At 63.3% G+C, this 56,705-nt stretch carries 53 protein-coding genes (1 of these 53 running past the window's edge); 31 read left to right on the forward strand and 22 right to left on the reverse strand.

The features are described from left to right. Positions 1-320, reverse strand: the 5' portion of a protein-coding gene (gene mog / locus OX459_RS01110) for a molybdopterin adenylyltransferase (protein WP_099666433.1). 313 nt of this gene lie to the left of the window's left edge; 320 of the gene's 633 nt are visible here — the first part of the coding sequence; the start codon lies at positions 318-320; its stop codon lies off the left edge, out of view. A gap of 90 nt (positions 321-410) precedes the next feature. After that, positions 411-1,010, reverse strand: coding sequence for a ribosome biogenesis factor YjgA (gene yjgA, locus OX459_RS01115; protein ID WP_099666434.1), 600 nt, complete (start codon positions 1,008-1,010; stop codon positions 411-413). 92 nt (positions 1,011-1,102) lie between these two features. Here yjgA and pmbA point away from each other — a divergent pair, with 92 nt between their 5' ends. Then, the gene (pmbA, locus tag OX459_RS01120; RefSeq protein ID WP_099666435.1) at positions 1,103-2,455 is read left to right on the forward strand and encodes a metalloprotease PmbA; all 1,353 of its coding nucleotides are present in this window, start codon (positions 1,103-1,105) and stop codon (positions 2,453-2,455) included. Between the two features lie 46 nt (positions 2,456-2,501). On the opposite strand, the gene OX459_RS01125 is transcribed toward pmbA, so the two are convergent. Next, positions 2,502-3,602: a cytochrome c peroxidase gene (locus OX459_RS01125; RefSeq protein WP_289903400.1), complete on the reverse strand. Its 1,101-nt coding sequence runs from the start codon at positions 3,600-3,602 to the stop codon at positions 2,502-2,504. Positions 3,603-3,891: 289 nt separating this feature from the next. Next, the gene (locus OX459_RS01130; RefSeq protein ID WP_034746346.1) at positions 3,892-5,016 is read right to left on the reverse strand and encodes a M14-type cytosolic carboxypeptidase; all 1,125 of its coding nucleotides are present in this window, start codon (positions 5,014-5,016) and stop codon (positions 3,892-3,894) included. Between the two features lie 141 nt (positions 5,017-5,157). Here OX459_RS01130 and OX459_RS01135 point away from each other — a divergent pair, with 141 nt between their 5' ends. Continuing rightward, positions 5,158-5,409 (forward strand): hypothetical protein, encoded by a 252-nt coding sequence (locus OX459_RS01135; RefSeq protein WP_289903402.1) that lies wholly within the window; start codon positions 5,158-5,160, stop codon positions 5,407-5,409. A gap of 109 nt (positions 5,410-5,518) precedes the next feature. Here OX459_RS01135 and paaX read toward each other — a convergent pair whose 3' ends face one another. After that, positions 5,519-6,448 (reverse strand): phenylacetic acid degradation operon negative regulatory protein PaaX, encoded by a 930-nt coding sequence (paaX, locus tag OX459_RS01140; protein ID WP_251350196.1) that lies wholly within the window; start codon positions 6,446-6,448, stop codon positions 5,519-5,521. Between the two features lie 267 nt (positions 6,449-6,715). Between paaX and paaA the strand changes: the two genes are divergently transcribed. The 20 genes from paaA (at position 6,716) to OX459_RS01240 (ending at position 26,984) form a co-directional block, all read left to right on the forward strand. Beyond that, positions 6,716-7,705: a 1,2-phenylacetyl-CoA epoxidase subunit PaaA gene (paaA, locus tag OX459_RS01145; protein ID WP_289903404.1), complete on the forward strand. Its 990-nt coding sequence runs from the start codon at positions 6,716-6,718 to the stop codon at positions 7,703-7,705. 26 nt (positions 7,706-7,731) lie between these two features. Beyond that, entirely contained in the window at positions 7,732-8,016 is a 285-nt protein-coding gene (gene paaB / locus OX459_RS01150) for a 1,2-phenylacetyl-CoA epoxidase subunit PaaB (protein WP_034746356.1), read from the forward strand. 14 nt (positions 8,017-8,030) lie between these two features. Beyond that, the gene (gene paaC, locus OX459_RS01155; RefSeq protein WP_289904802.1) at positions 8,031-8,783 is read left to right on the forward strand and encodes a 1,2-phenylacetyl-CoA epoxidase subunit PaaC; all 753 of its coding nucleotides are present in this window, start codon (positions 8,031-8,033) and stop codon (positions 8,781-8,783) included. Beyond that, complete coding sequence (gene paaD, locus OX459_RS01160; protein WP_289903406.1) at positions 8,783-9,310, forward strand: 1,2-phenylacetyl-CoA epoxidase subunit PaaD; 528 nt, start codon at positions 8,783-8,785, stop codon at positions 9,308-9,310. The genes paaC and paaD overlap by 1 nt, the downstream gene beginning before the upstream one ends. Positions 9,311-9,350: 40 nt before the next feature. After that, complete coding sequence (gene paaE, locus OX459_RS01165) at positions 9,351-10,430, forward strand: 1,2-phenylacetyl-CoA epoxidase subunit PaaE (protein ID WP_289900224.1); 1,080 nt, start codon at positions 9,351-9,353, stop codon at positions 10,428-10,430. Between the two features lie 50 nt (positions 10,431-10,480). Further along, complete coding sequence (gene paaG, locus OX459_RS01170) at positions 10,481-11,272, forward strand: 2-(1,2-epoxy-1,2-dihydrophenyl)acetyl-CoA isomerase PaaG (RefSeq protein ID WP_289903408.1); 792 nt, start codon at positions 10,481-10,483, stop codon at positions 11,270-11,272. Position 11,273: 1 nt separating this feature from the next. Then, positions 11,274-12,839, forward strand: a complete 1,566-nt coding sequence (gene paaH / locus OX459_RS01175) for a 3-hydroxyacyl-CoA dehydrogenase PaaH (protein WP_289903409.1) — start codon at positions 11,274-11,276, stop codon at positions 12,837-12,839. Further along, complete coding sequence (paaI, locus tag OX459_RS01180; RefSeq protein ID WP_289903411.1) at positions 12,832-13,278, forward strand: hydroxyphenylacetyl-CoA thioesterase PaaI; 447 nt, start codon at positions 12,832-12,834, stop codon at positions 13,276-13,278. Before paaH ends, paaI begins: the two co-directional genes overlap by 8 nt. A 68-nt stretch (positions 13,279-13,346) precedes the next feature. Next, complete coding sequence (gene paaK, locus OX459_RS01185) at positions 13,347-14,675, forward strand: phenylacetate--CoA ligase PaaK (protein ID WP_289903412.1); 1,329 nt, start codon at positions 13,347-13,349, stop codon at positions 14,673-14,675. A 22-nt stretch (positions 14,676-14,697) separates the two neighbouring features. Continuing rightward, positions 14,698-15,903, forward strand: a complete 1,206-nt coding sequence (gene pcaF / locus OX459_RS01190) for a 3-oxoadipyl-CoA thiolase (protein WP_289903414.1) — start codon at positions 14,698-14,700, stop codon at positions 15,901-15,903. Between the two features lie 81 nt (positions 15,904-15,984). Next, positions 15,985-17,136 carry an ABC transporter substrate-binding protein gene (locus OX459_RS01195; RefSeq protein WP_289903415.1) on the forward strand — a complete coding sequence of 384 codons (1,152 nt, stop codon included), beginning with the start codon at positions 15,985-15,987 and terminating at the stop codon, positions 17,134-17,136. Between the two features lie 81 nt (positions 17,137-17,217). After that, positions 17,218-18,096, forward strand: coding sequence for a branched-chain amino acid ABC transporter permease (locus OX459_RS01200; protein ID WP_230538975.1), 879 nt, complete (start codon positions 17,218-17,220; stop codon positions 18,094-18,096). Then, positions 18,093-19,076 carry a branched-chain amino acid ABC transporter permease gene (locus OX459_RS01205; protein ID WP_289903416.1) on the forward strand — a complete coding sequence of 328 codons (984 nt, stop codon included), beginning with the start codon at positions 18,093-18,095 and terminating at the stop codon, positions 19,074-19,076. The genes OX459_RS01200 and OX459_RS01205 overlap by 4 nt, the downstream gene beginning before the upstream one ends. A gap of 1 nt (position 19,077) precedes the next feature. After that, positions 19,078-19,833: an ABC transporter ATP-binding protein gene (locus OX459_RS01210; protein ID WP_289903418.1), complete on the forward strand. Its 756-nt coding sequence runs from the start codon at positions 19,078-19,080 to the stop codon at positions 19,831-19,833. After that, positions 19,833-20,561, forward strand: a complete 729-nt coding sequence (locus OX459_RS01215; protein ID WP_289904803.1) for an ABC transporter ATP-binding protein — start codon at positions 19,833-19,835, stop codon at positions 20,559-20,561. The genes OX459_RS01210 and OX459_RS01215 overlap by 1 nt, the downstream gene beginning before the upstream one ends. Positions 20,562-20,570: 9 nt before the next feature. Next, positions 20,571-21,185, forward strand: coding sequence for a phenylacetic acid degradation protein PaaY (gene paaY / locus OX459_RS01220; protein WP_289903419.1), 615 nt, complete (start codon positions 20,571-20,573; stop codon positions 21,183-21,185). Positions 21,186-21,217: 32 nt separating this feature from the next. Continuing rightward, complete coding sequence (gene paaZ / locus OX459_RS01225) at positions 21,218-23,269, forward strand: phenylacetic acid degradation bifunctional protein PaaZ (RefSeq protein ID WP_289903421.1); 2,052 nt, start codon at positions 21,218-21,220, stop codon at positions 23,267-23,269. Positions 23,270-23,661: 392 nt separating this feature from the next. Then, positions 23,662-24,924 (forward strand): hypothetical protein, encoded by a 1,263-nt coding sequence (locus OX459_RS01230; RefSeq protein WP_289903422.1) that lies wholly within the window; start codon positions 23,662-23,664, stop codon positions 24,922-24,924. Positions 24,925-24,934: 10 nt separating this feature from the next. Continuing rightward, positions 24,935-25,342 (forward strand): hypothetical protein, encoded by a 408-nt coding sequence (locus OX459_RS01235; RefSeq protein WP_289903423.1) that lies wholly within the window; start codon positions 24,935-24,937, stop codon positions 25,340-25,342. A gap of 61 nt (positions 25,343-25,403) precedes the next feature. Next, complete coding sequence (locus OX459_RS01240; protein WP_289903425.1) at positions 25,404-26,984, forward strand: methyl-accepting chemotaxis protein; 1,581 nt, start codon at positions 25,404-25,406, stop codon at positions 26,982-26,984. Here OX459_RS01240 and OX459_RS01245 read toward each other — a convergent pair. From OX459_RS01245 to OX459_RS01300, 12 genes are all read right to left on the reverse strand, one after another. Further along, on the reverse strand, positions 26,981-28,204 hold the full coding sequence (locus OX459_RS01245; protein ID WP_289903427.1) for a Xaa-Pro peptidase family protein: 1,224 nt from the start codon (positions 28,202-28,204) through the stop codon (positions 26,981-26,983). The two genes, OX459_RS01240 and OX459_RS01245, sit on opposite strands and share 4 nt — an antisense overlap. Positions 28,205-28,249: 45 nt before the next feature. Next, complete coding sequence (locus OX459_RS01250; RefSeq protein WP_289903428.1) at positions 28,250-28,786, reverse strand: type II secretion system protein; 537 nt, start codon at positions 28,784-28,786, stop codon at positions 28,250-28,252. After that, complete coding sequence (locus OX459_RS01255; protein ID WP_257218854.1) at positions 28,773-29,156, reverse strand: type II secretion system protein; 384 nt, start codon at positions 29,154-29,156, stop codon at positions 28,773-28,775. The genes OX459_RS01250 and OX459_RS01255 overlap by 14 nt, the downstream gene beginning before the upstream one ends. 5 nt (positions 29,157-29,161) lie before the next feature. After that, positions 29,162-29,644 carry a type II secretion system protein gene (locus OX459_RS01260; protein ID WP_289903429.1) on the reverse strand — a complete coding sequence of 161 codons (483 nt, stop codon included), beginning with the start codon at positions 29,642-29,644 and terminating at the stop codon, positions 29,162-29,164. Next, on the reverse strand, positions 29,641-31,536 hold the full coding sequence (locus OX459_RS01265; protein WP_289903430.1) for a secretin and TonB N-terminal domain-containing protein: 1,896 nt from the start codon (positions 31,534-31,536) through the stop codon (positions 29,641-29,643). The genes OX459_RS01260 and OX459_RS01265 overlap by 4 nt, the downstream gene beginning before the upstream one ends. Next, positions 31,533-32,072 carry a hypothetical protein gene (locus OX459_RS01270; RefSeq protein ID WP_289903431.1) on the reverse strand — a complete coding sequence of 180 codons (540 nt, stop codon included), beginning with the start codon at positions 32,070-32,072 and terminating at the stop codon, positions 31,533-31,535. The genes OX459_RS01265 and OX459_RS01270 overlap by 4 nt, the downstream gene beginning before the upstream one ends. Beyond that, positions 32,069-32,692: a type 4a pilus biogenesis protein PilO gene (gene pilO, locus OX459_RS01275; protein ID WP_289903432.1), complete on the reverse strand. Its 624-nt coding sequence runs from the start codon at positions 32,690-32,692 to the stop codon at positions 32,069-32,071. The genes OX459_RS01270 and pilO overlap by 4 nt, the downstream gene beginning before the upstream one ends. Further along, entirely contained in the window at positions 32,680-33,222 is a 543-nt protein-coding gene (locus OX459_RS01280; RefSeq protein ID WP_289903434.1) for a hypothetical protein, read from the reverse strand. The genes pilO and OX459_RS01280 overlap by 13 nt, the downstream gene beginning before the upstream one ends. Beyond that, complete coding sequence (locus OX459_RS01285) at positions 33,213-34,001, reverse strand: hypothetical protein (RefSeq protein WP_289903436.1); 789 nt, start codon at positions 33,999-34,001, stop codon at positions 33,213-33,215. Before OX459_RS01285 ends, OX459_RS01280 begins: the two co-directional genes overlap by 10 nt. Beyond that, the gene (locus OX459_RS01290; protein ID WP_289903437.1) at positions 33,988-35,685 is read right to left on the reverse strand and encodes a GspE/PulE family protein; all 1,698 of its coding nucleotides are present in this window, start codon (positions 35,683-35,685) and stop codon (positions 33,988-33,990) included. The genes OX459_RS01285 and OX459_RS01290 overlap by 14 nt, the downstream gene beginning before the upstream one ends. Positions 35,686-35,707: 22 nt before the next feature. Continuing rightward, the gene (locus OX459_RS01295; protein WP_289903438.1) at positions 35,708-36,901 is read right to left on the reverse strand and encodes a type II secretion system F family protein; all 1,194 of its coding nucleotides are present in this window, start codon (positions 36,899-36,901) and stop codon (positions 35,708-35,710) included. A gap of 244 nt (positions 36,902-37,145) precedes the next feature. Further along, positions 37,146-39,677, reverse strand: coding sequence for a M4 family metallopeptidase (locus OX459_RS01300; RefSeq protein ID WP_289903439.1), 2,532 nt, complete (start codon positions 39,675-39,677; stop codon positions 37,146-37,148). Positions 39,678-40,349: 672 nt separating this feature from the next. Here OX459_RS01300 and OX459_RS01305 point away from each other — a divergent pair. Further along, positions 40,350-41,006 (forward strand): hypothetical protein, encoded by a 657-nt coding sequence (locus tag OX459_RS01305; protein ID WP_099666466.1) that lies wholly within the window; start codon positions 40,350-40,352, stop codon positions 41,004-41,006. Between the two features lie 51 nt (positions 41,007-41,057). Here OX459_RS01305 and argH read toward each other — a convergent pair whose 3' ends face one another. Further along, positions 41,058-42,455 carry an argininosuccinate lyase gene (gene argH / locus OX459_RS01310; RefSeq protein WP_099376466.1) on the reverse strand — a complete coding sequence of 466 codons (1,398 nt, stop codon included), beginning with the start codon at positions 42,453-42,455 and terminating at the stop codon, positions 41,058-41,060. 264 nt (positions 42,456-42,719) lie between these two features. On the opposite strand from argH, the gene OX459_RS01315 reads away from it, so the two are divergent. The 4 genes from OX459_RS01315 to OX459_RS01330 all read left to right on the forward strand — a co-directional run bounded on the left by OX459_RS01315 (position 42,720) and on the right by OX459_RS01330 (position 44,825). After that, positions 42,720-42,917, forward strand: a complete 198-nt coding sequence (locus OX459_RS01315; protein WP_099666468.1) for a hypothetical protein — start codon at positions 42,720-42,722, stop codon at positions 42,915-42,917. A gap of 135 nt (positions 42,918-43,052) precedes the next feature. Next, the gene (locus tag OX459_RS01320) at positions 43,053-43,478 is read left to right on the forward strand and encodes a GNAT family N-acetyltransferase (protein ID WP_289904804.1); all 426 of its coding nucleotides are present in this window, start codon (positions 43,053-43,055) and stop codon (positions 43,476-43,478) included. An 82-nt stretch (positions 43,479-43,560) separates the two neighbouring features. Beyond that, on the forward strand, positions 43,561-44,148 hold the full coding sequence (locus OX459_RS01325; RefSeq protein WP_289903442.1) for a hypothetical protein: 588 nt from the start codon (positions 43,561-43,563) through the stop codon (positions 44,146-44,148). Beyond that, entirely contained in the window at positions 44,088-44,825 is a 738-nt protein-coding gene (locus OX459_RS01330; RefSeq protein WP_289903443.1) for a hypothetical protein, read from the forward strand. Before OX459_RS01325 ends, OX459_RS01330 begins: the two co-directional genes overlap by 61 nt. Positions 44,826-44,852: 27 nt before the next feature. Here the strand turns inward: OX459_RS01330 and OX459_RS01335 are convergent, their stop codons facing one another. Together OX459_RS01335 and OX459_RS01340 are read right to left on the reverse strand one after the other, a co-directional pair. Beyond that, positions 44,853-46,241 (reverse strand): YfcC family protein, encoded by a 1,389-nt coding sequence (locus tag OX459_RS01335; RefSeq protein ID WP_289903444.1) that lies wholly within the window; start codon positions 46,239-46,241, stop codon positions 44,853-44,855. A gap of 18 nt (positions 46,242-46,259) precedes the next feature. After that, a complete protein-coding gene (locus OX459_RS01340) occupies positions 46,260-47,396 on the reverse strand; it encodes a succinylglutamate desuccinylase/aspartoacylase family protein (protein ID WP_289903446.1) in 1,137 nt (378 codons plus the stop codon). 202 nt (positions 47,397-47,598) lie between these two features. Between OX459_RS01340 and OX459_RS01345 the strand changes: the two genes are divergently transcribed. The 3 genes from OX459_RS01345 to OX459_RS01355 all read left to right on the forward strand — a co-directional run bounded on the left by OX459_RS01345 (position 47,599) and on the right by OX459_RS01355 (position 52,831). Beyond that, entirely contained in the window at positions 47,599-48,606 is a 1,008-nt protein-coding gene (locus OX459_RS01345) for a MurR/RpiR family transcriptional regulator (protein WP_289903447.1), read from the forward strand. Positions 48,607-48,639: 33 nt separating this feature from the next. Further along, positions 48,640-51,429 (forward strand): TonB-dependent receptor, encoded by a 2,790-nt coding sequence (locus OX459_RS01350; RefSeq protein ID WP_289903448.1) that lies wholly within the window; start codon positions 48,640-48,642, stop codon positions 51,427-51,429. A 148-nt stretch (positions 51,430-51,577) separates the two neighbouring features. Continuing rightward, positions 51,578-52,831 (forward strand): cyanophycinase, encoded by a 1,254-nt coding sequence (locus OX459_RS01355; RefSeq protein ID WP_251350229.1) that lies wholly within the window; start codon positions 51,578-51,580, stop codon positions 52,829-52,831. Here the strand turns inward: OX459_RS01355 and OX459_RS01360 are convergent. Both OX459_RS01360 and OX459_RS01365 read right to left on the reverse strand, forming a co-directional pair. Beyond that, a complete protein-coding gene (locus tag OX459_RS01360) occupies positions 52,822-54,018 on the reverse strand; it encodes a DUF418 domain-containing protein (RefSeq protein WP_289903449.1) in 1,197 nt (398 codons plus the stop codon). The two genes, OX459_RS01355 and OX459_RS01360, sit on opposite strands and share 10 nt — an antisense overlap. 8 nt (positions 54,019-54,026) lie before the next feature. Continuing rightward, positions 54,027-54,629 carry a TetR/AcrR family transcriptional regulator gene (locus OX459_RS01365; protein WP_289903450.1) on the reverse strand — a complete coding sequence of 201 codons (603 nt, stop codon included), beginning with the start codon at positions 54,627-54,629 and terminating at the stop codon, positions 54,027-54,029. A gap of 209 nt (positions 54,630-54,838) precedes the next feature. Between OX459_RS01365 and OX459_RS01370 the strand changes: the two genes are divergently transcribed. After that, on the forward strand, positions 54,839-56,281 hold the full coding sequence (locus OX459_RS01370; protein WP_289903451.1) for an IgA Peptidase M64: 1,443 nt from the start codon (positions 54,839-54,841) through the stop codon (positions 56,279-56,281). Positions 56,282-56,705 lie beyond the last annotated feature (424 nt).

Raw genomic sequence — 56,705 nt, forward strand, 5'->3', positions numbered from 1 at the left:
TGTTCGCCGAAACCGGGCATTTCCTTGGTCCCGACGGACAAGGTGGCGTCCGGCGTCACATCGCGCCGTGCCGGACCCGTGCCGCCCGTCGTCAGGATCAGATGGCAGTGGCTCAGGTCGACCATGTCGATCAGGGTGTTTTCAATTTGCGAGCGCTCGTCCGGGATCAGGCGCTTTTCCAGGCGGAAAGGCGTGCGGATGGCGGCGGACAGCCAGCTTTCCAGGGCGGGGATGCCCAGGTCTTCATACACGCCGCCGCTGGCGCGGTCCGAGATCGACACGAGGCCGATAATCAATTCGTCTTCGAGAGTGGTGGACATCGGTCACCTATAAAAGTTTGGAGTGTCTTAAAAACAATAAAACCGGGATTATCCCGGTTTTTTGTCCATCCTTGCGTTTGGGACGGTCAATTACTCGTCGTCTTCCGCTTCTGCGTCATCTTCGTCGGCATCTTTCTTGCCGCCATTTTGCTTCTTGGCGATCTCTTTCAAGATCTGGAAGATTTCACGGTAGGCCTTCGGCGGCTTGTTCTCGGCTTGCTCCTTGCGGGCATTGCGGATCAGGGTGCGAAGGTGCTGCACGTCCAGTTCCGGATTTTCCGACAGCAAGACGGTCAGGGCTTTGTCGTCCGTCAAGAGTTTGTCGCGGCGGCGTTCCATCGCGTGCATATTGGCTGTGTCGGCTTTCGACAAGCCTTTCCAGCTATCGATGGTGCGTTGGATGGCGGCAACTTCGTCTTCATCCAGGGTGCGCATCTTCTTGCCCACGTATTGCAGCTGGCGGCGGCGGCCTTCGTGATCCTTGATTTGCTGGCATTCGAGAATGGCGTCACGCACGTCTTCCGGCATCGGGACGCGCTTGACGCGGTCGCGTGCCTCATTGACGAGTTCTTCGCCCAGCTTTTGCAGGACGGTCATCTGGCGCTTGAGTTCCGACTTCGAAGGACGTTCATATTCCTGTTCGAATTCGGTGGATTGGAAGCCGCAAGCTCCCCGGTTTGGATTTGGCATGATAAGGCGGGATTGGCCGCGTAGGCCGCACCTGTAAACTGTAAACGACTGCTATGATAACCTTTTTAGCGGCTTTCCGAAGAAAACAGCGCATGAACGACTCCGTATTTACCCATAGTCAAGAGCAATTGCAGCAACTAGCCCGTGATGTGTTGTCTTTTGCGCGGGAAGCGGGCGGCACCGACGCAGCCGTCGAAGTCAGCGAAGGCGGCGGCTTGTCCGTTTCTGTCCGAAAAGGCAAGATCGAGACGATCGAGCAAAACAAGGACAAGGGCATGGGCGTGACCGTGTTTGTCGGCAAGAAGCGCGGCAATGCCAGCACCTCCGATTTCTCGCCGTCCGCCCTGCGCGCCACGGTGGACGCGGCCTACAACATCGCCCGCTTCACGGCCGAGGACGATTGCGCGGGCCTGGCCGACACGGACATGCTGGAAATGTCCCCCCGCGACTTGCAATTGTTCTATCCCTGGCTCATTTCCACCGAGGAAGCCGTCGCGCTGGCCCAGCGGGCTGAAGCGGCCGCGTTTGCCGTCGACCCGCGCATCACGAATAGCGAGGGGGCCAGCGTGCACGTGCAGCAATCGCACTTTGTTTCCGCCAATTCGCGCGGCTTCATCGGCGGCTACCCGTTCTCGCGCCACACCCTGTCCGTGGCGCCCATCGCCGGCAAAGGGGCGAAGATGCAGCGCGACGACTGGTATTCGTCCGTGCGCGACGCCTCCAAAATGTCGAGCCCGGAAGCCATCGGCCGCTATGCCGCCGAGCGCGCCCTGTCGCGCCTGAACGCGCGCAAACTGGGCACGCGCACTTGTCCCGTGCTGTTCGAGGCGCCGCTGGCGGCCGGTTTGCTGGGTACCTATGTGCAAGCGACCTCGGGCGGCGCCCTGTATCGCAAATCCACTTTCCTGAACGATTCCCTGGGCACGCAAGTGCTGCCGTCGCACGTGCAGATCTTCGAAGACCCGCACGTGATCGGCGGCGTCGGTTCGGCGCCGTTCGACGAAGAGGGCGTGAAAACCGTCAGCCGCGACGTCGTCAAGGATGGCGTGGTGCAAGGCTATTTCCTGTCGACCTACACGGCCCGCAAGCTGGGCATGCAGACGACGGGCAACGCGGGCGGTTCGCACAATCTGTATCTGACCTCGAACCTGACGGCCGCCAGCGACGATTTTAGTGCCATGCTGAAAAAACTGGGCACGGGCTTGCTGGTGACGGAGCTGATGGGACAAGGAACCAATTACGTGACGGGCGACTATTCGCGCGGCGCATCCGGTTTCTGGGTGGAAAATGGCGTGATCCAGTACCCGGTGGAAGAAATCACCATCGCCGGCAACATGAAGGACATGCTGCGCAACATCGTGGCCGTGGGCGCCGACGAACTGCGCCGCGGCACCAAACAGACGGGTTCCATCCTCATCGAGAGCATGGTGGTGGCGGGCGGCTGAGCGCCTGCATGGCAAGCGCGACAACGCCGGGCGGGCGCGCCACGCTTTACTGCTGGACTTGATAGCCATCCGTCAGGGTGGCCAGAAACTTCACCATATCCTCGATCTCGCCCGCCGTCAGCGCCGGCGCCATGCCGCGCTTGCGGTCGAACGGCGCTTCCTTGACGTTCACGTTGGCGCGGTATCTGGCGGGTATGTCATTGAATTTCTGCACTTTTCCCCGCTTGTCGCGCGGATACCATTCTTGCGGATGCGTATCGCGCCGCACATAAAAACGCAGAGCATCCGTCAGGTTGTCGAACACGCCGTTATGAAAAAACACTTGGCGCGTGGCCACATTGCGCAGGCTGGGCACCTTGAAGGCGCCGCATAGCTCGCCTTTCGCCGCCAGGTCCGTACGGTCGGGACCGCACAAGCCCAGGTCGAAATAGGCCGGGTCGGCCGTGGCGGGAATGCGCATATTGCGCGGCACGCCCAGATTGTCGAAACTGAAGTCCGTGAACAGGGGCGGCGCGCCATGTTCGCCCCGCACGCTGGGGTGGCAAGCGGCGCAATTGCCCTTGCGTTCATCGTTGAACAGGGCCAGGCCCCGCAATTCGGCCAACTCCAGGGGAACCTTGTTGGCCAGGTACAGGTCATATTTGGAATCGTAGCGGTGAAAATCCGGCTCTTCCTGCTGGAATTGCTGCAAAGCATACGTGATGCGGCTGAATGCCTGTTGTGGTTGCGCAAAGATGGCGTCGCCAAAGACGCGCCGGAACGCATCCGCATAGTTGCCGTTGTGTAACCGTTCCACCACCGCATCCGTGCTGGCATTGGCCATTTCGTGCGCTGCCAGGAAAGGCCGTTCCGCCTGTTCTGCCAGGCTGGCGGCGCGGCCGTCGCGGTTGATGCCGCCGTTGGGCGCCCCTTCTTCATCAAAGCGGAAGGGCGGCGTGTGTTCCAGGTAGCGCAGCGATGGCGTGGCGCGGTAGCCGTGCGCCTGGCCATCGGCGCCGCCCAGTTGCACGGCCAGCTTGTTGCCGGGCGCGTAGGCGTGGTCCGGGTCATGGCAGCTGGCGCACGACTGCCTGCCCGAGGCGGACAGGCTGGCATCGTGGAAGATGCGTCGCCCCAGCTGCGCGGCAGGGCTGAGTTCGGCCGCCATGTTTGGCATGCCGTGCAAGCCAAGAAACAAGAATATGCACACGTGTGCAAATCGGGTCGGTGAAAATCGCGCCTCAGCGCGTGGCTGGTCTTTGATGGTCATATGGCGGGATGGTTGTCGGCAAGGGGGAGACAGGTAATGCTGCGCCCAGTATAGGCAGCAATGGCTGGCGTGGCAACGATTAGCGATGCTGCGCTGCGCAAGACGGGGAGCGGAAAACAGCCGGCGGCAGAGTAACCGCCGGCCAAGCCCGTCACGTCATGCGTGGCGGGCCAGTTTCATGCGCGGCTCAGGCGCGCAAGGTGGACAGGATAGGCTGCAGCACTGCCGCGCCCAGGGCGGCGCTGCGGGCGCCGCTCCAGCCCGTTTGCGGGTCGGGATCGTTGGCATTGTCCTTGAACGGCAATTCCAGGGTCAGCGACAGGCAGCCGAAGGCGTGCGTGATATGGGGCGAACCCATGGTCAGTACTTCCGGCGTGAACGGGCCGTCTTCGTAGCCGTGCTCATCCTGGAAGTCGGGGCTGGCCACCTTGAAGTCGGCGATGAAGCGGTCTTGCTCGGCCTTCTGTGCTGGCGTGAAATTTTCCAGCGCATCGCTGCCGGCCACGAAGACGTAAGGCAAGCCTTCGTCGCCATGCACGTCGAGGAACAGGTCGCAGCCGATTTCATGCATTTTCTGTTTCACCAGGAACACTTCCGGGCTGCGCTCCATCGTCGGCGTCATCCATTCGCGGTTCAGGTTGGCGCCGGCCGCGTTGGTGCGCAGGTTGCCATGCACGGAACCGTCCGGGTTCATGTTCGGCACCACGTAGAAGACGGCGTCTTGCAGGCACTGGCGGGCAAATGGATTGGCCTGGTCCAGCAAGGCTTCGAGCATGCCTTCGACAAACCATTCGGCCATCGTTTCACCGGGATGCTGGCGCGCGATGACCCAGACTTTCTTTTCGGCATCGGCGTCGCCCACCACCAGCAGATTCATGTCGCGGCCTTCCACGGTGCTGCCCAGGTCGATCAAGCGCACCAGCGGCGACGCTTGCGCGCTGTCGATCAGGGCCAGGTGGCGGTCCCATGGGTACGGCTCGAAGTAGGCGTAGTACACGCTTTCCTCTTCCGGCGTGTGTTCGATGGTCATCACCGTGCCGTCAAAGCTGGTCGGCACGCGGAACCACGTTTCGCGGTCGTAGCTGGCCACGGCCTGGTAATCTTTCCAGCCGTCCGGGTAGGCCGACTTGCCTGCGTTCATGAAGCGGATCGTGCACGCCTCGCCTTGCGCGCCTTGCAGGCGGAAGTAAAACCACTGCGTGATGTCGGCGTGGGAATCCTTGCGGATGTTCAGCTCGATGGATTGGGCATCGTCGGCGCGCAGCACCTCGATCGCGCCGGCGTCGAATTGCTGGCTGATTTTAATGGTCATGAGTGTTCCTGATAAAAACGTATGGGTTTTGCATCGTGTGCAATGGCGCGATGATACCTGTTTTGCGGTGGACTTTGTGCTGGCGCAAACGATGACGGACGCGCTTTGCTAACGTGATAGCTCCGACACGGGGAGGCCATCATGGATGACAACGGCAAACACATACGCGAACTGGAAAAGAAAATCAGCGCCCTCAGCGACGCCCTGGCGCACCTGGGCAAGGGCACGACCTTGCAGGAATTGCTGCGCATCATACGTTTCCCCGGCTATACGACGCCGGCCGAATTCACCTTCAACGTCGCCATCCTCGACACCATGCTGGTGCAGGCCAATGCGCTGGAAAAGCTGGGGCAGGATTTATTGGCAGGGGCAAAACAGGTGGTAGCAAAATAGTGAGCGCAGGCACTGACGTATTCCTGAATGCCTGAAAAATCGCCAGGGCCAGGGCCGCAGACAGTGCGAATGGACGCCCAGGCCCTGCAACATCGTCATGGACGTGTTGTCAGGTATTCAGGCCGCCAAAACGTTCGTAGAACCACGGCTCCACATCGGGCGCCTGCGCATCTTCGCGCCGCAAGGTGGCCAGGATATGTTCCTCGGCCGCCGCGTACGTGATGCGGTACAGGTCGCGGGCCAGCGCATACGCCTGCGTGCCGGGCCACGGTTCGGGCAGCAGTTCGACGGGCAGTTGCGGGTCGTGCAATTGCACGCGGCGGTAGGCGTGCGTCAGCAGCGAGCGGATGACGAACGCTTGCTCCGCATCGAACACGGGTGCTTCTTGCAGCAAGGTCAGCAGTGGTTGGAAACTGGCGATGAATTTTTGGTAGCCGGCCATGACTTCCGATAAATCCCAGCAGTCGCCCACCATGTCGCGCAGGGGACGCGTGCTGACGCCCGGCAATTCCGTGGTGTGGCAGACATATAGCTTGCCCTGCACTTCATTGCGCACGAGGATATCTTCCAGCGCCTCCGTATTGCTGGCAGGATGGCCAAAGATGCCAGGCGAGATCAAGCCATAGCCAGCCCACAATAATTCCTTGCGCAGCGCCCCCCGCTCGGCGGCGCCGATGCTGCCGGCCGGCCCGATCACCAGGGTCCAGCTGCCATCCCAGTGCACGACCAGCGGCGCATAGATGCGGCGATAGGCGCGCTCGAAGCGGGCCAGCGCCTCCGGGCGTATCGTATAGGCGCTGCGGCGGCCGTCGCGCTGCGAGCTGAGCCAGCCTTCCTGCGCCAGGCGGAACACGCTGGTGCGCAATAAACGGTCATTCACGCCAAACGGCGCCAGCAGTTCGATCAGGCTGCCCAGCCAGATGGCGCCGCCGCGCGGCACGATGGCGTCGCCAAAGATGGTCATCACCAGGGACTTCGAGCGCGGTGGGTCGCGTTCCAGGAAATCGGCTATCCATGCCGTGCAGCGGGTGTTCTTCATGTGGTTCCGGTCTGGCCGTGTTGCGGTCGGTTCAATAAAAGCAGCAGTTTACTTGGCTGCGCGGGTAGCGCGGCAATAATTTGCCGGAAGCGCTGGTGGCGCTCCGCAGTGTTTTCTCATAAGCAATATCATACGCACAAAAAAGCTGCACAAGATACGAATTTTTAAAATGATTCATATCAAGTGTATGCAAATCGTTTTTTGTATCGTATTATCTGTTCATCGCACCGCGTTGCTGCGCAAAATCAAAGACATGGGAGACAGATCATGTACGCACAAATGGTTGAAACCGGCCTCAAGAACGTCCGTTCCCTCGACGACATGGGTCAAGAAGAGCGCGCTTTCCAGGCACGCATCGACGAAGGCATCAAGATCGAGGCCAAGGACTGGATGCCGGACGCTTACCGCAAGACCCTGATCCGCCAGATTTCGCAGCACGCACACTCGGAAATCGTCGGCCAATTGCCTGAGGGCAACTGGGTCACGCGCGCGCCCACCCTGAAACGCAAGTCCATCCTGCTGGCGAAGATCCAGGATGAAGCGGGCCATGGCCTGTACCTGTATAGCGCCGCGGAAACCTTGGGCGTGTCGCGCGACGACTTGCTGGCCGCCTTGCATTCGGGCAAAGCCAAGTATTCCAGCATCTTTAACTATCCCACCCTGTCGTGGGCCGACATGGGCGCCATCGGCTGGCTGGTCGACGGCTCCGCCATCATCAACCAGATTCCCCTGTGCCGCTGCTCGTACGGCCCGTATGCGCGCGCCATGATCCGCGTCTGCAAGGAAGAATCGTTCCATGCGCGCCAGGGCTACGACATCATGATGTCGCTGTGCAAGGGCACGCCCGCGCAGAAAGCCATGGCACAGGATGCCTTGAACCGCTGGTGGTGGCCGTCGCTGATGATGTTCGGTCCATCGGACGCCGCTTCCGTCAACAGCGCCCAGTCGGCGCAATGGCGCATCAAGCTGTTCTCGAACGACGAATTGCGCCAGCGCATGGTCGACCAGACCGTGCCGCAAATCGAATACCTGGGCCTGACCGTGCCCGATCCCGACCTGAGGTTCAATGCGGAAACAGGCCACTATGAATTCGGCGAGATCGACTGGTCCGAGTTCAACAATGTCTTGAAGGGCAATGGCCCGTGCAACCGCGAACGCCTGCAAACGCGCGTGAAAGCGTATGAAGACGGCGAATGGTTCCGCGATGCCTTGGTCGCCTACGCCGACAAGCAAGCCGCTAGCAAAGCGGCAGCCTGAAAATATCTATAAAAGGGGATAGCAACATGAGCAAAGAATGGCCTTTGTGGGAAGTTTTCATCCGCAGCCAGCACGGCCTGGCGCACAAGCATGTGGGCAGCCTGCACGCTTCCGACGCCACCATGGCGGTCAACCATGCGCGCGATGTCTACACGCGCCGCAATGAAGGCGTGAGCATCTGGGTGGTGCGCGCGGCCGATATCGTCGCCAGCAGCCCCGGCGACAAGGGCGCTCTGTTCGAACCGTCGAACAGCAAGGTGTACCGCCATCCCACCTTCTTCCCGATGCCGGAAGAAGTCAAGAATCTGTGATGGGAGCGCCTGCAATGGATGACAAGGTCAATTACCTTCTGCGCCTGGGCGACAACGCCCTGATCCTCAGTCAGCAGCTGTCGCAGCTGTGCGGCAAGGGCCCGGCGCTGGAAGAGGACATGGCGTTGACCAACGTGGCGCTGGACTTGCTGGGCCAGACGCGTTTGTGGTTCAGCTATGCGGCCGAACTGGAAAACGCGGGCCGCGACGAGGACGACATCGCCTTTTTGCGCGACGCCCACGATTTCAAGAATTGCCTGCTGGTCGAGCAGCCGAACGGCAATTACGCCGACACGATGATGCGCCAGTTCTTCTTCGACAGCTGGCACTACTTCCAGCTGCTGGAACTGACGAAATCGACGGATGCGCGCATCGTCGAGGTGGCGCAAAAGTCGATCAAGGAAGTGACCTATCACTTGCGCCGCAGCGGCGATCTTGTCGTGCGCCTCGGCGACGGTACGGCGGACAGCCACGCGAAAACGCAGGCCGCCGCCGACAAGCTGTGGATGTACACGGGCGAGATGTTCAAGTACGACGCCATCGACCAGGCCATGGTCGCCGCCGGCATCGCACCGCCATCCGACATCCTGCGCCAGGCTTTCCTGGAACACGTGGCTGAGATCTTCGCCGAAGCGACGCTTGTCATGCCGGCGCCCGACGCCTGGATGCAAAAAGGCGGCAAGCAGGGCACGCACACGGAGCACCTGGGCTTTATCCTGGCCGAGATGCAGTTCCTGCAGCGCGCCTATCCCGGGGCGGAGTGGTAATGAACACTGCCGCGGCAGCGCTGGACGCCGCCCAGGTCTGGGCCTGGCTGGGCGACGTGCCGGACCCGGAAATCCCCGTCATTTCGGTGGTGGACCTGGGCATCGTGCGCGCCGTCGAAGTCACCGGCGACGACGCCTGTACCGTGACGATCACGCCCACGTATTCGGGTTGCCCTGCCATGCAGGTGATCGCCGACGCTGTCACGGATGCCTTGCGCAGCCATGGCGTGGACAAGGTGACGCTGGTGAACCAGCTGTCGCCCGCCTGGACGACGGACTGGATGAGCGAGACGGGCAAGGCCAAGCTGAAAGGCTATGGCATCGCCCCGCCGCAGCAGCAGGTGATCGACATCAGCGGTTTGCGTGGTGGCGTCAAGCGCCAGCCCATGCCGAAACTGGACGTGATCTGCCCGAACTGCGGTTCCACGCATACGCAGCTGACCAGCCAGTTCGGCTCCACGCCGTGCAAGGCCCTGTACAAATGCCTGGATTGCCGCGAACCGTTTGACTACTTCAAGTGCCACTAAAAAAATCAGGCACACGTTCCGAAGAAACTGGAGATGAAGCATGAGTAAATTTTATCCGCTGTGCGTGGCCAACGTGCGCAATGAAACGCGCGACACCATCGCCGTCACGTTCGACGTGCCAGCGGAACTGCAGCAGCAGTTCCGCTTCCAGCAGGGCCAGCACCTGACTCTGCGCGCCCATATCAATGCGGAAGACGTGCGCCGCTCGTATTCCATCTGTTCGGCGGTGCAGGATGGCACTCTGCGCGTAGCCATCAAGCGCACGCCGGGCGGCGCCTTTTCCACCTGGGCGAACGACACCCTGAAAGCCGGCGCCACCATTGAGGTGATGCCGCCGATGGGTCACTTCAACGTGCCGCTCGACTGCGTCAACCGCAAGCACTACCTGGCGTTCGCGGCCGGCAGCGGCATCACGCCCATCCTCTCCATCATCAAGACGACACTGCTGACGGAACCTCTGAGCCGCTTCACCCTGTTCTACGGCAACCGCGCCTCGTCGTCCGTCATCTTCAAGGAAGAATTGACGGACTTGAAGGATGTGTACCTGGAGCGTTTGAACCTGGTCTACGTGATGAGCCGCGAACAGCAGGACATCGAACTGTTCAACGGCCGCATCACGCAGGAAAAATGTGAGCAATTCCTGCAGCACTGGATCAAGATCGAAGACTACGACAACGCCTTCATCTGCGGCCCGGAAGACATGATGCTGGGCGTCTCCGCAGCCTTGCAGGCAGCCGGCATGCCCAAGCAGAATATCAAGATCGAGCTGTTCGCCGCCAGCATCCCGAAAAACGCCCACAAGCCGCGCGCCCAGCTGGCTGCGGACGCCGTGCAGGAAACGGAAGTGACCGTCATCCTAGATGGCAACCACACCACCTTCACGATGGACAAGGACAAGGAATCCATCCTCGACGCGGGCCTGCGTCAGGGCATCGATATGCGCTACTCGTGCAAGGGGGGCGTGTGCTCGACCTGCCGCTGCAAGATCCTCGACGGCAAGGTTGAAATGGACGTCAACTACGCGCTGGAAGACTATGAAGTGGCGCGCGGCTTCATCCTCAGTTGCCAGAGTTTCCCTCTCACAGACAAGGTCGTGGTCGACTTCGACCAGGCTGAATAAGCCGGTGCAGGGCACGGGCCCTGCCTTACCTATTACACAAGCGAGACGCCATGACCTACCAAAACATCCTCTTCACCATCGAGCAGGGCATCGCCACGCTCACCCTGAACCGTCCCGAAAAACTCAATAGTTTTACGCAAGCCATGCACGAGGAAGTGCGCGACGCCATCGCCAAAGTCAATGCGGACAGTACCGTGCGGGTGTTCGTGCTGACGGGGGCGGGGCGCGGCTTTTGCGCGGGCCAGGACTTGTCCGACCGCGCCGTGGAACCGGGTTCGAAGGGCGTGGACCTGGGCGAATCCGTGGAAAAGAACTATGCGCCGCTGGTGCTGGCCTTGAAAGCGCTGCCGATGCCCGTGATCTGTGCTGTCAACGGCGTGGCCGCCGGCGCGGGCGCCAACCTGGCGCTGGCTTGCGACATCGTCATTGCCGGCAAGTCGGCCAGCTTTGTGGAAGTATTCTGCAAGCTGGGCCTGATCCCGGACACGGGCGGCACCTTCTTCCTGCCGCGCCTGATCGGTTCCGCGCGCGCCATGGGCCTGGCCATGCTGGGCGAAAAACTGACGGCGGAAAAAGCGGAAGACTGGGGTTTGATCTGGAAATGCGTCGAGGATGCCCAGCTGGCCGACGAAACGCGCAAGCTGGCCGTGCACTTTTCCACAGCCCCCACCAAGGGCCTGGCCTATACCAAGCAGGCGCTGGCCGCCAGCGGTGCGAATACTCTGCCGCAGCAGCTTGCGCTGGAAGCGCGCATGATGAGCGATCTCGGTAACAGCGACGATTACCGCGAAGGCGTGGCCGCCTTCATGGAAAAGCGCGCACCGCAATTCAAGGGACATTGATATGGCAGCTCTGGACAACAACAGTATCGTCGCCGTCATCGGCAGCGGCGCCATGGGCGCCGGCATCGCGCAGGTGGCCGCAGCCGCCGGTTACCGCGTCAAACTGTACGATACGCGCACGGAAGCCGTCAGCAAGGCGTTGGCCGACATTGGCAAGATGTATGCGAAGCTGGCTGAAAAGGGACGTATGACGCCCGACGAAGCCGCGGCCGCCACGGCGCGCCTGCAGGCGGCCGGCAGCCTGGCTGATGTGGCAGATGCTGCCCTGGTGGTGGAAGCCATCGTGGAAAACCTCGACGTCAAGCGCGGCCTGTTCGCCGAACTCGAAGCGCTGGTTGGCGACGACTGCATCCTAGCGACGAACACCTCGTCGATTTCCGTTACGGCCATCGCGGCCAAGCTGCGCCGTCCGGAACGCCTGGTCGGCATGCACTTCTTTAATCCTGTGCCACTGATGGCGCTGGTCGAAGTGATCAGCGGGCTGGCCACCAGCGAGCAAGTCGCCGCCACCGTCTACGATACGTCCATCGCCTGGGGCAAGAACCCCGTGCATGCGAAATCGACGCCCGGCTTCATCGTCAACCGTGTCGCCCGTCCGTTTTATGCGGAAGGTTGGCGCTTGCTGAATGAACAGGCGGGCGACGCCGCCACCATCGACGCCGTGCTGCGCGAAGCGGGCGGTTTCCGCATGGGCCCATTCGAGCTGATGGACTTGATCGGCCATGACGTCAATTTCTCCGTCACCCAATCCGTGTTCGGCGCCTATTTCAACGACCCGCGCTTCACGCCGTCCGTGCTGCAGCAGGAAATGGTCAATGCCGGTTTCCTCGGCCGCAAATCGGGCCGGGGTTTTTACCTGTACGGCGAAGGGGCCGCTGCCCCCGTGGCGCAGGCGGAAGGCGCGCAAGCGAAGCCGGAATTCGTTGCCCTGTCGGCCGCCATCGGCGGCGATGGCCGTGGCCACAGCGGCATCATCCGCAGTCTGGTGCAGCGCCTGGAGCAGGCCGGCATCACCGTCAGCCGCCGCGTGACGCAGGAAGGCCAGTCGCATGACGAGGCGCCCGCCCTGCATTGCCATGGCGCCGCGATTTATCTGACCGATGGCCGCAGCGCCACCCAGCGCGCGCACGACAACCAGCATCCGGACACGGTGCTGTTTGACCTGGCGCTTGATTACGCCAATGCCAAGCGCATCGCCGTGGCCCGCGCCGACCAGTGCAGCGATGCGGCCTACGCGGCCGTCGTTGGCCTCTTCCAGGCGGCCGGTTTCATCGTCACGCGCCTGGACGACGTGCCTGGCCTGGCCGTCATGCGCACGGTGGCCATGCTGGCCAACGAGGCGGCCGACGCCGTCAACCAGGGCGTGTGCACGGTGGCTGCCGTCGATATCGCCATGCAGAAGGGCGTCAACTATCCGTGCGGACCGCTGGCCTGGGCCGATGCCGTCGGCGTCCAGCACATCGTGACCGTGCTGCACCACTTGGCGCAGGGCTATGGCGAGGACCGTTACCGCGTCTCGCCGCTGCTGCGCCGCAAACTCGCCAATGGAGCACAGTTTCATGCATAAGGAAGACCATATCCACGCTGCCCAGGCTTTGGCCGAAGCGGCCGCCGCCTCCATGCTGTCGCGCGATAACGCCACCGCCGCCATGGGCATCGCCCTGGCCGACGTGGGCCCCGGTCATGCCCGCATGACGATGACGGTGCGCGCAGACATGCTCAATGGCCACCAGACCTGCCATGGCGGTTTTATCTTTGCCCTGGCCGACAGCGCTTTCGCGTTTGCCTGCAACAGCTACAACCTGAACACCGTGGGCGCCGGCTGCACCATCGATTATCTGGCGCCGGGCCGTGAAGGCGACGTGCTGACGGCGCACGCCGTCGAACAGGCGCTGGCCGGCAAGAGCGGCGTCTACGACGTCAAGGTCAGCAACCAGGACGGGCGCGCCATCGCGCTCTTCCGCGGCAAGTCGATTCGCGTGGCGGGTGAAGTCATCAGCAATTGAAGTTACAAGAGCAGGCTTGAACTGCCGGAACGAATTACATAGTTATAGAACCGAATCAGGAGACAGAGATGGTCCAGAGAACCCCAGCACCGAATGACCTCGAACCGATCGAGCGTGCCAGCAAGGATGAACTGCAGGCGCTGCAGCTCGAACGCATGAAATGGACGCTCAAGCACGCGTATGACAACGTGCCCCATTACCGCGCCGCTTTCGACGAAGCGGGCGTGCATCCGGACGACCTGAAATCGCTGTCCGATCTGGCCAAATTCCCGTTCACCGATAAAAAGGTCTTGCGCGACAATTACCCGTTCGGCCTGTTCGCCGTGCCGCGCGAGCAAGTGGTGCGCATCCATGCATCCAGCGGTACCACGGGCAAGGCCACGGTGGTCGGCTATACGCAGAACGACATCGATACTTGGGCCAATGTGGTGGCGCGCTCGATTCGCGCCGGCGGCGGCCGCGCGGGCGACATGGTGCATATTTCCTACGGCTACGGCCTGTTCACGGGCGGCCTGGGCGCGCATTACGGCGCCGAGCGCTTGGGCTGCACGGTCATTCCGATGTCCGGCGGGCAGACGGAAAAACAGGTGCAGCTGATCCAGGATTTCAAGCCATCCATCATCATGGTTACGCCATCGTACATGCTCAACATCATCGAGGAATTCACGCGCCAGGGTCTGGACCCGGCCGAGTCCTCGCTGAAGGTGGGCATCTTCGGCGCCGAGCCGTGGACGGACGCCATGCGTTCGGAAATCGAGGCGCGTGCCGGCATCGACGCCGTCGACATCTACGGCCTGTCCGAAGTGATGGGCCCTGGCGTGGCATCCGAATGCATCGAGAGCAAGGACGGTCCCGTCATATGGGAAGACCATTTTTACCCGGAGATCATCGATCCGGAAACGGGCGAAGTGCTGCCGGACGGCGAAGAGGGCGAGCTGGTGTTTACCTCGCTGTCGAAGGAAGCGCTGCCCATCATCCGCTACCGCACACGCGACCTGACCCGCTTGCTGCCGCCGACGTCGCGTTCCATGCGCCGCATCGGCAAGATCACGGGCCGCTCGGACGACATGCTGATCATCCGCGGCGTGAACGTCTTCCCCACGCAGATCGAAGAGCTGATCCTGAAAATGCCGAAGCTGGCACCACAGTATCAATTGGTGGTCACGCGCGACGGCCACCTCGACAAGCTGGAAGTGGTGGCTGAATTGCGCATCGACCTGACGTCCACCATCTCGGCCAGCGAAACGGACGCGCTGGCGCGCGAGCTGGAACACCGCATCAAGACGCACGTGGGCGTGAGCACGCGCGTGCGCCTGGTGGCCGCGGCCGGCATCGAACGTACCCTGACGGGCAAGGCCCGCCGCGTGGTCGACCAGCGCCCGAAGATTTTCTCCTGATAGCTCGAACAAGGAACTAAACATGAATGACGCTTTTATCTGTGACGCCGTACGCACTCCCTTTGGCCGCTATGGCGGCGCGCTGTCCGGCGTGCGCGCCGACGACCTGGGCGCGCTGCCGATTGCCGCGCTGATCGCCCGCAACCCCTCCGTCGACTGGTCCGCCATCGACGACGTATTTTACGGCTGCGCCAACCAGGCGGGCGAGGACAACCGCAACGTGGGCCGCATGGCTGCGCTGCTGGCCGGCTTGCCGGCGGCAGTACCGGCCAATACCATCAACCGCCTGTGCGGTTCCAGCCTGGATGCCGTCGGCATGGCTGCCCGCTCCATCAAGGCAGGCGAGGCGGAGCTGATCATCGCCGGTGGCGTGGAAAGCATGACGCGCGCGCCTTTCGTGATGGGCAAGGCAGACAGCGCGTTCTCGCGCGCGGCGAAAATCGAGGACACGACCCTGGGCTGGCGCTTCGTGAACGGCAAGATGAAGGCGCAGTACGGCATCGACACCATGCCGGAAACGGCGGAAAACGTGGCCGTGGAATTTGGCATCAGCCGTGCCGACCAGGATGCGCTAGCCCTGCGCAGCCAGCAGCGCTGGGCCGCCGCCCACGCGGCCGGCGTCTTCGAGCGCGAAATCGTGCCCGTCGCCGTGCCGCAAAAGAAGGGTGATCCGAAGATGGTCACGAGCGATGAACACCCGCGTCCGGACACTTCGCTGGAAATGCTGGCGAAACTCAAGGGCGTCGTGAAAGCGGACGGCACGGTCACCGCCGGCAATGCCTCGGGCTTGAACGATGGCGCCTGCGCCATCTTGCTGGCGTCCGCCGCCGCCGTCGACAAATATAAGCTGACGCCGCGCGCAAAGGTGCTGGGCATGGCCACGGCCGGCCTGGCGCCGCGCATCATGGGCTTTGGCCCTTCGCCCGCTTCGCGCAAGGTGCTGGCGCAGACGGGATTGACCATCGAGCAGATGGATGTCATCGAACTCAATGAAGCGTTTGCCGCGCAGGCGCTGGCCGTCACGCGCGACCTGGGCCTGACGGACGATGCGGCTCACGTGAACCCGAATGGCGGCGCGATCGCTATCGGTCACCCGCTGGGTGCCACGGGCGCGCGCCTGGTGATGGCCGCGCTGAACCAGCTGGAACGCACGGGCGGGCGCTATGCGCTGTGCACCATGTGCATCGGCGTTGGGCAGGGTATTGCTGTCGTAATTGAGCGCGTATAAAAAATAAAACAAAAAAGGCGCAGGCTTGCAAAAAAGCGCCAACCATACATTGACCGTAGTGCCAACCTGGTGGAGACCACAATGATTGCCAATATCTTCAAGAAAACCCTGATCGCCGGCGTGCTGGCCATGTCCGCCGCGGGCGCGTATGCGGCCGATAACATCAAGATCGGCTCCGTGCTGTCCGTCACGGGACCAGCCGCCTTCCTGGGCGATCCGGAACTGAAAACCCTGCAGCTGTACATCGAGAAGATCAACGCGGCCGGCGGCGTGCTGGGACGCAAGCTGGAACTGGTGCACTACGATGACGGCAGCGACGCGGCCAAGGCCAACGGTTTTACCAAGCGCCTGATCGAGTCGGACAAGGTCGACGTGTTGATCGGCGGCACCACCACGGGCGCGACGATGGCGATGGCGCCGCTGGTGGATCGCGCCAGCATGCCGTTCATTTCGCTGGCCGGTGCCGTTGTCATCATCGATCCGGTCAAGAAATGGGTGTTCAAGACGCCGCATACGGACCGCATGGCGGCCGAGAAGGTGTTCGAGGACATGAAGAAGCGCGGCATCAGCAAGGTGGGCCTGCTGTCGGAAACGAGCGGCTTTGGCGCCTCGGGCCGCAAGGAATCGCAAATCGTCGCCTCCAAATATGGCATCACCCTGGTGGCTGATGAAACTTACGGCCCGAAAGACACGGATATCACGGCGCAGCTCACGCGCATCAAGAATACAAGCGGCGTGCAAGCCGTATTCGTGTTCGGACTGGGCCAGGGTCCTGCCGTGGTTACCAAAAATTATGGCCAACTGGGCATGGCTGCGCTGCCGCTGTACCAGTCGCACGGCGTGGCGTCGGACGAATACCTGAAGCTGTCGGGCAAGGCCGCCGAAGGCGTGCGCCTGCCGACGCCAGCGCTGTTAATCGGCGCCATGCTGCCTGACAGCGACGCGCAAAAGGCCGTCGTCGTCGGTTACGACAAGACGTATAAAGACCGCTACAAGATCGACCCGTCGACCTTTGGCGGCTATGTGCTCGACGCCCTGAACCTGTCGGTAGACGCCATCAAGCGCGCCGGCGGCACGGACCGCGAAAAAGTGCGCACGGCGCTGGAATCGACCAAGGGTTTTGTCGGCACCACCGGTGTCTTCAACATGTCGGCCAAAGACCACATGGGCCTGGACCTGTCGGCGTTCCGCATGGTCGAAGTGAAGAACGGCGAATGGCAATTGTCTAAATAAGTTCGAGAAGGTAAGCCGGAAGTACCCGCGCGGGCCGCCCTTGAAGGCGGTTCGCGCGCAGCCGAACATAATGGAGACACCATGGAAGTCGCTCAATTTCTACAATTTCTGTATTCCGGGATGACGGTCGGTTCCGCCTACGCGCTGGCGGCGCTGGGCTTTACCATCATCTACAACACCAGCGGCGTGATCAATTTCGCCCAGGGCGAATTCATCATGCTGGGCGGGATGCTGGCCGCCGTGATGTCGGCCGCCGGCGTGCCGCTGCCGCTGGCCATCATCCTGGCCGTCGTCGCCACCGGTATCGTTGGCCTGTTGATGGAAAAAACCGTGATCGAACCGGCGCAAAATGCACAGGTCATCACGCTCCTGATCATCACCATCGGCGCCTCCCTCGTGCTGCGCGGCCTGGTGCAAATCTGGCTGGGCAAGGATACGCACTCGCTGCCGGCGTTTTCCGGCGATGCGCCGATCGAATTCCTGGGCGCCAGCCTGCTGCCGCAAAGCCTGTGGGTGCTGGGCGTCACGGTGGTCATCGTGCTGGTGCTGGGCTGGTTTTTTGGCCGCACCCTGATGGGCAAGGCCATGCTGGCCACTTCGCACAACAAGCTGGCGGCACAACTGGTGGGCATCAACACGCGCAAGGTGCTGCTGTTCTCGTTCGGCCTGTCGGCCTTGCTGGGTGCTGCCGGCGGCATCCTCGTTGCACCGATCACCTACACCTCATATGACGCTGGCATCATGCTGGGCCTGAAAGGCTTTGTCGCCGCTGTCCTCGGTGGCCTGGGCGGCGGCGCCGGTGCGATTGCCGGTGGCCTGATCCTCGGCATCGCCGAAGCCATGACGGCCGGCTACATCTCGTCGGCCTACAAGGACGCGGTGCCCTTTGTGCTGATTTTATTGATCCTGTTCTTCCTGCCGCAAGGCTTGTTTGGCGCTAAAAATTCGGAGCGTGTATGACCAACTTTTTCACACGCTCGCGCCACGGAGGCTTGCTGGTGCTGGCCCTGGTGCTGGCCATCCTGCCCCTGTTCCTGAGCAACGCGTTCTATTATGACGTGGCGATCCGCATCGCCCTGAACGCCATCGTCGTCATTGGCCTGAACCTCCTGATGGGCTACACGGGCCAGATCAGCCTGGGCCACGCGGGTTTCTATGGCCTGGGCGCGTATGCGTCGGCCGTGCTGACCACGCACTACAACTGGCCGCCGCTGGCCGCGCTGGCGGCGGGCGCCGTCGCCACGGGTTTGCTGGCGCTGCTGCTGGCCCGTCCCGTGCTGAAACTCAAGGGCCATACCCTGGCCATGGCGACCCTGGGACTGGGCATCATCATTTCCATCGTTATCAACAACGAGACGCAGTGGACGGGCGGCCCGGACGGTATCGGCGTCTCCGCCTTCACGGTGGCCGGCCTGGAAATCGCCGGCGAGAAATCGTGGTACCTGGTGTGCGCCGTGCTGCTGTTGCTGGTGACGTGGCTGGCCCTGAACCTGATCGATTCTCCCGTCGGCCGAGCGTTGCAGGCCATTCACGGCTCGGAAGTGGCGGCCCGTGTGGTCGGCGTCGACACGACGCGCTTCAAGGTGCGCGTGTTCGTGCTGTCGGCGGTGATTGCCAGCATCGCGGGCAGCATCAGTGCCCACTACATCGGTTTCATCACCCCCAACCTGGCCGGTTTCTTCCACTCGATCGAACTGGTGACGATGGTGGTGGTGGGCGGCATGGCATCGATCTTCGGTTCCATCATCGGCGCAGCGTTGCTGACCATCTTGCCGCAATTGCTGTCCAGTTTTGAAGGCTGGGAAACGGTGGTGTTTGGCGTGATCCTGATGGCGACCATGATCTTCATGCCAAAAGGCCTGGTACCCAGCCTGGCCAGCCGTTCGCGCAAGCGGGCAGCCATGCCGAAGGCGCCCGTCAAATCCGCGCAGGAGGTGTGAGATGCTGACGATTAAGAACTTGAGCAAAAGCTTCGGTGGCGTGCACGCGGTGCAGGATGTCAGTTTCACGGTCAAGGAAGGCAATATCCACTCCGTGATCGGGCCGAATGGCGCCGGCAAGACGACCCTGTTCAACCTGATCACGGGCGTCTACACGCCGAGCAAGGGCGAGATATTGCTCAATGGCGAGAACGTGGCTGCCATGCCGCCCGATGCGCTGGCGCGGCGCGGCATGAGCCGCACCTTCCAGAATCTGCAAGTGTGCATGAACATGACAGCCATCGACAACGTGATGGTGGGTGCGCATTTGCGCCTGAACCAGAACCTGTTCGCCTCCATGCTGCGCCTGCCGTCCGTGCGCCGCGCGGACGCGGCTTGCCGCGACGAGGCAGCCGGCCTGATGGAGTTTGTCGGCGTGGGCCGGCATATCGACGACGAGGCAGGGCAGATGTCGTATGGCGCCTTGAAACGCCTGGAAATCGCGCGCGCGCTGGCGGCCAAGCCGAAAGTGCTGTTGCTCGATGAACCGGCCGCGGGCCTGAACCACACGGAAACGGGCGAAATCGAAGCCCTGATCCGCAAGGTGGCGCAATCGGGGGTGACGGTGGTGCTGGTCGAGCATGACATGAAACTGGTGATGAATCTGTCGGACCATATCCTGGTGCTCGACTATGGCAAGAAGCTGGCCGAAGGGACTGCCGCCGAAGTGCGCGCGAATCCCGACGTGGTGGCGGCATATCTGGGAGTGGCGGCATGATGCAAAATGAAATTCAGGCTCCGCTGGTGCTCGACATCCAGGGATTGACCAGCCACTATGGCCGCATCCAGGCCCTGCACGGCATCGACCTGCAGGTGCGCCAGGGCCAGCTGGTGGCGCTGGTGGGCGCCAATGGCGCCGGCAAGACGACCCTGCTGCGTGCCATCTCCGGCGTGCAGCCGATCAGCGCCGGTAGTATCGCCTTCGCCGGCCAGGATGTGAGCCGCATGAGTGCGGACAAGCGCGTGCGCAGCGGCATTTGCCAGGTGCCGGAAGGGCGGCAAGTGTTCGGCCCCATGACGGTGGAAGACAATCTGCGCCTGGGCGCCTTCACGCGCCCCCCGCAGGACGTGGCGGGCGACATGGAGCGCATGTATGGCCTGTTCCCGATCCTGAAGGAAAAGCGTTTGCTGTTGGCCGGAACGCTCTCCGGCGGACAGCAGCAGATGCTGGCCATGGCGCGCGCGCTGATGGGCCGCCCGCAATTGCTGCTGCTCGATGAACCGAGCATGGGGCTGGCGCCTTTGCTGATCGCGGAAATCTTCCGCATCGTGGCCGAATTGCGCGACCAGGGCATCACCATCTTCCTCGTCGAGCAGAACGCGCACGCCGCCCTGTCGATCGCCGACGTGGGCTATGTGATCGAGACGGGCGCCATCACGCTGTCCGGTCCCGGCCCTGAATTGCTGCATAACGAGCAAGTACAAAGCGCCTATCTGGGCATGTAAGGAGTATGTATGGTCAAAGTGTATGAAATAAACGGCGTCACCCCCGTCGTCCATCCCAGCGCCTATGTGCACCCGTCGGCCGTGCTGATCGGCGATGTGATCGTCGGCCCGCGCTGCTATATCGGCCCGCTGGCCTCGATCCGCGGGGACTTCGGCCGCTTGATCCTGGAAGAGGGCGCGAACTTGCAGGATACCTGCGTCATGCACGGCTTTCCTGGCTGCGACACGGTGGTCGAAGTCGACGGCCATATCGGCCATGGCGCCGTGCTGCATGGCTGCCGCATCGGCCGCAATGCGCTCGTCGGCATGAACGCGGTGGTGATGGATAACGCCATCATCGGCGAGGAGTCCATCGTCGCCGCCATGAGTTTCGTCAAGGCGGGCATGATCGTCGCGCCGCGCAGCATGGTGGTGGGCACGCCGGCCAAGATCATCCGCGCGCTGACCGACGATGAAATCAAATGGAAAAGCTCGGGCACGGGCCAGTATCACGAACTGGCCGTGCGCTCGATGCACACGATGCGTGAAGTGGAAGCTCTGACGGAAGTCGAAGCGAACCGCCAACGCCTGAATTTCGAATCGGCCTTGCCGCTGCATTTGCACAAGAACGCCGCAGCGCAGTAAGCACGCAGTAAACCAACATAGGAGTAAACCACATGGCTCACATATCCACTCTGCAAAGCCTGATCGCCGGCCGCTGGCTGGGCGAAAGCGCCGCCGTGCCCCTGCACAGCGCCTTGAACAACCGCGTCATCTATCACACGCATGCGGAAAAGATCGACTTCGACGAAGCCGTCACGTATGCGCGCAAGACGGGTGTGCCTGGTCTGATGGCGCTGGACTTCCAGCAGCGCGCCGCACGCCTGAAGGCACTGGCGCTGTACTTGGTCGAGCGCAAGGAAGAGCTGTACGCGATCTCGCACCTGTCGGGCGCCACGCGCGCCGACAGCTGGGTCGATATCGAAGGCGGCACGGGCACCCTGTTCGCCTACGCCAGCATGGGAAGCAACGAGCTGCCGTCGTCGAACGTGCTGCACGAAGGCCCGGCTATCGCGCTGGGCAAGAAGGGTGGTTTCGCCGGTACGCACATCCTGGTGCCGCGCGGCGGCCTGGCCGTGCACATCAACGCCTTCAACTTCCCTATCTGGGGCTTGCTGGAAAAATTCGCCCCGAGCTTCCTGGCGGCCATGCCCTGCATCGCCAAGCCGGCCACGGCGACGAGCTACCTGACGCAGGCCGTCGTGCGCATGATGCACGAATCGGGTTTGCTGCCTGCTGGCAGCCTGCAATTGGTGATCGGTTCCACGGGCGACCTGCTGGACCGCCTGAATGGCCAGGATTTTGTTACCTTCACGGGATCGGCCGCCACGGCCGCCAAGCTGCGCACCAATCCGAACCTGATCGCCCAGTCCGTGCCGTTCAACGGCGAAGCCGATTCGCTCAACTGCGCTATCCTGGCGCCAGACGTCACGCCGGACGATGTGGAATTCGACCTCTTCGTCAAGGAAGTCGTGCGCGAGATGACGGGCAAGTCGGGCCAGAAGTGCACGGCCATCCGCCGCATCATCGTGCCCGAGCACCTGATGGACGCCGTCGGCACGCGCTTGCGCGAGCGCCTGGCCAAGGTGGTGGTGGGCGACCCGTCCATCGACGGTGTGCGCATGGGCGCGTTGGCGTCGAAAGAGCAGCAGAATGATGTGGCCGAGCGTGTTGCCACCCTGTCGCAGGGTAACGAGGTGGTGTTCGGCGCGGCCGACGGTTTCAATCCGCTCGGTGATGGTGCGCAGGATGGCAGTTTCTTCTCGCCGACTCTGCTGCTGTGCCGCGACGCCTTCGGCAACGACGCCGTGCATGACGTGGAAGCGTTCGGCCCCGTCAGTACCATGATGGGCTACAAGGAGATCGACGAGGCGTTGGTCCTGGCCGCGCGCGGCAAGGGCAGCCTGGTGAGCACCCTGGTGACGCGCGATCCGAAGACCGCCGCGCGCGTGGTGCCGCAAGTGGCGGCCACGCATGGCCGCGTGCACGTGCTCGAGCGCGTGGCTTCCGTCGATTCGACGGGCCATGGCTCGCCCCTGCCGCAGTTGAAGCACGGCGGTCCTGGCCGCGCGGGCGGCGGCGAAGAGCTGGGCGGCGTGCGTGCCGTGCGCCATTACCTGCAACGGGCGGCAGTGCAAGGCTCACCGACCATGCTGGCGGCCATCACGGGTGAATACGTGCGTGGCGCGGACGTCAATGAAAGCCCGATCCACCCGTTCCGCAAGCATTTCGAGGATTTGAAGACGGGCGACTCGCTGCTCACGCACCGCCGCACCGTCAGCGAAGCGGACATCGTCGCCTTCGGCGGCATCTCGGGCGACTTCTTCTACATGCACTTCGACGAAATCGCCGCCAAGGAGTCGCAATTCGGCAAGCGCATCGCCCACGGCTACTTCGTGCTGTCGGCCGCTGCCGGCCTGTTCGTCTCGCCCGGCGTGGGCCCCGTGCTGGCCAACTACGGCCTGGACAACCTGCGTTTCGTCGCTCCTGTCGCCATCGGCGACACCATCCGCGCGCGCCTGACCTGCAAGCGCAAGGTCGACCGCAACCGCAAGGACGTGTTTGGCGTGGGACAGGGCGTGGTCGCGTGGGACGTGCAGGTGACGAACCAGAACGAGGAACTGGTGGCCAGCTACGATATTCTGACCCTGGTATCGAAGCGCGAGTAAGCGTTCCTGCAGCACGGCATTGACCGGCGCCACCCGCGATCTTTATGCGGGTGGCGTTTTTTTATTCGGATTCTTTTCCTCTTGAATTATCCATAAGTGTATGAAAAATATAGGCTAAGTGTGGTTTTGCACAGCGTGCTATTTAGATAAACACCTCTAGAACGCGTGCTTTTTCCTTGAAAATGGGCGAATTCGTCCATTGCCTCAAGAAAACTTTCCAACGTAAAACCTTTTCTCTGTAGCATGGTTTTACTTACTGGTCACGCCGCCAAGCACGCTCAACGACGCGATGGCGGCGCGAAAAAAACGGACTCGGCCTTTTACGGCCGGTGAGCCATCGACCTCGAGTCCACTCCACGATTAATGTTCACCGCTACGGGTATTTGATTACTATGAATAAACATGTCCTGATTTTCCTGTTGGCCATGCCCCTGGCCATCAGCCATGCCTATGCCGAAGAGGTCACCGGTCCCGCCGTCAAGATCAGCGGTTACGGCACTGCTGCCCTGACCATGGCCGATACCGATAATGCGCAGTTTGCGCGCCCGAACCAGGCTGCCGGCGCTGGCCGCACGGCCCGCACGGGTGTCGATTCCAACCTGGGACTGCAAGCCAATGCCACCGTCAATCCCTGGTTGTCGGCCACCGTGCAGGGCCTGGCGCGCAAGGATGGTGAGGACGATTTCGGCGCCGAACTGGCCTGGGCCTTTGCCAAGGCCAAGGTGTCGGACAGCTTCAGCGTGCGCGTCGGTCGCATGGGCCTGCCCGTCTTCATGATTTCCGATTATCGCAACGTGGGCTATGCCAACACCATGCTGCGCCCGCCCGGCGAAATGTATTCGCAGGTTCCCCTGAACAGCATCGATGGCGTCGACGGTACCTATCAGTTCAGCGCGGGCGATACCAGCATCACCACGCAGCTGGCGCTGGGCCGCACCAAGGCCACCCTGGCCACGGGTCCCGATTCGACCGTGCAGGTGGAAGGCAAGTCCATCGTTGCCCTTAACGTGGTGGCCGAGCATGGCCCCGTCACCGTGCGCTTCGGCCGTGCCGAAACCAAGTTGACGATCAACGATTCACCGAGCCTGAACACCTTGATGGGCAGCTTGCGCGCGGCCGGCAGCGGCTACCGGATCGCCCAGCTGGGTGCCCTGGCCGATGCGCTGGAAGTCAAGGACAAGAAGGCGTCGTTCACTTCCGTGGGCCTGGGCCTGGACTGGAACAATGTCTTGGTGCAGTCCGAATATGCGAAGCGCAAGACGGACAGCTATGTCAGCGACAGCACTTCGTGGTACGTGATGGGCGGCTATCGCATCGGCGCTTTTCTTCCGTACTACAGCCACGCCAGCCTGAAGGCCGATGGCCGCGTGAACAACACCGTGCCTGCCGCCTGCCCAGCCGGCTATCCGGCCGCCTGCACGCCGACCCTGCGCGCCCTGTCGGCCGGCGTCGACACCCTGGCCTATATGCGCAACCAGCTGGAGCAATCGACGGACAGCATCGGCGTGCGCTGGGACTTCCACCGTTCGGCCGCCCTGAAGGTGCAGATCGACCGCATCAAGCCGAAGAATGGCCCGGGCCTGTTCGTGCAAGCCAAGCCAGGCTTCCATGGTCCCGTCACGGTGGCTGCCGCCGCCATCGATTTCGTTTTCTGAGGAGCGCCGCATGAAACCATTTATTGCAAATGTGGCTGCCTTGCTGGCGCTGTCGACCGCCATTCCCGCCATGGCCGAAGTGGTCGTGGTGGTCAATCCGAAGAGCGCCGCCGGCGCCATGACGAATGAACAGGTGGCGCAATTCTTTCTCGGCAAATCGACGGCCATGACGCCGATCGACCAGCCGGAAAGCGCCCCCGTGCGCGCCGAGTTCTACAAGAAGGTGACGGACAAGGAGCCGTCGCAGGCGAAGGCCCTGTGGTCCAAGCTGGTCTTCACGGGCAAGGCGACCTTGCCGAAGGAAGTGGCCAATAGCGCCGACGTGAAGAAGGCTGTCGCCGCCGATCCGAAAGCCATCGGCTATATCGAAAAGAGTGCCGTCGACGGCACCGTCAAAGTGGTGCTGACGGCGCCATAAAGCCGGTTCGGGCCGCACGCCATGCGGCGGCCCGATAATTCATCAAAATCAGGAGACAGCAATGAGCATCAAACGCAAGATATGGGCGCTGCCTGTCGTCTCGGCCGTGATTTTCGGGCTGGGGCTGGCCGTCAGCGCCTATCTGTCCACGGCCACGCTCAATTCCATCCACGCCACCGAAAGCGCCGACTATCCCGTGCTTGACATGGCCAAGTCGCTGACCCTGGACGTGGCCGCCGTCGGCGACGCCCTGCGCGATGCCGTCAGCGAAGGTGACAAGGAGCGTATCGGGCAAGTCGGCGGCCAGGCCGTCAAGCTGCGCGCCAAGCTGGCGGCCTTTGCGGCGATCCCCGGCCAGCGCGAACAGGGCCAGCGCCTGGCCAGGGAATTCGATGCCTACTATGCGCCGGCGCTGAGCGCTGCGCGCATCATGCTGGAAATGGAGGAGGGCGACCCGCAAGCGACGGTGGCGCGCATGCAGGGCGCGCTGGCGGTGCTCAACACGGACCTGGCAAAAACCAACGAACAGGCGCAAATACAGTTCAAGCAGGGCATCGAACGCAGCGCGGCCAATGTGCGCAATGCGCTCAATACCAGTATCGCCGTGGCGCTGGCCGTCATCGTCTGCCTGGTGGCCGTGTCGCGTTTCGTCGTGCGCGCCATCTGGCAGCAGCTGGGCGGTGAACCCGAATACGCGCGCCAGATCGCGCGCGCCGTGGCCGATGGCGACCTCTCGATGAACATCGTGACCGAGGCGGGCGACCAGAGCAGCTTGCTGGCGGCGCTGAAGGACATGCGCGCCAAGCTCGGCGGCATGGTCTCGGACATCAAGGCGTCGGCTGAAACCATCCAGGTGGCCAGTGCCGAGATTGCCCAGGGCAATGCGGACCTGGCCGCGCGCACGGAATCGCAGGCGGGCAGCCTGGATCAGACAGCGCGCAGCATGGACAGCCTGACCGCCACCGTGCGCGACAACGCCGCCAATGCGGGCCAGGCGCATGAACTGGTGGTGTCGGCATCGTCGGTTGCCGTGAAGGGGGGGCAAGTGGTCAGCCAGGTGGTCACCACCATGGGCGAGATCAACGATTCATCCAGGCGCATCGTCGATATCATCGGCGTCATCGACGGCATCGCCTTCCAGACGAATATCCTGGCCCTGAATGCGGCCGTGGAAGCGGCGCGCGCAGGCGAACAGGGACGCGGCTTTGCCGTGGTGGCGTCCGAAGTGCGCAACCTGGCGCAGCGCAGCGCGGCGGCGGCGCGCGAGATCAAGCAATTGATCGGCGATTCGGTGGCCAAGGTGAATGTCGGCTCGAAGCTGGTCGACGAGGCGGGATTGACCATGGGGCAGATCGTCGATTCCGTGAAAAAGGTGGCCGACATCATGGCCGAGATCAGCGCAGCCAGCCAGGCGCAAAGCGCCGGCATCGGCGATATCGGCGTGGCCATCGGCAGCATGGATCAAATGACGCAGCAAAATTCCGCGCTGGTGGAAGAAGCATCGGCGGCGGCCGAATCGCTGCAGGAACAGGCCGTGCAACTGGGCACGGCGCTGGCCGTGTTCAAGCTGGCGCAGGGAAGCGCGCCGGCGATCAGCACCGTGCCAGCGGCACGGCGGCTGGCGTTGACGAAGGCGGCTTAAACCTTCAGCCCGAACGGATCGTCGATGCTGTGCGCTGGTTCGGTGAACCAGCGCGGGCCGTTTTCCGTCATGTAAAAATGGTCTTCGTGGCGGATGCCGAATTCGCCGGGGATGCAGATCATCGGCTCGTTCGAGAAGCACATGCCCACGTCCAGCGGCGTTGTGTCATTGCCCACCAGGTAAGGCCACTCGTGGATGTCGAGGCCGATGCCGTGGCCCGTACGGTGCGGCAGACCGGGCAGCTTGTAGCCGGGGCCGAAGCCGTCCGCTTCCAGCGAGACGCGCGCGGCGCGGTCCACGTCGCCGCAGGGTACGCCCAGCTGTGCGGCGGCGAATGCGGCTGCCTGCGCCGCCTTTTCGCTGTTCCACACGCTGCGCTGGCGTTCGCTGACGGTGCCAAACACATAGGTGCGCGTGATGTCGGAGATGTAGTTCATCACCTGGCAGCCCGTGTCGATCAGCACCGTGTCGCCCGCTTTCAGGGTCTGCACGTAGTTCACGCCATGCGGATAGGCCGTCGCTTCGCCGAACAGCACGATGCAGAAATACGAGCGGGGCGCGCCCACCTTGCGGTGCGCGCGCTGGATGAATTCTTCCACTTCCACCGTCGTGATGCCTTCATACAGCATGCTGGCTGTGGCTACGTGCACGGCCAGGGTCATGTCCATCACGCGCTGCATCAAGGCGATTTCGGCCGGCGACTTGCGGCTGCGGCAGTATGCCGTCACGGCGCGCGCATTTTCCAGCGCGTAGCCGGGGGCCAGCGGTTTGATGCCGTCGTAGATGAAGAAGGCGGCGCTTTCGCAGATGCCCACGCGCGGCGGCGCGGCCGCATCCTGGGCTATGTCCATGCGCGCCAGCGCGTCGACGAACAGCTGGTACGGGCTTTCATGCTCTTCCCAGCAATTGACCTTGCCCTCGATGACCATGAAACCCGTCAGGGTGCTTTCTTCGAAGGCAGGGGCGATGTACTCGAGCTCTCCGCTGGCCGGCAGGATGGCGCCCACCATGCGTTCGCTGGCATACCACTTGGTGCCCGTGAAATAGGTGAGGTTGGCGCCCGCGTTCAGGTAGATCGCGGCGATGCCCTGTTTGCGCATGAAGGCCTGCGCCTTGGCGATGCGCTGCGCATGTTCGTCCTTGCCGATGGCGACCATGCCGGACGTCATGTCCGACAGCGATGCCAATGCTTGTTCGATGGAAGTGCCACCTATGCTCATGCCTGCTCCTTTGTTCGATGCTGAATATGGAATGCGGGCATGATATCAGTTCGCGCCTTTCGGCTTGAGCCCGGGCGCGCCGCCGGCGGCATCGGGCGGGGCCAGTACCAGGTCGTGCGGATAGGTGAAGTGCCAGTCCGCGTAGCGTTGCTTGCGGCGCAGGCTGGCGTCTTCGTCGAGAAAATTGTCCTGCTTGATGGGCAGTTGCGGCGACAGCGAATGGATGCCGACGATGCGGCCCTCCTGCCGCAGCACGCCCCATTCCGTCTTGCCCGTGACGGGGTCCGCATACAGGCGGCGCAAATGCCGCCGGGCGTTGGCGAAGCGCGGGTCGCGCAGCAGTTCCTGCAAGGTCAATGGATAGCGGGGCCGTCCGTCGCCCGGCGTGCTGTCGTAGTAGCGGCCCAGCGCATTGCGAAATTCATGGCCGATGAACAGCAGCTCGCGCTCCTTGTCGCGCCGCGCGGCCGTGGCATGCAATTCGCTGGCCAGCACCAAACCCACGCCCATGAAGGCTACCAGCATCAGGGTCCAGATATACGCGAAACCCCGTGCGCGGCGCTGGAAACTAGAGCTGCTCAAAGGGGATGCCCTCGCGCGTCTTGCCTTTGGCGCCGCTGCGCACGTCCGCCACGCCGCCGATCTCGCCATTCGGTGAAGGGATCAATTGCCAGGTGGCGGCGGACTCCGTGACGGGGTCCAGCGGTACGCTGCGGAAGTAATGGTGGGTCACCAGGTCGGCCAGTGCGGCCGGATACTCGCCCTTGTCGGCATAGTATTTATCCAGGCCGCTCCTGAGCACCTGCAGGTTTTCCTTCAGCGCGACCTCCTTCGATTTTTCCACCGAGCCGAAATAGCGGGGAATGGCGATCGTCAGCAGCAGCGAGATGATCGCCAGTACCACCAGCAGTTCGACCAGCGTAAAACCGCGGCGCGGATGTGAGCAGGGCATCGAAATCACCATTCCTTGAGCGGCACGCCGTTCAGGCCCACCTTGGTCGAGCGCGAGGCGACGTCGAACACGTCTTCGCCTTCGCTGGGATTGTCGGGCGGCGAGGCGTAGGCGCGCTTGCTCCAGCTGTCGGCCGCGCTGCCTTCTTCCCTGGGCTGGAACGGGTCGCGCGGCAGGCGGCGCAAAAAATAGATGTTCTGTTTCGAGGGACTGCGCTGGTCGGGCACGCCCTCGACCAGTTCCTCGAGTTTTTTCGGATAGCCGGATCCTCCCAGCGACAGCTTGATGCGGCTATTGTCCGAGGCGCGCTTGTAGGTATCGATCGCTTCGCGTATCTCGATCAGGGCGCTGCGCAACTCCTGTTCCTTCGCCCTTTGCTGCGCCACTTGCGCCATCGGCACGGCGACCGTGGCCAGGGTGGCCATGATCGCCAGGGTGATCATCAGCTCGATGAAGGTAAAGCCCCGCTGTTTCACTGGCCACCTCACTGGCCACCCTTGACAGTGGCCTTGTCGCCTGCCGCTGGCGCCTCGTCGCCGCCCGTCATGGGCGAGCCGCTGCGTGGGGCGGCCTGCTCGGGCGCGGCGACGGCTTCGGGGCTGCCACCCACGCTGGCACGGCCGCCCACGGATGCCTCGGTGCCGGAGTTGAATTCGGCCGTCATCAGGTCCGGGCGGCGGATGCTGCGCAGCAGGCGCGGCGTGATCGACAGCACGATCTCGCTGCGCATGGCGTCGTCCTTTTGGCTGCCGAACAGGCGGTTCAGCACGGGCAGTTCGCCCACGCCCGGCACCTTGTTGGCCGTGCCCCGGTCCTCGTCGCTGATCAGGCCTGCCAGCACCTGCGTTTCGCCATCCTTCAGGCGCAGCACCGTCGAGGCGCTGCGCGTGCCGATCTGGTAAGCCTGCGTGCCCGTCTTGCTGATGACTTCCTTGACGACATTCGACACTTCCAGGTTGATCTTGATGGCCACTTCGTCGTCCAGGTAGACGTTCGGTTCGACGTCGAGCTTCAGGCCCACATCGATGTAGTTGACGCTGTCGGAACTGACGCCGTTATTCGTCGTGACGGTAATGACGGGCACGCGGTCGCCGATGAGGATCTTGGCCTTTTCCTTGTTGCGCACGCGGATGCGCGGATTGGCCAGGATATTGCTGTCGCTGTCCGTCTTGTTGGCGTTGAGCGTCACGCCGCCGATGCCCAGGTTGATGTTGTCGCCATTGATGCGGTGCAGGTCCGCCACTTTCAGGCCGCCCAGGCCTCCTGTGCTACCTGCGACGCCGGCCAGTGTCAGGCTGGCCTGGTCGGGCCAGCGCACGCCCAACTCCATCAGGCGCGTGCGCTTCACCTCCAGCACTTCCACCTCCAGCATCACTTCCGGGTCGGCCAGGTCCTGCACGTTGATGATGCGTTCGGCCATGCGTACCATTTCCGGTGTATCGCGCAGCATGATGATGCCCAGGCGTTCATCCGTGACGACGTCCTTGGCCTTGAGCAGGGTTTTGATGGAAAACGCCACCGTCTTGACATCGGCATTGGCGAGAAAGAAGGTGCGCACCACGAGCTGCTGGTAATCCTTCACCTTTTGCGGCGTGTTCGGGTAAATCGTGATCGACTTGTCGCTGGTGACGCTTTGTTCCAGCTGGTTCGCGCCCAGCAGCATGGCGATCGCCTCTTCGATGCTGGTGTCGCGCACGGAGATGGTGGCGCGCAGGGCCGGGTCGACCTCCTTGTCGAAGACGAAGTTCAGGCCCGACACCTTGCTGAGAAGATCGAACACGGAGCGCAGCGGCGCGTCGCGAAATTCCAGGGTCACGGGTTTGCGGTAGGCGGCCGCCAGCTTGCCGCCGGCCGGCCGCGCCTTCGCCTGTTCGTCGCCGATGCGGCTTTTCAGGGCCAGCGCCTCGCGCTGTGCGGGGCGTTCCTGCAGCACCTGGCGCAAGGCTTCCTGCGCCTGCGCGACATTCGCTTCGCCGCCGCGCTGGTAGCTGGCCTGCGCTTCCTGCACCAGCTTGCGATGCCGCTCATCCTGCGCCACGCCCTCCAGGCCACGCTGCGCCACGTCGTTGCTGGCGTCCAGCGCCAGCGCCTGCTGGTACAGCGCTTGCGCCTCGGGCAGCTTGCCCTGCTGGCGCAGCGCCTCGGCGCGGCCATTCAGGTTGTTCAGCGCGCGCATCCTGCCATTGGTGACGGCGATGCGGTACTTGGCGTTGGTCGGCTCGGCTTGCGCCGCCTGTTCCAGCAGGGCCAGGCCCTGTTCCGTGCGACCGGCGCCCAGCATGGCCTGGCCGTCGTTGTAGGCCTGGTTGCCGGCGCAGGCGGCCAACAGGAACAGCATCGGCAGCAGGGTGATGCTGGTACGTGGTGTGCGTCGTTTCAATTGAGGTCCCCTACGGCGAGTGTCTGTTTCAGGTTGAGCGGCAGATAGGTAAATTGCAGTGCGCCCTGCACCACACCGTCGAAGCGGTAACGCTCCTCGAGCGTGTCGCCGGGGCGCGCGACCACGTTGCGTTCGCCCGCTTGCAGGAAATAGGCAGCCTTGCCTTCGTCGACGAAACGGCCGAGGAATTGAAAGGGCAGCGGTGGCGGCGCGTTCGTATCGGCGCGGGCAGCAGGCAGCGCAGCCTGGGCGGCCTGCTGGTCGAGCATGATCTTTTTCGGCGTATCGGGCTGCCAGCTTTGCTTGGCAAAAAGGGTGGCCGCCTCGTCATCGTCGAGCGCGCGCCGCGGATGGATCGCCAGCGGGCGGCCAGGCGCCGGCGCGGCTGTATCGGGAAGCACGGTTGCTGGCGCCACCCGTTCCACCTGGCGCGTGGTGGCCGTGGCCGGTCCCACGATGCTGCCTTCATCCTCGGGCGCGAAGAGGGCTGCCAGCAAGGTCGCCACGGCGGCGCCTCCCAGTACGACTTTCTTCATCGGCGCACCTCCGCCTTTTTCACCAGCAGGATGAACTGGATGCGCGCGTCGATCTCGCCCGCCTCGATCTGCTCGCGCTTGAAGAGCACGGAGTCGAGCGTCAGGGTGGGCATCTCCTGCAAGGCATCGACGATGAACGTTTGCAGCTGCGCGTATTCGGCCTTCACGGGCAGGGTGATCTGGTAGCGCAAAAAGGCCGTGTTACCGTCTTCCTGTGGCTTGTAGTCGGCCTTGGCCAAGGTGACGCCGCTCTTTTGCGCCACGTCCAGCAAGGTTTTCAGCTGCTCGGGAATGCTGTCGTGCGCGGGCAGGTAGGCGTGAAAGGCGGCCAGGCTATCGGCATCGGCATCGAGCGAGATGGCCGTCGCCGGCGGCAGCGCCGACTGTCTGGCCGCAGCGGCCAGTTGCGCCGCCAGTTGCTGCTGGCGCGCGGCCAGCGCATCGCCCTGCTGCATGGCGAAAGTGGCCAGCGCCAGGCAAGCCGCGCCGATGGCGCTTGGCCAGCTCAGGGTACGCCACAGCCGTTGCGCTTCCCACCGCAGGCGCGGCGGCAGGCGCAGTTGCAGGCGTGGACGGGCCACGGGCGTGCTGGCTTTCAGCACGGATTTTATTGCCGCCATTGCGCCTCCAGCTGAAAACGGTATGGGTGTTCGGGAGCGTTCGCATTCATCTCGTGTTTGAGCAGATACACGGAACTGAACATGGGCTGCTGGTTCAGGAAAGCCAGGTAATTGAGCATGTCCTGCGGCGTTTCCGCCTCGGCGGCGATTTTCAGGACGCTGGCGCCATCTTGTCCCTGTTGCGTGTTCAGGTCCAGTCCCAGCAGGGCCACGCGCACGTCGCGCGGTGCCTGCACCGTTTTGACCAGGCGCGTGACGGGCAGGTTGAGCTGGCGCACGGCGACGGCCACCTGTTTCAGTTCGCTGTCGCGTTCGCGCTGCTGGGTCGCCGAGAGGGGGGCGCGCACGGGACGCGGGGGCTGCAGCTGGGCCAGTTGCGCTTCCAGGCGCCGCGTTTCCTGCGCCTGCACCAGCCAGTACACGGCGGCCGGCAGCAGCAGCATGGCACCCGTCAGGCACAGGGCCAGGCGCCAGCCGCTGAATGTCTGCACTGTACCGGGCGCCAGCAATTCCAGGCGGCTCAGGCCCATGCGGCCTCCCGCATCAGGTGCGCGGCGCTGGCCACGGCAACGGGCTGGAAACGCGCCGGCAGCGCATCCTGCAGTTCGCCGCTCAGGTCGAGCAGCACCACGTGCTCGATGGCGTCGAGCTGCGGCGCGCGCAAGTTCCAGCGCCGCCACGCCCGATCCAGTTCGTCGCCCCAGGCGGCGGCGCAAGACTGACTATGCAGGGCCGTGATGCGCCCGCTGCTCGTCGTTGCCAGCAGCAGCCGCCCCCCTTCCACCAGGGCGAAGGCGGCAGGCTTGTTGCCGGCCATGCTGCGCCAGGCCGGCCCCACGATGGGTTCGATGGACAGGCAGCGCCGGCCATGCGCGGCGGCTGCATCCTGCACCCCTTGCAGCAGGGCCGCATCGACGCCGCAGGCCAGGCGCGGCTTGCCGTACGGTGCATCGTCGGCAGCCAGGCGCCAGGCCCGTGCGCCATCGCCGTAGACGGCTGCGAACTGGCTGTGCAGGAAGCGCTGTGCGCTGGCCGCGTCGAGCAGGGCGCCGCTCCACGGCACCATCAGCATGGCGCACCAGCGGCTGGCCAGGCTGACGGCCAGCGGCAGTTTTTTTTCATTGTGCTGTTCTAGCCAGCCGCGCAAGCTTGCCAGCGCCACTTCCCAGCTGGCGTCGGGGTTCAGGATGGGCACGTGAAAAGCACTGTCCGTTACGGGACGGCCGGCGCGGCGCAGCACGCCGTCCAATCCGTGCGGCGCCACGTGCAGGCACAGGGTGGCGCGGGTAAGGCGTTCAATAAGTGACACGATTGAGCTCCGCTAAAGTGGTTTCGCCGCGCCGCACCAGGTCCAGGCCCGCTTCGCGCGCCAGGCGAAAACCGTTGCGCGCCGCCTCTTCCTTCATCTGGCTCAGGGGCGCGCGCGTGCAGATCATTTCGCGCATCGCATCGCTGAGCATCAGGACCTCGGCGACGGCCTTGCGCCCCTTGTAGCCGGTGCCGCGGCAGTGGCCGCAGCCCTTGCCGGCCATGAATTGCCAGTCCTGCACCTGGTGCAGGGCCAGGCCGCTGTCGCGCAGCTGCTGCGCATCGGCCAGCACCTCGGCGCTGGCGTCGACGGCGCAATGGGCGCAATTGAGGCGCAGCAGGCGCTGCGCCACGATGCCGTTCAGGGCCGCCGCAAAGCTGTAGGCGTCGACGCCCATGTGCAGGAAGCGGCCGACCACATCAAAGACGTTATTCGCATGCACGGTGGTAAACACCAGGTGGCCCGTCAGCGCCGCCTGCACGGCGATCTGCGCCGTCTCGTCGTCGCGGATTTCGCCGATCATGATCTTGTCGGGATCATGGCGCAGGATGGAGCGCAGGCCGCGCGCGAACGTCAGCCCCTTTTTTTCGTTGACGGGAATCTGCAGCACGCGCGGCAGGCGGTATTCGACGGGGTCCTCGATGGTGACGATCTTGTCGCGCCCCGTATTGATTTCCGTGATGGCCGCGTACAAGGTGGTGGTCTTGCCGGAACCCGTGGGACCCGTCACCAGCAGCATGCCGTGCGGCTTGGCGGCCAGGCGCCGTATCTGTTCGATGGCGTCCTCGTTCAGGCCCAGGCTTTCCAGGCGCAGCGCCTGCGCCGCTTCCGTCAGCGCGCGCCGGTCCAGCAGGCGCAGCACGGCGTCCTCGCCAAAGATATTGGGCATGATGGAAACGCGAAAATCGATCTCCGCCCCTTTCACGCGCACCTTGAAGCGGCCATCCTGCGGGATGCGGCGCTCGGCGATGTCGAGGTCGGCCATCACCTTGATGCGCGAGATGATCTGTTCCGCCATCGCCAGTCCCTGCACCTGGCCCGCCTGCACCAGCACGCCGTCGACGCGGTATTTGATGACCAGGCTGGCCACGTCGCATTCGAGGTGGATGTCGCTGGCCTGGAATTTCAGGGCGTCGTAGATGGTGGAGTTCACCAGTTTCACCACCGGGCTGCTGTCTTCGCTGATGCGAATGAGCGAGATGTCCTCGATGCTCTGGTCGAGGCCCGGCACGTCGTCGCCGTGCTGCATTTCCTGCATCGCCTGCTGCACGCTTTCCTGCTGCTGCAGGTAGGCGGCCAGGTCGTCCGGATGCGCCAGCGCCACCGTGAAGGGCGTGGACAGGGCGAAGTCGGCCCACTGCAGCAAGTCTTCGGCAAACGGGTTGCCGATGACGAGTACGGGCGGCGCGCCGGGGGCGTCTGGCTGCAGCAGCACGCAGTCGCGCTGCGCGCAATCCGTGTAGGGCAGCAGGGCAAAGGCGGGCAGGGCGGCTTGCAGCTCTGCCATCGTCCAGGCCGGATAGCGGAACAGGGCGGCCAGCTGGCGCAGGAAGACTTCGGGCGGCAGGGCCGCCGTTTCCTGCAGCACGGCCATCTGCGGGCGGCCCTGTTCCAGTGCGCTGGCGTGGGCGCGGCGCAGCATGGCCGCATCGAGCACGGCCCGTTCTTCGTCGCGTGCGTTCATGGCATGACCTTCACGATAACGTTCACGATAAGCTCCCGGCCAGTTCAAAGATCGGCATGTACATCAGCACCACCACGCCGCCGATGACGACGCCGATGACGGTCATCAAGAGCGGCTCGAGCAGGCGCGAAGCCCAGTCCACCCAGCGGGCGAATTCCTCGTCGTGGAACTTGGCCGAGCGTTCCAGCATGTCGCCCAGGCGGCCCGTGTTTTCTCCCACTTTCAGCAGCGATTGCGCCACGGGCGTGGCCATGCCGGCCTGTTCCAGCGCGGTGGAAAACGGCATGCCCTCCTGCACCGCGCGGCGCGCCTGCGCCAACTGCTCCTGCTGCGCCGGCAGCAGCATGGGGGCCACCATGGCCAGCGCCTTGTGCAGCGGGATGCCGGCGTGCAGCAGCAGGCTCAGAGCGCGATAGAAGCGCGCCAGGCGGAACTCCGCCGCCTTCCCGGTCAGCACGGGCAGGCACAAGAGGCGCAAGACGAGGGCCTGGCGCGCACCGGCATTGGCGATGCCGAAGACCACGGCGCCAACGGCGGCGGCGAGCGCCGTGGCGCACAGCAGCGGATGCGCGGCCAGGGTCTGGCCAAAACCCAGCAGCATTTGCGACATCCACGGGATTTCGCGGCCCGAGCTTTCGTAGACGACGCTGAACTTCGGCACCACGTAGCCGAGCAGGAACAGGGTCACTAGACCGCCGACGACGAGCAGCATGCACGGGTAGATGGCGGCGGAAATGAGTTTTTTACGGATGGCGTCGAACTGCAGCTGGTAGCCGACGAAGCGCGCCAGCGCCTCGGGCAGGTTGCCCGAGCGTTCGGCCGCATGCACGGTGGCGATGTAAATGTCGGGGAAGATGTCGGGGAAACCGGCCAGGGTGTCGGAAAAGCTTTGCCCTTGCTGCAGGGTGAGCACGATGGCGGCCAGGGTGGCCTTGGCGCCCGCGCGCGTTTCCTTGTTGTGCAGGGTGGCCATGGCCTCGCCCAGGTTCAGGCCCGCTTCGAGCAGGGCCAGCAGCTCCTGGCTGAATTGCAGCAGGGGCAAGCCCTGCTTGCCCAGGCGCGGCGCGACGCCAGCCTCCTGCGCCGCGCCATCGTCGACGGCCAGCACGCGCCAGCCGCCGCGCACGGCCGCGCGGATCGCCTCGGCCTCGCTGGCGGCGTCGATGGCCAGCGCCTGGCTGCCCGCCGGGCCCTGCACCTGGAGGTGGAACTGCATGGCCGCGTCAGGCGAGCATGGTGGCAGGCGTAAAAATGGACAGGCTGGAATGGGAGAAAGCGCGTGCGGACAAGGTCGAAGTAGGCATCGGTCAGGAACAATCCAAAAAAAAGTTCAATTCGTCGCGGGTACCGGCAGCAGGCAAGATGCAATCACTGCCTCAGGGTAGACTGTAATTGCCAGAAAATCAATCGTGCTGTGCGGGCAAGCCTTGCATCGATGGCTTGCCCGCAGGTTCAGCCGCTTACTGGGTAACCAGGCTGACCTTGTCGATCACGAACGAGGTTTGCAGCGATGCGTCCTCGGTCGCGGCGAACGAGATCTGCACGGTCTGGCCCTTGTAGGCGATCAGGTCAAACGTACGGATCTGGTAGCCGGCTGCCTTGTTCACGTTCGAATACGTGGCCAGGGTGCCCAGCACCGTGCCGGCGCTGTTCTTCACGGTGACGACCAGCTTGTCGTACACGGTATTGCCCGTTTCCGCCGTGTCGATGTGCAGCGCAAAGGTCAGGCTGGCGGACGTGGCGGCGGCCGGAATGGCCACGCTTTGCGTCAGCGATTCGCTGGCCGTGGCGCCATTGCCGCCCAGCCAGGCGTACTGCGTGCCTTCATACGCCACCTGGCCCGTGAAGGTGCCGATGGCGCCCGTGGTGCCGCTCCAGCCCGTGGCGCCGGACTCGAAGCCGCCGTTCGTCACGCGTTCGGTGGCGCTGCTCGTGCCCACCGTCAGCGTGGCGTTGTTCGACGTGGCCGTCACGGCGGGCGAGGACGAATCCGTCACCGTGGCCTTGAACACGGCACCGTTGTCGGCCGCCGCAGCCGTGAAGCTGTAGGCGGGCGACGTGGCGCCGCTGATCACGGCGCCGTTGCGGTACCACTTGTAGGTGTACGGTGCCGTGCCGCCGCCTGCGCCCACGGCGAACGAGGCGGTGGCGCCCGGTGCGACGGTGATGCTGGCCGGCTGGCTGGTGATGCTCACCGCGCCGCCCGTGGTCGATTCATCGACGTCGGCGCCCACGTTGATGGCCGCATACGCGCGCTTGACGGCGATAGCCTCGGCGCTGCCCACGCCATACAGTTCCTCGGCTGCCTGCAGCACTTTGTTGCGCGCATCGGCGTAGTTGGTCGATGAGGTGAACTTGGTGGTGGCGGCCTTGAACCAGATGCGGTAAGCCTTGTCGCTGCCGATGCCGGTCATGGCCAGCGGGCTTTTGTTCAGGTACGAGCTGTAGTAGTCGCTGCTGGACGTGGAGTTCGAACCTTGCGACAGGAAGTAGAACATGCGGTTGTTCGGGCCGCTGCTGTAGTGGACGTCGAGGTTCTTGATGGTGCTGCTCCACGCATTCGGGCTGCTGCCATCCTTGCTTGGCTTGTACAGCCAACGCAGCGGCTGGCCATTCTTGGCGATTTCCTTGCCCGTCATCCAATCGTTGCCCGTGTTGGGGATGCTGGTGCCCGTGCCGCCGGCGCGCGCATAGGCTTCCACCATTTCGCCGGCGATGTCGGAGCTCGATTCGTTCAAGCCGCCCGACTCTTGCGAGTAGATCAGGCCCGAGGTGGCGTCCGTGATGCCGTGGCCCATTTCGTGGCCGATCACGTCGATGGAACCGAGGTTGTTGAACGAGCTGCCGCCGTCGCCGATGTACATGCACTTGCAGCTGCTGTCGTAGTAGGCGTTGTCGTAGGCCGTGTTGACGTGGGCGGCGATGTGGGTGGCCGTGTTGTTGCCGTCCAGGCTGGACCAGCCCAGCACATTCTTGTGCGTGTCGTAGGTGTTCATCAGGCCCCACATCGCGTTCACGGCCGCCGTCTGGCCGTTGGCGTTGGTGGTGCTGCCGCCGTTGATGTATTGCTGGCCGTCGCCCCAGGTATTGCTGGTGCTGCTGTACACGCTGCCCGAGGTGGTGCCGTGGTTGGCATTCGTGATGGCCATGCCGCCGAAGCTGCCGCCCGTGCCGCGGCTGGGGTCTTTCATGGTGTAGGTGCTGCCCGTGAGCGTGGTGTTGAGCGGTACCTGGCCGTTGTACTGGCTGTTGCCGATGCCGGCCACGGTTTTCAGGGCTTTCCACTGGCGCAGGATGCGGCCATCCTTGGCGCTGACGACGGTGTCGTAGTAGACGGGCTTGTTACCGCTGATCATGCGCGTCTGCACCAGGTAGGCCAGCTCGTAGTGGTCGACCACGTCCTGCACGTCGAGGGCGTTCAGCGCGGCTTCCGACTTGTTCTCGGCGCCGGCCACGCGCACCGTTTTCATCACGGGGTAGATCAGCAGTTGCGCCTGCGGCGGCACGTGGTCGACGGCCGGCACGCCGATGCTTTTTACGGCGGCGGCGATGGCGGCGGCGGCGCTGACGGCCGGCGTGGTGTCGATATCGGTGGTGGCGCTGCGGGTGACGGAATTGACGCCGCCGCTACCGAGGCCGGAAGCGCGGTCCGACACGGATTCGCTGACGATGTCGCCGGCGTTGTTGCTGACCACGACCGTCTCGGAACCGAAGACGGGCAAGCCCTTGTAGGTGTGCTGTACGCGGCTCACACGCGTGCCGCTGACGCCAGGATGCTGGGCGCCGACGGCAAAGCCATGCTCGGTATTCAGGCCGCGGCTGCGTGCCTGCGCGGCCAGCTTGTTGACCAGGCTGGCGTTCTCTTGTGGAGAGGCCAGGCTGACCGGGGCGGCCATCAGGGTCTGTGGCAGCGGCGAGGCGGCATCTGCCGTGGTGGCCATCAGCGGCAGGGCGGCGATGGATGCGGCAACTATCGTCAAACGTAAATTCATTTCTGCTCCATGGTATCGGTTAAGGAAATGGTGAATGAGCTGGCCGCGATGCCTGATGGCCACCCCAGCGTGCCTGGCGGCGGGCGGATAGCCTGCCGTTTTGTGGTGGCATGACGCCGGGTAGGGGGACACTAAACTTGTCGAGATCGCCATGTCAAAAAATTCAAGAAATGGGTCACTACGCGAATTTTTGTTAAGAATTGAACATTTATCAGCGCTGTATCGTTGGAAAGTTTGATCTACCACAAGCTGCAACTTTTGTTTTGGACTACTTCCCCTAATGGAGCGCTCTGTTGGAAAAACACTGTTGCATTTTTTAAATGTTGCGATCTACACTAGCTCTTCATGTGGTCCCCAGCGGATCACGCGAAGACAAAAAAAGCGCACGCGGCAATGACCGCGTCCAGATACAGCGCATCGGGAAAAAAATCGGGAGTTTCACATGACGTCAGTTCTGTTTTCTGCTGTTGGTTTCAGCCATTTCCCCTCTGGAGCGGCATTCATGCTGCATCCGCCTTCCTAGCCGCCGTTAACCGGCCCTTCCCCCGCGAGGGGGGCTTTTCAGCGAGTCCGACCGCGCCGCCCGGTGCGGCCGCTGGCGCAGTGCATCCTTTTTTCAGGAAGGGTTGCCGGCTCCTGGTGCGTGCACCGGAATCACCGGCCCGACGAACTATGCTTTCGATAGCGACCAAAGTGGAACAGATCGTGATGGAATCGGCCTTTCTCAGCGAGGGACTGGGCCGGGGCTTGCTCAACCTGTCGGAACTGGCGCGCCAGCTGCAGCCGCAATTGCAGAGCGATTTATGGAAACCGGTGGGCCAGGCCGCCGTGGTAATGGCGCTGCGCCGCCTGGCCGAACGGATGCCGCAGCAGAAAAGCGGCGAGATCGTGCTGGCGCACCGCGCGGGCGAACTGTCCACGCGCAGCGAACTGATGATTTTTACCTACCGTTACTCCGACCAGACCTATGCCTGCCAGCGCCAGTTGCTGGCGCTGGCCGCGCCCCAGCGGGGCACGTTCATTACCGTCACGCGCGGCGTCAACGAGGTGATGGTGATCTGCAGCCGCAGCCTGCATGCGCTGGTGGAAGAGGTTTTCGGCGAAGAGCAGGAGCTGGCGCGCCTCGAACGCGTGACGGCCGTGACCTTGCACCTGGCGCCCGAAACCTGCTATACGCCGGGCGTGTATCACGCCATCCTCAAGCGCCTGGCGTGGGAGCGCATCAATCTGATCAACATCATCTGCACTTACACGGAGCTGACCTTGCTGCTGGAGGCATCGCAGACGGGGGCCGCCTTTGCCGTACTGTCGAAAATCGTCGCCCAATGAAAAACGCCCCGCTGCAGCGATGCAGCGGGGCGCTGGCGGGACGCAGCCCGTTTATTTTTCCAGCTGCGTACGCACGCGGGCGATCGCGGCGCGTACCTGGCGGGGAGCGGTGCCGCCCACGTGGTCGCGCGCGGCGACAGAGCCTTCCAGGGTCAGCACGGCAAACACGTCTTCATCCGTCAGCGGGGAAAACGCGCGCAACTGCTCCAAAGACAGGTCGGCCAGGTCGCAGCCGGCATCGACGCAGGCGCGCACGGCCAGGGCCACCGCTTCATGGGCGTCGCGGAACGGCAAGCCTTTCTTGACCAAGTAGTCGGCCAGGTCGGTCGCCGTGGCATAACCCTGCAGGGCTGCCGCACGCATCGCTTCCGGTTTCACCGTGATGCCGCCAGCCATGTCGGCGAAGATGCGCAGGGTGTCGATGACGGTGTCGACGGTGTCGAACAGCGGTTCCTTGTCTTCCTGGTTGTCCTTGTTGTAGGCCAGCGGCTGGCCTTTCATCAGGGTCAGCAGGCCAGTCAGGTGGCCATACACGCGACCCGTCTTGCCACGCGCCAGTTCCGGCACGTCCGGGTTTTTCTTTTGCGGCATGATCGACGAGCCGGTGCAGAAGCGGTCGGCGATGTCGATGAAGCCGATGCGTGGGCTCATCCAGATCACCAGTTCTTCGGCCATGCGCGACACGTGCATCATCAGCACGGCGGAGGCGGCGCAAAATTCGATGGCGAAATCGCGGTCCGACACGGCGTCGAGCGAGTTGTGGCAGACGTCGTCAAAGCCCAGCGTCTTGGCCACGCGCAGGCGGTCGATGGGGAAGGTGGTGCCGGCCAGGGCGGCGGCGCCCAGCGGCAGGCGGTTGACGCGCTTGCGGCAGTCGGCCATGCGCTCGGCGTCGCGGCCGAACATCTCGACATACGCCAGCATGTGGTGGCCGAAGGTGATCGGCTGGGCCACCTGCATGTGGGTAAAGCCCGGCATGATGGTGTCGGCATGCTGTTCGGCCAGGTCCGTCAGCGCGCTGCGGAACGTCGCCAGCAGGGCGGTGATGTCGTCGATGGCGGAGCGCACGTACAGGCGAATGTCGGTCGCCACCTGGTCGTTGCGCGAACGGCCCGTGTGCAAGCGCTTGCCCGCATCGCCTACCAGTTCGGTCAGGCGCTTTTCAATATTCAGGTGGACATCTTCCAGGTCCAGCAGCCATTCGAACTGGCCGGCGGCGATTTCCTGCGAGATTTGCGCCATGCCGCGCTGGATTTCCGCGTAGTCGGCCGGGCTGATGATGGCTTGCGCATGCAGCATTTCCGCATGGGCCAGCGAACCTTCGATGTCGAACAGCGCCAGGCGCTTGTCAAAAAATACAGAAGCTGTGTAGCGCTTGACGAGGTCCGAGACCGGTTCGGAAAACCGGGCCGACCAGGCTTCGCCCTTTTTGGAGAATTGATCAGTCATGAAAGAAGTCCTTTAGTGTAGGGCGATTATAAACAAGGTTGGCCGGCGGTAGGGCTTTTAGGGGCTTGCAGGGCGCTGAAATGGCCAGGAATGGGGCTGGCAAGCCTCAAATGCCACGGCGCGGGCACGTTGTGCGTTCCATCCGGGCTTTTTGTATTCTGTCCCGCGAATCGTGCGTTTGGTCGCAATCCGATGGCGGTTCAGTGGGGATCGGCCTACAGTTCAATCATCGCAGCACACAACCAGCCACCCAAAGGAACCATCATGAACATCGCTAAAAACATGGAAGCCATCTTCGTTGCCATCATCGCCATCGCCGCCGCCACAAGCCTGGCCACCGCCGCCGTGCCGAAGTTCCGCGCCGCGCCGGCACCCGTTGCGGCCAGCGCCGAGCAAGTCACCATGCACACCGTGTACGTCAGCGCCAAGCGCCTGAGCGCCGAAGAAAAAGCCGCACTGTAAGCGGGCCTATGCAATGCAGGCAGCACCCATCACCGGCAATCAGGACGGGCGGCGCCCCCGGTTCTTTCCTGCCCAGGTGACAGCAGCGCGCAAATCGCCGATGATCGGTTTTTTCCACGATAGGCGGACAGCGTGATGTCACATTTGAAGATCAGCAGCGACAAGGCGGAACTCGACGTTCCAGCCATTCACCATTTTCTCAGCACGCAATCGGCATGGGCCAGCGGCATCCCACTGGCCACCGTACAGCGCGCGATCGACCATTCGCTCTGCTTCGGCGGCACGCTGGACGGCCGCCAGGTGGCGTTCGCCCGCGTGGTCAGCGACTACGCCACGTTTGCCTATCTGGTCGACGTGTATGTACTGGAAGAGTACCGCGGCCGCGGCTACAGCAAGCGCCTGATGGAGGCCGTGATGACACATCCCGACTTGCAGGGCTTGCGCCGTTTCATGCTGGCCACCAGCACGGCGCATGGCTTGTATGCGCGCCACGGCTTTACGGCGCCGCTCCGGCCGGAGACGCTGATGGAGCGGTATTTTCCGGATATGTACCGGCGTTGAACGGCTGGCGCGGTTTGCGCGCGGCCCCGGTCCTGCCCTGCCATTTCCATTGTATTGATCCCCCTACCGGACCCATGACTCCATGACCTCTTCCTTTCTCTGGCCTCTGCTTGCCGTATCGTTCTCGGCGACTGCTGCGCCCATGCCGGAGGAATTCAGCCCTGCGCCTTGCGAGACGGGTATTTTTCGCCAGGACCAGACGGGCTTCGTCGCCCTCACCAAGGGGGGCAAAGGCTACGGCTACACCTTCAGCGACGGGACCGTTGGCAGCACGCAGGATGCCGGCGCACTGATCGCGTGCGGAAAGGACGCCGTGCTTGTCAATGGCAAGGAGCGCTGGCCGAAAGTGGCTTTGGTCGAAACAGATACGCGCTTTGCATCGAACGGCGTTATGCTCGCGGGCCGCCTGCTGGAAGCGCCGGGCGCCGGCAAGGAGACGCCACTGGTCGTGTATGCCCATGGTTCCGAAAGCAGCGGCTGGATCGACCGCGCGCGCGACTCTTATCAGATGGTGGGACGGGGTGTATCCGTTTTCGTGTATGACAAGCGCGGTACCGGGCTGTCCGAAGGCGAATACACGCAGATTTTCCGCGCCTGGCCGATGACCTGGTGGCCGCGTCGCGCGAAGCCAGGCGGCTGGCACAAGGCCGCTACGGCCGCTTTGGCCTGATAGGGGTAAGCCAGGGCAGCTGGATCGCTCCACTGGCGCAGGTGCGCGCCAAGGCGGACTTTCTCGGCATTGGCTATGGCCTGGCGGTCGATATCACGGAGCAGGATGCGGCGCAGGTTGCCAGGGAACTGCAGGACAAGGGCTATGGCGGCGACGTCGTCGCCAAGGCCAGGATGGGGACGGATATCACGGCAAGAATCGTCAAATCTGGCTACCAGGATGGACTGGACGACCTGTCGGCATTCCAGTGGCAGTTTGGCAAGGAGCCGTGGTTTTCCCTCATCAAGGGCGGCTACACAGGCGTGTTGCTGGGCATGCCGGCCGAGGAATTGCGCAAGCACGGTATACCGCAGTTCGACAAGCTCGGTGTCGACTGGTCGCAAGATCCCGTGCAGGCATTGCGCCAGGTCGCGGTGCCGCAGCTATGGGCATTGGCGGAGGACGACCGCCAGGCGCCGCCGGCTGTCAGCGTGGAGCGCCTGGCGGCGTTGCGCAGCCAGGGCCAGGCCATCTCCATCTACCTCTTCCCGCAGGCCGATCACGGCATGCGCAGCTACGTTCAGGCGCCCGATGGAACGCGCAAGCCCACCGTCATCACGCCCGGGTTTTACGACCTGATGGCCGACTGGGCGAAGGGCGGCGCCGACGGCGCGTATGGACAGGCGTATCGCAAATAAAGCCACGGCGACGCTGCCTCGCCGTGCTTACTGCCAGTGCATCAGACAGGGGGGAATCAGGAGCAGCAGCGCCAGTACCAGGTAAATCAGCTGCAGCGGGATCATCCACTTGGCCCACGTAATCCAGGGCACGCGCGCCAGCGCCAGCACGCCGACGGTGATGCCGGACGTGGGAATCATCGGCGTGGTGAACTCGCCGAACTGGAAGGCCAGAATGGCCGTCTGGCGCGTCACGCCCACCAGGTCGGCCAGCGGCGCCATGATGGGCATGGTCAGCGCGGCCTGGCCGCTGCCGGAATGGATGAAGAAGTTGATCACCGACTGCATGAAGAACATCTTTTGCGCGGCGAAGACGGGACTCGACGAGGCTACCAAGGGCGTGAGCGCATGCAACATGGTGTCGATGATCTGCGCGTCGCGCGCCAGGATCATGGTGCCGCGCGCTAGCGCGATGACCAGCGCCACGCTGACCATGTCGCGTGCGCCCTGCACGAAAGACGCCACCAGGCTGTCCATGTCGAGCCGGCCAACCAGGCCGACGACGATGGCCATCACCAGGAACAGGGCGGCGATTTCATCAATGAACCAATCGTACTTGACGACGCCGACGACCATCGTCAGCAAGGTCGCCATGAAAATCCACAGCACGGCGCGGTGCGTGCGCGTCATGCCGCCAAAGCTGTCGAGGTCCATCGAGTGCTCACCGCGCTTTTCGATGTCGAGCAGGTAGGTCGGGCTTTTTTCCGGATGGCGCTTGATGCGCGCCGCGTACCACATCAGAAACACGATGCTGACCGCCGTGGCGATGGCCCACACGATCAGGCGATAGCCGATGCCGGAAAAGATCGGCACGCCGGCGATGCCTTGCGCGATGCCGACATTGAACGGATTCAGGAAGGCGGCGGAAAAGCCCACCTGCGAGCCGATGAAGGGAATCGATACGCCCGTGATGGTGTCATAGCCCAGGGCCAGCGCCAGTGGCACGAAGATCAGGATGAAGGGGATGGCTTCCTCGTTCATGCCGAAGGTGGCGCCGCCCAAGGAAAACATGGTGAAGAAGACGGGGATGATGGCGGCGCGCACGAAGCGCGAACTGGTGTGCGCCTTGGCGATTGCCTTGATCAGGGAATCGAAGGCTTCCGTTTTTTGCAGCACGGCGAAGGCGCCGCCGACGATCAGCACGAAGCCGATGATCAGACTGGCGTCGACGAAGCCCTTGATGGGCGCCATCATCAGTGCGGCCAGGCCCTGCGGCTTGTTGTCCACGTAGTGAAACGTACCGGGGATGATCAGCTGCTTGCCGTTCACCAGCTGCGTGTCGAATTTCCCGCCTGGCACCAGCCACGTCGCCAGGGCGATCATGGCCAGGATGCCGCACAGCAGGACGAAGGTATTGGGGAGCTTGAATTTTCTCATGGCGCTTTTTTGTGACATTTATTGGCTCAGCAGGCTGCCGCCGCGGAAAGCGACCTTGCCGGCGACCTTGCCGACGTTCATGCCGCGCAGCACGTGGCGGTGGGCGCTGCGCGCAAAGAAGACGCCGGCGACGGTGCAGCGCAAGGTCGTCGTTTCGCCGCTGACCGGGTCGATCAGGTCGGCCACCGCATCGCCAGCGGCCAGCACCTCACCCATTTCGCGCAGGTAGACCAGCACGCCGTGATGTGGCGCGAGGATCGGCTCTACCCCGGCCAGCGGCGTCGGCTTGCATTGCGGCGCGGGCAGGTCGTCGCCGGCACCGGGGATGTCCAGCACGCCCTCGATGGCGAGAAAACGCAGCAGGGCGGTGGCGTCGCGTTCGGCCAGGGCGTAGCTTACTTCCACTTCGCCGCGCAACTCGACGGTGGTCGACAGGCAGGCGGCAGGAATCGGATAGCGGCCCTGGAAGTGCGCGTCGAGATCCCACCACAATCGGCTGCAGGCTTCGTCGAACGGTTCTTCTCCGGCCGCCAGTTCCAGCAGCACGGCGCGCGCGCCCAGCAACGCGGACAGGGGGGCGATCTGCGCCGCCAGCGGCGTGCCCGTATAAATGTGCAGGGCCGCCTCGTTGTCGCAATGCAGGTCGAGCACGATGTCGGCGTCGATGGCCATGCCCAGCAGGGTTTTCTTCAACGTTTCCGCATCCGTGCCCGGCCGCCAGGCGGCGACGGCGGCGCGCGCATGTTCGCGTATCAGCGCCACGTTGGCTTGCGCATCCTGTCCCAGCAGGCCATCGAGCGTGGTTTTCAGTTCATCGGCCACGTGGCGGTAGGCGCGGTTGAAGTTGATGCCGGTGGTCAGGTCGAAGCGCCCGAACGGCGCGCCATGGATGGCTTGCGCCAGGCCGATCGGGTTGGCGGCCGGCACCAGGATGATTTCGCCGTGGATCTTACCCGCCGCTTCCAGCGCCAGCAGTTCGCGACGCAAAAATTGCGACACCAGCATGCCCGGCACTTCATCCGCATGCAGCGCCGCCTGGATGTACACCTTCTTGCCGCTGCGGCTAGCGGCGGCCGCACTGCCGAAGTGGAAGCTGCTCAATTGGCTGGACACGCTGGCGTGCGCGGTGGAGATGGGATGCTGTTGTACTTGCATGGTGAATTCGCCCCAAAACGGGGCGCGGTTGATGGATTTCGGTCGATTATGTAGCATTATTTTCACGAAGTAAATCAATGAAAATCCTTTTACAAATATTTGTTGAGTTTTCTTTTTGATATGAGTACAGTAAGTTTCAGCGACCCGATTTCGCCTTTCCGCCCTTCATCCGCAGCATCCAAGAACACAGGCCGCCAGTGATATGAAAGCATCCGCCAGTCCTGCCAGAAGCAGCGCCCGCACGCCACCTGCCGCCGCGCTGTCGTCGCCCGATGCCGCGTTCGCGCAGTCTCCGCTGGGACAGGCGCTGATGCACGTGCTGGCCAGCGGTTCGGCTTCGCAGCGGCAGATCGCCGATTACCTGCTGCGCAACCAGATGCGCGTCATTGCGCTGGGCATCGAGGAACTGGCCGACAACTGCCAGGTGTCGACGGCCACCATCAGCCGCTTCGCGCGCGACATCGGCCAGAAGAATTATTCGGCCATGCGCGGCGCCATGGCCGAAACCCTGCAATCGCTGCTGCAGCCCGTCGACAAGCTGCGCCATACGATAGAGCGGCGCGCGCGCGCCACCTCGCCCGTCACGGAAAGCCTGGAATATGCGGCCGTGAACATCGCCGCCACGTCCGCCGCCCTGTCGCTGCCCGACATGCATACCGTGGTGCGGCGCCTGACGCGCGCCAAGGTGGTGTATGTGATGGGTTTTGGCCTGTCGGCCAACCTGGCCGGCATGCTGGTGCAGCATCTGCAGCCGTTTTGCCCGCATGTGGTGGAAGTGGTGGGCATCGGCGGCTCGGAAGTGGCGGCCGGGCACCTGGTCAACCTGACGGCGCAGGACGTGCTGGTGGTGATTTCGTTTCCCCGCTATACGCTCGATTGCATCGGCCTGGCCAGCTTCGCGCGCGACCGCGGCGCCTGCATCGTGGCGCTCACCGATTCGCCTGCCTCGCCGCTGGCCGAGCTGGCCGATCACGTGTTGTATGCGCAAAGCACGCATCCCGTCCTGCCCAGCAGCGCCAGCACGGCGCTGGCCATGATCGAGGCGCTGGCCGTGGCGCTGATGGTGTCGAACAAGGATAACGTCGACAAGGCTGCACGCCTGAGCGAAGTGATCGCCGCCTACCTGTATGGCGGCGAGCATGGGGTGCAGGGTCCCAGGAAAACAGCAGCACAGCGGCGCAAGGCAGTCCATAAAAAGCAGTCATTATAAAAAGCAGGGTCAATACCATTGGGGAGAGTTGGAATGCATAGGGAAAAACAACAGGGCGGGCCTGCACTGCCACGTGAAGCGGCACTGGCGCATGCCGTGCGCCTGGCGCTGGGCGCCTTGAGCGTGACGGCGGCGCTGGGCATGCTGGGCAACGGCGCGCTGGCGCAGGAACAGGACGGAGACGCGGCGCCGAAAAAAATGCAGCGCGTGGAAATCACGGGGTCGGCAATCAAGCGGCTGGAATCGGAAACGGCGCTGCCGGTGCAGATCATCACGCGCGCCGAGATCGAAAAGGCGGGCGTGACGACGGCGGCCGAGCTGATGGCGCGCGTGTCGGCCAACGTGGGTGGCCTGACCGATGGCGCCAGCATCAATATCGGCGGCGACCAGCGCGGCTTCAACAGCGCAAATCTGCGGGGCGTCGGAACGTCATCGACCCTGGTGCTGCTCAATGGCCGGCGCATGGCCAACTTTGCCTCGCCCGGCGACGATGCGGGCGTGGACCTGAATAATATTCCTGCCGCCGCGCTGCAGCGCGTGGAAGTGCTGCTCGACGGCGCCTCGGCCCTGTACGGCACGGACGCCATCGGCGGCGTCATCAATTTCATTACGCGCAAGGATTACCAGGGCGTGGAGCTGAATGCCTACGGCAGCGGCACGCAGGAAGGCGGCGCCGGCAAGCGCACGGTCAGCATCACGGCCGGTACGGGCGACCTGGCCACGGATGGCTACAATATCTTCGCCGTGTTCGACGCGCAGCAGACGGACCGCCTCAGCACCTCGCAGCGCAAGTTCATCCCGAACCTGAGCGTGCCCGAGCGCCTTGGCCATTTGCTGTCGAGTTTTACCAGCCCGGCGAATATCCGCCTGTCGGGCGCCCAGCGCGATCACCTGCAGGAGATCGGCTTCCTGTTGAACGGCAAGCCGATCACCAACCGGCAAATCAACCTGTCCATCCCGGACTGCAATCCACCCGCCAATTTGTACCTGCCCAACGGCACTGGCGGCGTCGACGGCTGTACCTACGATTACATGCGCGATACGGAGTTGTATCCGAAGTCGGAGAAGCAGAATTTTCTTTCGCGGGGCGTGTTGAAGCTGAACCCGGACCATCAGCTATATGCGGAGGTGGCGTTGAGCCGTTCGCGTACCAATTATGTCGCGTCGTCGACACGGGTGATCGGTTACCTGGATTACAGCAAGGTGCCGCAATTGGCCAATACCGGTTTTGATACCATATTGGATGACGATGGCAAGCAGGTGGAGCGCGAACTGGAAGTGCGCATGCGATTGAAGGAGGCGGGCAACCGCACCAGTGAGTTGACCAGTGAAAGCCAGCGCTTCGTGGTGGGGGCGACCGGTACAGTGGCGGGATGGGATTATGACGTGGGTTTGAATCATAGCGTCAATACCGTCAGGGACCGTGATACCAAAGGCTATCTGCTGAAGGACAAGCTGCGCGCAGGTATCGCCGATGGCAGCATCAATCCCTTCGGGCCTTCCAGTGCCGAGGGCCTGGCACTGATTGAGAGCATCCAGGTCAACGATGAAGTGCGCCACGCGCGCGGCGTCATGGATGCGCTTGATTTCAAGGCGTCACGCGCGCTGATGGCCATGGGTGGCGGCGACATGGCGCTTGCCGTTGGCGGAGAGGTGCGCCGCGAACGTACGCAGTTCCGTCTTTCCAAATTACTGATGAGTAATAATATCAATGACGATTCGGCGCCGGAAGGCGGCAAGGACACCAGCGACAGCCGCACTGTGCAAGCCATTTACAGCGAACTGCTGCTGCCGTTCACCAAGCAGTGGCAGGCGCAGTTATCTGGCCGTTACGACCATTACCAGCAGGTGGGTGGCGCCCTGAGCCCCAAGGTGGGCCTGACTTACATGCCCAGCAAGCAGGTGCTGATGCGGGCGTCCACCGGCAAGGGTTTCCGCGCTCCTTCGATGTCGGACTTGCACCGACCCACCGTCTACAGCAGTACGGCGACCCTGCCCGATCCCGTGTTATGCGCCACTGTGGAGAATAACTACGCCGATTGCGCGCAAAACTGGGATACGCGCCGCTACAGCAACGACAAGCTGAAGCCGGAGCGCAGCCGCCAGTTCACGGCCGGTGTGGTGCTCGAGCCGAGCCAGCACTGGACCTTCAGCTTCGATTACTGGAACATCAAGCGCACGGACCTGATCAGCGAAATTGGCGACGACATCATCCTCGGCAACCTGGCCAAGTACGGCGACCTCGTACATCGCAACGAGGACAATGAAATCGACTACATCGAGCTGCGCAAGGAAAACCGCGGCGCGCAAAAGGCTACGGGCATCGATATTACGGCCGACCTGCATGGCGTAAAGACGGCCTGGGGACGTTTCGGCGCCCACCTGAGCGGCACCTACGTGCTCGATTCGAAAATCCAGACGAGCCCCGGCGATGCCTTTATCAGCAACCTGAATAAATTCGTCACGGACGGCGTGGTGCAGCGCTGGCGCCATACGATTACCCTCGACTGGGACCATGGCCCGTATTCGGCCAGCCTGTCGAACACCTATTCGAGCAGCTACGATGACCAGAACTCGGCCATCAACACGGATGACGGCAGCGTCGTCAAGCCGAATCGGGTCAAGGCCTACACGCTGTGGGACATGTCGGGCGCGTATGCCGTCAGCAAGCAGTTCAAGCTGCGCGCAGGCATACAGAATTTGTTTAATACCAGCCCGCCATACTCGAACCAGGCCTACTTTTTCCTGTCCGGCTATGACCCGACCTATACGGATCCGCGCGGCCGGCGCTTTTATGCCAGCGCCAATTACAGTTTTAAGTAAAAAATTGGAGATACCGCAACAACGCTGTCATATGCAGCAAGTAGTATCGTAGTGCGATGGCGTTGGATTGCAAGCAGCAGTTTTGGCAGCAAGGGCGCGTGCCTGTATCAACAAATATGCGCCACTTTCCTTGTATTCGAAAGGCATCATGAAATCATCTTCAAGCCTGTATCAACAATTGTGCGCCGCGCTGCTGTTCGCGCTGGCATTGTGCAGTGTCCAAGCCGTGGCGGCGCCCGGCGGCAGCGCCATCGGCAGTGCGCCGCAGGGGACGCTCGTCATCATCGGCGGCGGCCTGCGCGCCGACAATGCCGAAGTCTGGCAGCGCATCGTCAAGTTGTCGGGCGGGCCAGGCGCGCGTATCGCCGTGCTGGCCTCGGCCGCGATGAACCCGGAAAAATCGGGCGAAAGCATCATCAAAAAGCTGAACCAATATGGCGCCGATGCCTTTTTCGTGCCGCTGGCCGTCAAGCTGCCGAACAGGGATTACCGCAAGGCCGCCGAAGACCCGGCCATCGTCACGCAGATCAAGTCGGCCAGCGGCATCTATTTTGCCGGCGGCGACCAGGGGCGCATCACGCAAGCCTTGCTGCGGCCGGACGGCAGCCGCACGGCCGCGCTGGAAGCCATCTGGTCGGTCTATCGCAATGGCGGCGTGATCGCCGGTTCCAGCGCCGGTGCCGCCATCATGAGCACCACCATGTTCTACGACGCCAAACCCGTGCTCGACATGCTCAAGATGGGCGTGACGGATGGCCGCGAGATCGCGCCGGGCCTGGGCTTCATCGGCAGCGATGTTTTTGTGGACCAGCATCTGCTGGTGCGCGGGCGCTTTGCGCGCATGATTCCCGTGATGCTGAAAAAAGGCTATCACCTCGGGCTGGGCATCGATGAAAACAGCGCCATGGTGGTCGACGCCATGCGCGACGTGGAAGTCATCGGCTACAGCGGAGCCCTGCTGATCGACCTGTCGGGCGCCATCAGCGACCGCGGCGTGAAAAATTTCAATATCAGCAATGCGGCCATCAGCTACCTGGATCGGGGCGACAAATTCAACCTCGTCACGCGCGTGTTTACGCCCTCGCCGGACAAGGCCGACAACAAGCTCGATCCGAACCAGCCAGACATGCGCGAACCTGTGTTCACCAATGATATCCTCGGCAATAACGCCGTGCTCGACCTGATGGGTAATTTGATCGATAACGCGCAGCAGGAAGCCATCGGCATCGCCTTCGGCAACCCGCGCGACCCATATCCGGACCTGGGCTTCGAGTTCCGCTTCAGTAAAACGGTCAACAGCGTCGGCTACAGCTCGACCGAGGCGGAAGCGTATTCGGTACTGAAACTGCGCCTCGACATCCGCCCCATCCAGCTGCGCCAGCCCCTGTATCGCTACAAGTAAGCGGTGCGCCGCCAGCGCGGCCACGCGGCGATCGTCAAGGCCCTGAGCAGCCACTCGACGGGGCCATACGCGTGGCCGCGCAGCCACCAGCGGCTCAATGGCAGCTGCAGGCCGAAGATGATAGCTGCTAGCGCCAGCGCGCCCAGCGGCGACACGCTGCCCATCAGCCGCGCGCCATACGCGAGGAACAGCACGGCGCAGATGGCCGACTGCAGCAGGTAGTTCGACAGGGCCATGCGGCCCGTGTCCGCCAGCAGCGCAAACAGCGTGCCGTCGCGCAGGCGCTCGAACAGGGCCAGCGCCAGCGCCAGGTAGGCGCCCGCCAGCAGTGGCGCGCTCGCCAGGCCCACGGCCAGTCCCGCCACCTGCCATGCCTGGCTATCGCCATACACGGAGGTCCACGCGTAGAAGGCGGCGCCGGGCAATCCCGCCAGCGCTCCGGCCCACAGCAGGCGGCGGCGCAGCGGCAGGTAATCGCTTGCGTGCAGCAGCATCTCGCGCTTGCCGGCGGCCAGGCCGCACAGGAACATGGCCAGCGCGCACGGTGCCTGCACCAGCAGCAGGACGATCCAGATTTCACCCAGTTCGCGCAGGTGCTGATTGACGACGGCGACTGGCGTGGCGTGGTAGGCGGCCAGCGCGCTTGCCGCCTTTTGCGCCATCGCCACGGCGTTGTCCGCGGCGTCGCCCGCCGGCTGCAGGCTTTGCAGCCAGGCCATGCCTGCCCAGAATGCCACGCAGACGGCGACGAGTATCAACGCCAGGGACAGTGCCTGGCGCTCGCCGCAGCGGTGCAGCGCCAGCAGCACGATGCCCAGCAGAGCGTAGGTCGTGAGTATGTCGCCATGGAACAGGAAGACGGCATGCAGGGCGCCGATCAGCCACAGGCCCGCTTGTCGGCGCAGCATGCGCGGCACGAACGGCGCGTCGGCGCGCGCGGCCGCCTGCATCTGCAAGGTGAAGCTGTAGCCGAACAGGAAGGAAAACAGCAGGTAGAACTTGGTCTCGAACAGCAGGGCGACGATAAAGTGCGTGGCGCGGTCCACGCCGCCGTGAAAGGCGGGATCGGTCAATCCCAGGCCGAACCAGGGTGTGGCGAAGGCGCCGATATTGACGACCAAAATGCCGAACAGGGCGCAGCCGCGCAGGGCGTCGACGTCGGCGATGCGTGTGGGCTGGGCTTGCATGGCGGCGTTCATGCCAGGGCAGGGCGCAGGAAGCGCGCCAGCAGCAGGTGCAGGCTGGCGCGTTGCGCCAGCGGTGCATAATCGGGATCGACTGCGACCCGGTTGAAGATGCCGTCGATCAGCGCGGCGATCCAGCTGGCCGTTTGCGCGGCGTCCAGCGCGGCGTCGACCTGGCCCCCTGATGCCGCCTCTTCCAGCAAGGCTTGCAAGCCGCGGCGCAGGCTGGCATCGTTGCGCGCCACCCTGGCCGCGATATCCGTGTCGCGCATCGCCTCGGCGGATATTTCCAGCGCCAGCCCCGCAAAGTCGTCATCGGCCGCCAGCGCCAGCACCAGGTCCATGAAGCCGAGCAGGGCGCCGTAGGCATCGGCGCTGCCTTGCACGCCGGCGAAATAGGCGGCCGTCTCGCTGCCTTCCTCGTCGACGATGGCGGCGATGATGGCTTGCTTGGTGGGGAAGTAGTGAAACAGGTTGCCGGGACTCATGCCCGCCTGCGCGCAGATGACGGCGGTGCTGGTCTGGTGAAAGCCCTTGCGCGCAAAGCAGTGGCGCGCGGCGGCGAGAATGGCGTCGCGGCGGGCCGCGTGTTTGCCGGGATCGATGGTGCGCATGGCTCTTTCCTTTAATTAATCGACTAGTCAGTCTAATATAAATCGATTCTATCGCATGGTCAAGCGAATCGCGTGAAATGGGCGCTTTGCACGCTTGCTTCCTGTCGCTACAATGTGCCGCAGCGGTTTTTCCCGCGCCTGCCGGCAAGCCCGCCGATTGTTTGGAAAACCGTTCCCTTCACCTGTTTTTCTACCGTTTTAGGAATGACATGCAGCAGACTCCGATTCGATCCTTCCTCTGCGCGCTGGCGCTGGCCGCCGGCATCGTCCCTGCCGCGCAGGCGGATAATGCGCCGCCGCCGGCTACCATGCGCCTCGATTACCAGCACAGCGGCAATGCGCTGGGTGAGCACTATGCGGTCGAGCGCGTGCTGGTCGAGCCCCTGCCATGGCCGGGCAACCCGGCGCGTCCCATCGACGACAGCAACCGCGGCAACAACCTGCTGGAAGTGGTCGACATCAAGTCGGGCAAGGTGCTGTACTCGCGCGGTTTTTCCACCATCTTCGGCGAATGGGCCAGCACCGATGAAGCGAAGACCACCACGCGCGCCTTCCAGGAATCCGTGCGCTTTCCGCAGCCCGAACACCCCGTGCGCGTGCGCATCCTCAAGCGCGACGAGCGCGGCCTGTTTTCCGTTGTATGGAGCACCGATGTCGACCCTGCCGCGCAGGACGTGATCCGCAAGCAGCCGCCGGCGCCCGTCAAGCCGATCCCGATCCGCATCAGCGGGCCATCGCCCGACAAGGTCGACCTGCTGATCATGGGCGACGGCTATACGGCCGCCGAAATGGGCAAGTTCGAAGCGACGGCGCGCAAGCTGGCTGAGCATCTTTTCACCGTCTCGCCATTTCGCGAGCGGGCCAAGGATTTCAACGTGTGGGCCATGGCCGCGCCGACCCAGGAGTCGGGCGTGTCGCGTCCCTCGACGGGCGTGCATCACGCGTCGCCGCTGGGCACGCGCTACGATATCTTCGGCAGCGAGCGCTATGTGCTGACGACGGATAACCGCGCGCTGCGCGACCTGGCGCAGTACGCGCCGTATGAATTCATCGAAATCCTCGTCAACAACGATACCTACGGCGGCGGCGGCATCTTCGGCCAGTTCAGCACGGCGGCGGCCAATAACGATTGGGCCAACTACCTGTTCGTGCATGAATTCGGCCACCATTTCGCCGGCCTGGCCGACGAGTACTACACCTCGCCCGTGGCCTATCAGTCGAATGGCGAGCGGCAGGAACCGTGGGAGCCGAACGCCACGGCGCTGCGCGATCCGGCCAGGCTGAAATGGAAGAATCACGTCAAGGCCGGCACGCCGCTGCCGACGCCATGGCCGAAGGAAGCATACGACAGCCATGCGCGCGAATACCAGAAGCAGCGCGCGGCCCTGCGCGCGGCCAACCGCCCGGAAAGCGAGATGAGCGACTTGTTCAAGGCCGACCTGGCGTACACGCAGCAGCTGTTCTCGAAGGCGCCGCAGCGCCATGCGGTGGGCGCCTTCGAAGGCGCGAACTACGAGTCGTCCGGCTACTACCGGCCCGAGATGCAGTGCATCATGTTCGACCGCAGCGAGACGTTCTGCTCCGTGTGTCAGGATGGCATCAGCACCATCATCGACCTGTATTCGCGTCCCGCCGCGGCGCCGGGCAAATAATGCCGCTCTTGCCGCTTCCGTAATGCATGGGGGTCATGTTGCATCGCAATAGCATGGCCCCCTTTCTGCTTCTCCCCACCGCCTGCCTTCTGCCCCTGCCCAGCGCTGCTTGTTTTCCAGGCAATACCAATTGTCGCTCACCTGCGCGCTTTTCTTCTCGCTAGCCCAGTGATATTATCAAATCAACACGTCCGCACGCTTGCCTGAAAAATATTTCATTTAGATAATATTGAGGTAAAATTTGATTTACATCAATGTTGCATTGCCGCAATCGCACTTATAGTTGACCTAGCTCAAAGCGTCATGGAATGCGGATCGGACTCATCACGAATCACGCGTCTAAATGCTGTAGAGTAATTTCGCCCCGTACCAGTTCCCCGAAAATGCACTGGTGCGTGCCTCGAATTTCAGTGACGGAAGCCGA

The organism is Janthinobacterium sp. SUN026 (genome assembly GCF_030397625.1).
GTDB lineage: Bacteria > Pseudomonadota > Gammaproteobacteria > Burkholderiales > Burkholderiaceae_D > Janthinobacterium > Janthinobacterium kumbetense.

Bases quoted from the DNA above. Each gene is read 5' to 3' on its own strand.
- yjgA (WP_099666434.1), bottom strand. From the start codon at position 1,010: ATGCCAAATCCAAACCGGGGAGCTTGCGGCTTCCAATCCACCGAATTC.
- pmbA (WP_099666435.1), top strand. From the start codon at position 1,103: ATGAACGACTCCGTATTTACCCATAGTCAAGAGCAATTGCAGCAACTA.
- OX459_RS01125 (WP_289903400.1), bottom strand. From the start codon at position 3,602: ATGGCGGCCGAACTCAGCCCTGCCGCGCAGCTGGGGCGACGCATCTTC.
- OX459_RS01130 (WP_034746346.1), bottom strand. From the start codon at position 5,016: ATGACCATTAAAATCAGCCAGCAATTCGACGCCGGCGCGATCGAGGTG.
- OX459_RS01135 (WP_289903402.1), top strand. From the start codon at position 5,158: ATGGATGACAACGGCAAACACATACGCGAACTGGAAAAGAAAATCAGC.
- paaX (WP_251350196.1), bottom strand. From the start codon at position 6,448: ATGAAGAACACCCGCTGCACGGCATGGATAGCCGATTTCCTGGAACGC.
- paaA (WP_289903404.1), top strand. From the start codon at position 6,716: ATGTACGCACAAATGGTTGAAACCGGCCTCAAGAACGTCCGTTCCCTC.
- paaB (WP_034746356.1), top strand. From the start codon at position 7,732: ATGAGCAAAGAATGGCCTTTGTGGGAAGTTTTCATCCGCAGCCAGCAC.
- paaC (WP_289904802.1), top strand. From the start codon at position 8,031: ATGGATGACAAGGTCAATTACCTTCTGCGCCTGGGCGACAACGCCCTG.
- paaD (WP_289903406.1), top strand. From the start codon at position 8,783: ATGAACACTGCCGCGGCAGCGCTGGACGCCGCCCAGGTCTGGGCCTGG.
- paaE (WP_289900224.1), top strand. From the start codon at position 9,351: ATGAGTAAATTTTATCCGCTGTGCGTGGCCAACGTGCGCAATGAAACG.
- paaG (WP_289903408.1), top strand. From the start codon at position 10,481: ATGACCTACCAAAACATCCTCTTCACCATCGAGCAGGGCATCGCCACG.
- paaH (WP_289903409.1), top strand. From the start codon at position 11,274: ATGGCAGCTCTGGACAACAACAGTATCGTCGCCGTCATCGGCAGCGGC.
- paaI (WP_289903411.1), top strand. From the start codon at position 12,832: ATGCATAAGGAAGACCATATCCACGCTGCCCAGGCTTTGGCCGAAGCG.
- paaK (WP_289903412.1), top strand. From the start codon at position 13,347: ATGGTCCAGAGAACCCCAGCACCGAATGACCTCGAACCGATCGAGCGT.
- pcaF (WP_289903414.1), top strand. From the start codon at position 14,698: ATGAATGACGCTTTTATCTGTGACGCCGTACGCACTCCCTTTGGCCGC.
- OX459_RS01195 (WP_289903415.1), top strand. From the start codon at position 15,985: ATGATTGCCAATATCTTCAAGAAAACCCTGATCGCCGGCGTGCTGGCC.
- OX459_RS01200 (WP_230538975.1), top strand. From the start codon at position 17,218: ATGGAAGTCGCTCAATTTCTACAATTTCTGTATTCCGGGATGACGGTC.
- OX459_RS01205 (WP_289903416.1), top strand. From the start codon at position 18,093: ATGACCAACTTTTTCACACGCTCGCGCCACGGAGGCTTGCTGGTGCTG.
- OX459_RS01210 (WP_289903418.1), top strand. From the start codon at position 19,078: ATGCTGACGATTAAGAACTTGAGCAAAAGCTTCGGTGGCGTGCACGCG.
- OX459_RS01215 (WP_289904803.1), top strand. From the start codon at position 19,833: ATGCAAAATGAAATTCAGGCTCCGCTGGTGCTCGACATCCAGGGATTG.
- paaY (WP_289903419.1), top strand. From the start codon at position 20,571: ATGGTCAAAGTGTATGAAATAAACGGCGTCACCCCCGTCGTCCATCCC.
- paaZ (WP_289903421.1), top strand. From the start codon at position 21,218: ATGGCTCACATATCCACTCTGCAAAGCCTGATCGCCGGCCGCTGGCTG.
- OX459_RS01230 (WP_289903422.1), top strand. From the start codon at position 23,662: ATGAATAAACATGTCCTGATTTTCCTGTTGGCCATGCCCCTGGCCATC.
- OX459_RS01235 (WP_289903423.1), top strand. From the start codon at position 24,935: ATGAAACCATTTATTGCAAATGTGGCTGCCTTGCTGGCGCTGTCGACC.
- OX459_RS01240 (WP_289903425.1), top strand. From the start codon at position 25,404: ATGAGCATCAAACGCAAGATATGGGCGCTGCCTGTCGTCTCGGCCGTG.
- OX459_RS01245 (WP_289903427.1), bottom strand. From the start codon at position 28,204: ATGAGCATAGGTGGCACTTCCATCGAACAAGCATTGGCATCGCTGTCG.
- OX459_RS01255 (WP_257218854.1), bottom strand. From the start codon at position 29,156: ATGCCCTGCTCACATCCGCGCCGCGGTTTTACGCTGGTCGAACTGCTG.
- OX459_RS01270 (WP_289903431.1), bottom strand. From the start codon at position 32,072: ATGAAGAAAGTCGTACTGGGAGGCGCCGCCGTGGCGACCTTGCTGGCA.
- pilO (WP_289903432.1), bottom strand. From the start codon at position 32,692: ATGGCGGCAATAAAATCCGTGCTGAAAGCCAGCACGCCCGTGGCCCGT.
- OX459_RS01280 (WP_289903434.1), bottom strand. From the start codon at position 33,222: ATGGGCCTGAGCCGCCTGGAATTGCTGGCGCCCGGTACAGTGCAGACA.
- OX459_RS01290 (WP_289903437.1), bottom strand. From the start codon at position 35,685: ATGAACGCACGCGACGAAGAACGGGCCGTGCTCGATGCGGCCATGCTG.
- OX459_RS01295 (WP_289903438.1), bottom strand. From the start codon at position 36,901: ATGCAGTTCCACCTCCAGGTGCAGGGCCCGGCGGGCAGCCAGGCGCTG.
- OX459_RS01300 (WP_289903439.1), bottom strand. From the start codon at position 39,677: ATGAATTTACGTTTGACGATAGTTGCCGCATCCATCGCCGCCCTGCCG.
- OX459_RS01305 (WP_099666466.1), top strand. From the start codon at position 40,350: ATGCTTTCGATAGCGACCAAAGTGGAACAGATCGTGATGGAATCGGCC.
- argH (WP_099376466.1), bottom strand. From the start codon at position 42,455: ATGACTGATCAATTCTCCAAAAAGGGCGAAGCCTGGTCGGCCCGGTTT.
- OX459_RS01315 (WP_099666468.1), top strand. From the start codon at position 42,720: ATGAACATCGCTAAAAACATGGAAGCCATCTTCGTTGCCATCATCGCC.
- OX459_RS01320 (WP_289904804.1), top strand. From the start codon at position 43,053: ATGTCACATTTGAAGATCAGCAGCGACAAGGCGGAACTCGACGTTCCA.
- OX459_RS01325 (WP_289903442.1), top strand. From the start codon at position 43,561: ATGACCTCTTCCTTTCTCTGGCCTCTGCTTGCCGTATCGTTCTCGGCG.
- OX459_RS01335 (WP_289903444.1), bottom strand. From the start codon at position 46,241: ATGAGAAAATTCAAGCTCCCCAATACCTTCGTCCTGCTGTGCGGCATC.
- OX459_RS01340 (WP_289903446.1), bottom strand. From the start codon at position 47,396: ATGCAAGTACAACAGCATCCCATCTCCACCGCGCACGCCAGCGTGTCC.
- OX459_RS01345 (WP_289903447.1), top strand. From the start codon at position 47,599: ATGAAAGCATCCGCCAGTCCTGCCAGAAGCAGCGCCCGCACGCCACCT.
- OX459_RS01350 (WP_289903448.1), top strand. From the start codon at position 48,640: ATGCATAGGGAAAAACAACAGGGCGGGCCTGCACTGCCACGTGAAGCG.
- OX459_RS01355 (WP_251350229.1), top strand. From the start codon at position 51,578: ATGAAATCATCTTCAAGCCTGTATCAACAATTGTGCGCCGCGCTGCTG.
- OX459_RS01360 (WP_289903449.1), bottom strand. From the start codon at position 54,018: ATGCAAGCCCAGCCCACACGCATCGCCGACGTCGACGCCCTGCGCGGC.
- OX459_RS01365 (WP_289903450.1), bottom strand. From the start codon at position 54,629: ATGCGCACCATCGATCCCGGCAAACACGCGGCCCGCCGCGACGCCATT.
- OX459_RS01370 (WP_289903451.1), top strand. From the start codon at position 54,839: ATGCAGCAGACTCCGATTCGATCCTTCCTCTGCGCGCTGGCGCTGGCC.